A 54,261-nucleotide genomic window follows, 5' to 3' on the forward strand; every position below is an offset into this window, starting at 1 on the left:
GCTGCGTGAATTCGTGACGCTGACGCACAGCCGGCGCAGCGATCACTGGGTGCTGCTCGGCATGTTCGGCATCATCATTCCCTACCAGTACTGGCTGGTGTGGACCGCCTGGTACGGGCTGTTCACCATTTTCATCCCGGTCTACTGCTTCCTGTTGATGCCGGCGATCACGGCGCTCAACGGCGACACCGAGCGCTTCCTCGAGCGCGTGTCGGCGCAGCAGTGGGCCGTCATGATCTCGGTCTACTGCGTCAGCCATGTGCCGGCGCTGCTGACCCTCAACGTGCCCGGTTTCGAAGGACGCAATCTCCTGCTCATCGCCTTCCTGATCATCACCGTGCAAGGCAGCGACGTGCTGCAATACATTTTCGGCAAGCTGTTCGGGAGGCATCTGCTGTCGCCCTCCGTCTCGCCGTCCAAGACCTGGGAAGGGCTGGTCGGTGGGCTGGTGGCGTCGAGCCTGCTCGGCGCGCTGTTGTCGTTCCTGACGCCGTTCTCGCCCCTGGCGGCGGCCGGCGTCGCCTTCATCGCCTGCCTGATGGGATTTCTCGGCGGGCTGGTCGCGTCGGCCATCAAGCGCGACCAGGGCGTCAAGGACTGGGGCCACCTCATCGAAGGCCATGGCGGCATGATGGACCGCGCCGACAGCCTGGTCTTCGCCGCTCCGGTGTTCTTCCACATCGTCCGCTATTTCTGGACGGTGTGAGAATCTGCACTTAGACGCCTTTTGCCTCTACAGATTTGGCTGGCGACATCACTCAAAGCCCTGCTAAGCCTCATGCACTAGAGATTGCCGGAGTTTGCTTGGCGGGTGGGAGTGATGACCTACAAGGCGCTCCAGATATGGTTTTACGCGGCGCTCTCGTTGGCGCTGTTGGGGAATCCCGCGTGGCCAGCTGAAAAAGAAGGCATTCGCAAGCAAGCAGCCAAAGACGCAGCTCTTAGCTATCTACGACCGCTGCCGCGCGATGGGAAAATCTACGTTTGGCCAACATGGCGTCGGCCATACGAAGTTGTAGCGGCTCATTTGAATGTAAGCAGTTCGATCGAGCGATATAAAGTCCTCAGGGGCGATCTAAATGGTCTTTTCCCGACATTCGGGGCAGCCCAAATTTCCATAATCGCTGCCGACGGAGCAAACTGGCAAAACGATGTAACGTCGGCCTTAGCCAGTTCCGCCCTGCTGCCATTCTACAAGGACTTCGTTGCAACAGCGAAGGTTGGCGAAGACGGATGTACCGCATACAAATTTCTTAGCAGAAAAACATGGGCTGCCGTAGGAATCATCCTCATAGACGAGGCCATCTTCCGCGAAAAAGCAGAGGCAAAGCTTGATGATTGCCTCCACACCGCGCTTGATTATTTGCAGGGCTTTCCGACGCGGGATAGGTACTTCGATTACCTGACACTTCCTGATGCGACGATTCGGGGCTTGGTAATTGAAGCGATCTACAAATGTGCTGCCCAAGAAGACGGAACTCCGGCGCCGGAAGAACGAACCAAGGATGGTTTGACACCGCTTCCTTCGCTAGATTGCATCATGGCCAAAGTGGCTGAATGAAGTCAGCACAATTTTCTGCTGCGCTGCAGCTTGTCGAGACGACAGCTGTTACCGATTTCGCGAAAACGGTAACAACGCCACGAACAGAACGGTGAACGCACACCCGCGGCGAAACGATATCAGTCGCGGATCGCGCGTCCCGCCTGCTGCAGCAACTCGAAAGCGGCGAAACGTTTGTCGTGCCAGGGCATGAGATCACCGCCGGCCGGGCGATAGATCTCGCCGATGCGCGACATGCCGGTCATCGCCGCGATCACATCTGGATAGGTCCCGGCAGCCACCGCAGCCAGTATAGCCGAGCCGAGCAGCACCGGTTCGGGCGAAGTCGAGCCGGCGACGGTCAGGCCCGTCGTGTCGGCCAGCAGCTGACGCACCAGGTCGCTCTGCGCCGCGCCGCCGCTGACGACCATGGTGTCGATGGGAATGCCCTTGTTGGCCATCGCCGTCAGAATCTGGCGCACGCCATAGCCGATGCCCAGCAGGCCGGCGACATAGAGCGCGACGAGGCTGTCGAGTGACGTGTCCATGCCGAGCCCGGCCATAAGCGCCTTGGCCTCGGGGTCGGCGAAGGGCGAGCGGTTGCCGAGGAATTCCGGCACGACATGCAGCCCTTCGGCGAGGTGCGCGACTGCGGACAGGTCGGTCGACTGCGTTGCCGCCTGCCGGCCAAGCCAAGCGGTCAGGCCGAGACCTTCCGCCTTGGCTTTTGCGGATGCTTCAGCCGAGGCGGGGTGGAAGGCGATGAGATGATCGATCGCCGCGCCCGCCGCCGATTGGCCGCCTTCGTTGAGCCACAGGCCCGGCACCATCGAGGAGAAATACGGACCCCAGACGCCCGGCACGAAAGCCGGTTCGCTGGTGCTGGCCATGGTGCAGGCCGACGTGCCGAAGACATAGGCCATACGCGATTGCAGCGTGCCGACGGAGCCCTGCCCGCCAACCGTGCCGACGCCGCCGGCATGGGCATCGATGAGACCAGCAGCGACCGGCGTACCCGGCAGCAGGCCGAGATCGGCCGCGGCGGCTTCGGTCAGGCCCTGCGCCAGCGCGGTGCCGCCTTCGACCACTTCAGTGCCGATGCGGGCAAAGGCTTCGTCAGCGAGCACGCCGAGGCCAATGGCGCGGAAATAGGCTTCATCCCAGCGCCTCTCATGGCCGAGATAGGTCCATTTGCAGGTGAGCGTGCAGATCGAGCGCGCCAGGCTGCCGGTCGAGCGCCATGTCAGATAGTCGGTGAGGTCGAAGAAGTGCTCGGCCGCATCGAAGGTGGCGGGCAGATTCTCCCGCAGCCACAGCAGCTTCGGCGTTTCCATCTCCGGCGAGATCGTGCCGCCGACATAGTCGAGCACCGCATATCTGCCGGCATTGATGCGCTGCGCCTGGTCAAGGGCGCGGTGATCCATCCAGACGATGATGTTGCGCTGGCTGTCGCCCGAGCCGCCGACCGGCAACGGCGCGCCGCCCTTGCCGACCACGACCAGCGAACAGGTGGCGTCGAAGCCGATGCCGGCAATGTCGCGCCCGGCAAGCCCCGACTTCGTTACCGCCTCGCGCACGCTGGCGCACACTGCGCGCCAGATATCCTCGCTCGACTGCTCGGCGATTTCGCCAGGTTCGATGAACAAAGCGATGTCGCGCTTCGCCGAGGCGAGCATGGCGCCGGCGCTGTCGAACACCCCTGCCCTGGCGCTGCCGGTGCCGACGTCGATGCCGAGGAAGTGGGACATGGGGAACCTCGAGGAGTTAGGCAGTAGGGCAGTAGGGCAGTAGGGCAGTAGGGCAGTAGGGCAGTAGGGAGAGTGTCAGTCGTGAGCAGTCAGCCGCAAGGGCAAAGCGCCCTCACCTACTGCCATACTGCCCTACTGCCTTACTCCCCTCACAAATCATTGCTCTGCGGCAGGATCACTAGATCGCGGATCGTGACGTTGCGCGGACGCGTCAGCATGAACAGCACGGCTTCGGCGACCTCGACCGGCTGGATCAGGCCGCCCTTGGCCAATTCATCGTCGAGCTTGTCCTTCGGCCAATCGCTGATCAGCGCCGTCACCACTGGTCCCGGCTGTACCGCGCCGACGCGCAGGCCGTGCGGGGCGACCTGCCTTCGCACCGTGTGGACGAAGGCCTGTACGGCGTGTTTGGAGGCGGTGTAGATCGGCTCCCAGACCACCGGCACCAGCCCGGCGATCGAGGAGGTGACGATGATGTCGCCGCTCTTGCGCTCGACCATGTGCGGCAGCACGGCGTGGACGGAACGGAACACGGCATTGATGTTGAGGTTCAGCACGCGGTCCCACACATCCGGGTCGCCGTCGACCACCGGGCCGCCGACATAGGCGCCGGCATTGGCGTGGAAGATGTCGAGCTGGCCGGCCTTGTCGAGAATCTCAGGCATCATGGTGGCGACGCTGGCCGGCTTCATCAGATCGATCACCAGCGGGATGGCATTGGGACCGAGTTCGGCGCACGCGCTCCTCAGCGCATCTTCGGCGCGGTCGACGAGCACGACGCGGACGCCGGCGGCAATCAGCGCCCGGGCGCATTCCAGCCCGATGCCTGACGCAGCGCCGGTGATCGCCGCGACTTTTCCACTCAAATCCTGAGCCATTTTATCCTCGAGTTACGATTGCGTTCAGGCGCGGCCGTGGGAAACCCGCGAGCGGCGTGCCAGGGAGTCGACGATGACCGCTATCGCCAGAACGGCGCCGGTGATCATGTAGCGAAGCGACGACGACAGATCGAGCAAGGTCAGCCCGCTGGCGATCGACTGGATGACGATGATGCCGAGCAGCGCGGAGTAGGCGCTGCCGCGGCCGCCGAACAGGCTGGTGCCGCCGATGACCGCCGCCGCAATGGCATTGAGATTGACGTCGCCGGTGCCGGCCTGCTGGCTGGCAGAGGCAAGGCGTGCCGCCGACAGCACGCCGCCAAGGGCGGCGAACATCGAACACATGACGAAGGCGCTGAGATAGATCGAGCGCACCTTGATGCCGGCGCGGCGCGCCGCTTCGCGGTTGCCGCCGACGGCGGTCATCGAACGGCCCCATTGGGTGCGGGTCAGCGCATAGTTCATCGCCACCACCAGGCCGACGAACAGGCCGAACATCCACGGTATGCCGCGCGCCTGGTTGAGATAGCCGACGATCAGCTCGAGCAGGATGGTCAAGGCGGCGACGCGCACGATGAGACCGCCGACCGACGGCGCCGACAGGTTCACGGCGCGGCGGCGGCTGACGGTGCGAAGGCCGGTGATCAGCATGACGATGCCCGGCACCGCCGCCAGCGCATAGGAGAGCCAGTCCGGCATGACCAGCAGCTGGCCGAAATTCACCAGGTTCGAACCATAGGGCAGATTGATCGAACCGGTCGATCCCAGAATGTAGAGCTGCAAGCCGAGCACGGCGAGCAGGCCGGCCAGCGTCGAGACGAAGCTCGGCATGCCGAGCCGGTTGAACAGCAAGGCATAGAGCGCGCCGACGAAGCCGCCGACAGCGAGTGCCGCGACAATCGCGAGCGCTGCCGGCCAGCCCTGGTTGACCCACAGTGTGCCGACCATGGCCGAAGCAAAGCCGCTGATCGAGCCAACCGACAGGTCGATCTCGCCGACCATCAGCACGCAGACGATGCCGAGCGCGATGACGCCGACAGTCGAGCAGTCGAACAGCAGATTGACCAGGTTGCTCGACGAGACGAACACCGGATTGAGGGCAGTGAACACGCTCCAGATGATGACCAGGCCGACGATGACCGGCAGCGAGCCAAGGTCGCCGGAGCGGACGCGGTCGAAGAAGGCGCTGATCGCGCCACCGACGCCTGCCTGGTGCTTGACGCGGACGTCGCTACGGTCGAGCGCCGTCGACGAGGAGGTGTCCTGCTTGGGCTCTGCGCTCATGGCCGCTGCTCCTGTGATTGCGCCTGTGCTGCCTTGCGCCGTTCGGCGCGGCGCGACACCGCATTGTTGGCGGCGCCGGTGATGGCGCTGACCAGTTCCTGGTTGGAGGCGTCGGGTTCGAAGACGCCGTTGTTGCGGCCGAGCCTGAGCACGACGATGCGGTCGGCGACGGCGCGGACGTCTTCCATATTGTGGCTGATCATCAACACGCCGAGGCCGCGTTCGCGCACCCGGTCGATCAGGTTCAGCACTTCCGCCGTCTGGGCGACGCCAAGAGCGGCGGTCGGCTCGTCGAGCAAAATGACCTTGGGGTCGAGCAGCAGCGAGCGGGCGATCGCCACGGTCTGGCGCTGGCCGCCGGACAGCGAAGCGACCGCTTCGCGCACACTTGGAATGCGCGCCGACAATTCGTTGAGCAGCGTCCAGGCGCGGATTTCCATCGCCACCTCGTCCAGCCGCAGCGGGTTGAGCTCCTTGCCGAGAAAGATGTTGGCGACGACGTCGAGGTTTTCGCACAGCGCGAGGTCCTGGAAGACGGTGGCGATGCCGAGCGTCAGTGCGGCACTCGGGTCGGGCATGGTCACTTGCTTGCCGCGGAAATTGATGGTGCCCGACGTCGGCTGGTGGACGCCGGCCAGGATCTTGACCAGCGTCGACTTGCCGGCGCCATTGTCGCCGACCAGCGCCACCACCTCGCCGGCATGGACGTCGAGGTCGATATCGGTGAGTGCCGAAACGGCGCCGAAATTCTTGGAAATGCCGCGCAGGCTGAGCACCAGCTCGCCTGCCGAAACCGGTCCGTCGGAGATGTCAGACATTGTGGCAAACCTTTCCGGATGACCGGTCAAGAGTGACTGGGACTTCCGGCCGCCGCACAGGCGGCCGGAAGCCAGGATCAGGATTCTACGTCTTCCTTTTATGCATGTCGTTATCCCAAAACCGCTGGGCACTTTTGGGCGACATGCATTGTCAGTTGGTGATGCCGAGCTTCTTGCAGCCTTCGGCGTAACGGTCGACGCAGAGCTCTTCGGCGGTGTTGATCTTCTTGTCGATGATCTCGGCCCTGAGGTTTTCCTGCGTCACCACCGCCGGCGTGAACAGCTGCGAAGGGGTGTCGTAGAGGGTCATTTCAGCCTTCGGCGTCTCGCCCGACAGAAGCTGGACGGCGACGTTGGCGGCAGCGGCGGCGACGATCTCGCTCGGCTTGGAGATGGTGTTGTACTGATCGCCGGCGATGATCAGCTGCAGCGCGGCGATGGTCGCGTCATTGCCGGTGACCGGCGGCACCGGATCGACGCCGGCCGCCTTGAAGGCGGCGATGGCGCCACCGCCGGTGCCGTCATTGGCGGCGACGACGCCGACGATCTGGGTGGAGAAGCGGGTGATCTGGCCGCTTGCCCATTGCTGCGCCTTGGGCGGCGCCCATTCCGGCGTGTCGTATTCGGCAAGGATCTTGTAGCCGCTGTTGTCGAGGCTGGAATGAATGCCCTTCTTGATCAGCCCGGCGGCCGCGTCGGTCGGCGAGCCGTTGATCTGTAAGAGGCCGCCGCTGGCCGGATCGACCTTCAGCGCCTTGAGATGTTCGACGAGCGAGTCGGCGATGGCCTTGCCGATGCCTTCATTGTTGAACGAGACATAGAAGTCGGCCGGTGCTGTCGGGATCGGGCGGTCATAGGCAATGACCTTGACGCCCTGGCTCTGCGCCAGCTTGACCAGCGAGGCGGCGGCGGTCGAGTCGACCGGGTCGAGCACGATCGCCTTGGCGCCCTGCGAGATCACCGAATTGAACTGCTGCTGCTGACGCGAGGCGTCGGCATCGGCGTTCTGGTAGATCACCTTGCAGCCGGGGCAGAGCTTTTTCATCTCGGCGGCAAAGCCGGGATAGTCGTGCTGCTCGTAGCGGGTCGAGGCCTGGTCGGGCATCAGGAAGGCGACCGTGGCGTCGGTGACCGGGGCGGCGAAGGCGGCGGTGCCGCTGAGGAGTGAAAGCGTGAGCGCAAAGGCTCCCGTCGAAGCAATTCTGGTCATTCTGATATCTCCGTTTCAATTGTTTCACGAAGCCCTGGACACCACATGGCGCGCCGGGCCTTGACTGCAAGTCGAACTGTTGCAAGGAATGACGACGCACTTGATCTGTGCTGCGCATCCTCTTGATATCGCTGGATTTCAGGACAAGCGATCTCCAGCACGGGGCGCCTCCAACGCACGCCCCGCGTCCTTTCTTCCCAAAATGTCTAAAGCTCCTCCCGGTCCTCCCTGTTAGGCGGCAATCTCCGCGCTGATGTTTTCCGCCAGCAAGGCCCTGAAGCGCGAAGGCGACATGCCTTTCTGTGTCAGGAACTGGCGGTTGAAATTCGAAATGTTGTTGTAGCCGGCGGCGTAGCAGATCTCGGTGATCGGCATATCGGCCTCGCTCATCAGCAGCTGACAGGCGAGATTGATGCGCAGCCGGTTGACGTACTGCACCAGCGCCATTCCGGTGTGACGGCGGAAGCTGCGCGAAAACGCGCTCGGACTGCGCCCGGCAATCGCCGCCAAATCGCTCTCGCTGAACGGCTCGGTCAAATTGGCGTTGATATAGGCAAGCGCCTTGTTGACGCCGGCCGACATGAAGCCGGAGGGATCGGGCAGATAGTTGGCGCTGGTCAGCGTCCGCACATCGGCGGCGCGGCTCAGGATATCGATTGTTTCCATGAACAGCGCGATGCGACGAACACCTTGCGCTTCGACCAGTTCGGCCAGCACAGGTGCGGCGAGCTTCGCGGTGGCAGCGGAAAACAGCGCGCCGCGGCGGCTGAGTTCGAGAATGTTTTCGCAACCGGCAAGTTCGGGGAGCGCGGTGGTGGCGTCGGCGATGAACTCTTGCGAGAATTGCACGACGCGGCCGCGCAGCGGCACGCTGGTACCGGCCGGCACGTCGCTGACCCAATTGTGCGGCAGGTTCGGGCCGGTGAGCACGAGATTGCCGGGCTCGAACTCGCCGATGAAATCACCGACGAAATAATGGCCGGTGGTGGCGACGACATGGTGGATTTCATATTCGGGATGGAAGTGCCAGCGCACGGTGTGGAAGGGATAGCCGTGGGCCCAGGCCTTGAACGACTCTCCGCGTCTGATCTGGACGACTTCCAAGTCCGGATTCATGTCAGTTCCTCCCGGCGCCGGTCCGGTCATGCGACCAGTTGCAGTGCCCTCTCCCGCAGGCCGCGTTTGCCGCTCTCTGCAGTGATCAAAGCTTAGGCGGCAATCCTTGCCGCCGCCACCACGGTGTGTCCACCTCACTGATACTTTTTTGACATTTTTGCGGTCGAGGCGACGCGTTTGCGAGTATGCAGGAGACTTCAGGCGCCCCAGACGACCGCCTGTTCATGGCGCTTTATGAGGTGTTTCAAATTGTCGAAGCTCCGGCGGATGTGCTTGGCGAAGGCATCGACGGCAGGGGCGCGCGGCGTGTCGGCGCGCCTGAGCAGGCCGAGCGCGCGCTCAGGATGCGGGATGGCCACGGGAAGTGCGGTGATCGACTTGTCCTTGCGAAAGGCGAAGACCACGCTGTGCGGCAGCACGGTCAGCGCATCGGTTTCCTTCATGTAGTTGATGGCGCTGGTCAGTGATCCGCCGGAATAGCGGATCTTGATTTCGGTGGCGCCGAGCGACAGGAGCAGGCTGCGCAGATCCTCCAGCAGCGGGCTGCCGGGCGGCGGCGCGATCCAGGGATAGTCGAGCAGGTCGCCGGCTTTCAGTTTGCGCCGCAGCAACAGCGGATGCGTGGCGCGGCAAGCGACGACGTTGCGCCCGGGCAGGATCTCGCTGAACTCCATGCCCGACCCCTCCTCCAGAATGTCGATTGGGCAGACGGCAAGGTCGATGCGGTCGGCATTGATGGCGGCGCGCAGGTCCGAGAGATAGCCATAGCTCTGGTCGACGCGGACATCCGGATAGGCGTTCTGGAAATCGGCGATCATGCCGGAGATCAGCGCATCCATGAAGAACGGCGTGCCGCCGACCCGCACCACGCCCGAACGCCCCTGGCTGAAATTGGCGGCGATGTCGGAGGCCTTGCGCGAAGCCGTCAGCATCACCTGGCCATGATCGGCGAGCGCGCGGCCGAGCGGCGTCGGCTGCAAGGGCCGGCGCCCTTTCAGGAACAGCGGCTCGCCCAGCCGCTTTTCCAGCATCGAAAGCGTGCGCGAGACGGCCGGCTGCGACAGGCCGATAAGGGCAGCGCCTTCGGTGACGCCGCCCGCCTGCACCACGGCGGCCAGCTGGATCAAATGCCTTTCATCGAGCTTCATAACGATATGGTATATTAAACGGGGAAGAAATCATCATCTTTGTCTTTGGCCTGCGTTAATGTCCTCCCTGAGATGAAACCGGGGAGGAACATGTCCGGCATTCCGTCGTTCAGCGAGGCCAATTCGGCCGAGATGGTTGCCCAGCGCCTGCTCAAGGCGAAGGCCGGGCCGTTGTCGCGTTTCCTCGCCACCGTTGTCGACCATCTCCATCAGATCGTCCGGGAAACCCGCCCGACCGCGGCCGACTGGCGCCAGGCCATCGCCTTCCTCACCGAGATCGGCCATGCCAGCGACGACAAGCGGCAGGAATGGGTGTTGTTGTCGGACCTGCTCGGCGTCACCGCGCTGGTCGAGGAGATCAACTCGCGGCGGCCGAACGGCGCGACGCCCAACACAGGGCGTGGTCCGTTCTATCGCGCCGATGCGCCAAGGCTGGCGCTCGGCGCCGACATTTCGCTCGACGGCGTCGGCAAACCACTGATCGTGACGGGACGAGTGACTGATCTCGACGGGCTGCCGATCGCCAGCGCGACGGTGGAGACCTGGCAGGCTAACGCGCAAGGCTTTTACGAGAACCAGCAGCCTGACCTACAGCCGGAATTCAATCTCCGCGGAGTCTTCGCCACCGACAAGGATGGCCGTTTCCACTACCGCACCGTGAAGCCCGCGGGCTACGGCGTGCCGGACGACGGACCTGTCGGACAGATGCTCAGACAGCTGAACTATCCGCTCAGCCGCCCGGCGCATATCCACTTCCTCATCCGCGCCGATGGCTTCGAGACATTGACCACGCAAGTGTTCGAGAGCGGCGATCCGCATCTCAGCGAAGACGCATTGTTTGGCGTCAAGCCGGAGTTGGTCGGCGACTTCAAGCAGGCCGCGGGCAAGCGCGGAGACTGGTCGCTCGATTTCAACTTCGTTCTGGCGATGGCGCGCAAGGGGAGCCGGGCGGCATGACACGTTCCTTCACCTATTCCGGCAGCCCGGCGCATATCGTCTTCGGCAATGGCGCATCGGCCGAAGTCGGCACCTGGATCGAAAAGCTCGGTTGCAGCAGAGCGCTGGTGCTGTCGACACCGCACCAGGCGGCCGACGGCGAGGCGCTTGCCAAGTCGCTTGGCGTATTGGCGGTCGGCACCTTCTCGGGCGCAGCCATGCACACGCCGGTCGATGTGACCGAAGCGGCGATGGCCAAGGCTCGGGCAGTCAAGGCGGATTGTGTCGTCGCGCTCGGCGGCGGCTCCACCACCGGCCTTGGCAAGGCGATCGCGTATCGCACCGACCTGCCGCAGATCGTCACCCCGACCACCTATGCCGGCTCGGAAGTGACGCCGATCCTCGGCCAGACCGAACATGGCGAAAAGACCACGGTGCGCGATGCGAAAATCCTGCCGGAAGTGGTGATCTACGATCCGGAACTGACCGTCGGCCTGCCGGTGGCGATGAGTGTCACCTCCGGCCTCAATGCCATGGCGCATGCGGCGGAAGCGCTCTACGCGCAGGACCGCAATCCGATTTCAACCTTGATGGCGACCGAAGGGTTGCGCGCGCTGAAGGCTGCACTGCCAGTGCTGATCAAGGAGCCGAAAAATCTCGATGCACGCGGCGACGCACTCTACGGCGCCTGGCTGTGCGGCACGGTGCTCGGCACCGTCGGCATGGCGCTGCACCACAAGATCTGCCACACGCTGGGCGGCTCCTTCGACATGCCGCATGCCGAGACGCATGCGGTGATGCTGCCGCACACGATCGGCTTCAACGCCGTCGCCGTCCCCGAGCTGCTCAAGCCGGTCGCCGACATTTTTGGCGGCAGCGCCGGCGGCGGTCTGCATGATTTCGCGACGTCTGTCGGCGCGCCGCTGACGCTCAGAGAGCTCGGCCTCAAGCAGGCAGATCTCGACCGCGCCGCCGAGATCGCGACCAAGAATCCATACTGGAATCCGCGGCCTTTCGACCGCGCCGCAATCCGCGCCCTGTTGCAGGACGCGTGGGAGGGAAGACGTCCGCAGAACTGACGCCAACAAGGGAGGAACAACAATGATTACCAGACGCGAATTCATCCGCAACACCGCCGCCACCGGATTGCTGGCCGGCGGCTTTCCCATGCCGGCGATCGCCCAGAACGCGCCGATCAAGCTCGGTTATGTCAGCCCGCAATCCGGCCCACTGGCTGCCTTTGCCGAGGCCGACAAGTTCATCATCGACGGCTTTCTCGCCGCCACCAAGGCGGCCGGCCTCAACTATGAGGTCGTCGTCAAGGACAGCCAGTCCAATCCCAACCGCGCGGCCGAAGTCGCCAAGGAATTGATCGTCAACGACAAGGTCAATCTGATGCTTGTCGCGTCGACACCGGAGACCACCAACCCGGTCGCCACCACTTGCGAGGCCGAAGAAGTACCGTGCCTGTCGACCGTGGCGCCGTGGCAGCCCTGGTTCATCGGCCAGCAAGGCAATCCCGGCGACCCCGCTTCGTGGAAGCCGTTCAATTACGCCTACCATTTCTTCTGGGGGCTGGAAGACGTCATTGCCGTCTTCACCAACATGTGGGCGCAGGTCGAGACCAACAAAAAGGTCGGCGGCCTGTTCCCCAATGACGGCGACGGCAATGCCTGGGGCGACGGCACGGTCGGCTTCCCGCCGGTGCTGGCCAAGGGCGGCTACGGGCTGACAGACACCGGCCGCTACCAGAACCTGACCGATGATTTCTCAGCGCAGATCAACGCCTTCAAGGGCGCCTCCTGCGAAATCATCACCGGCGTGATGATCCCGCCCGATTTCACCACCTTCTGGAACCAGGCCAAGCAGCAGGGTTTCACGCCAAAGGTGGCATCGATCGGCAAGGCGATCCTGTTCCCGCAATCGGTCGAGGCGCTTGGCAAGTCCGGCCACAATCTGTCGTCGGAAGTCTGGTGGACGCCCAACCATCCGTTCAAATCGTCGCTGACCGGTGAAAGCTCGGCGCAGGTCGCCGAGGGCTTCACCAAGGCCACCGGCCGCCAGTGGACGCAGCCGATCGGCTTTGTCCATGCGCTGTTCGAAATCGCGGTCGATGTGATGAAGCGCGCCGGCGCGCCCGATGACGGCGACAAGGTGGCGGCGGCGATCGCCTCGACCAAGCTCGACACGCTGGTCGGGCCGATCGCCTGGGACGGCGCCAATCTGCCGCCCTTCGCCGCCAAGAACATCGCCAAGACGCCGCTGGTCGGCGGCCAGTGGCGGCTGAAGGATGGTGGCGGCTACGACCTCGTCATCACCGATAACAAGACCGCGCCGAATATCCCGACCGGCGGCAAGATGGAAGTTATCGGATGAGCGCCGCCGCAGACACAGCGTCCTTCTCCCCGTTCACGGGGAGAAGATGCCGGCAGGCAGATGAGGGGCGGAGCCAGCTTCTCAGAACGCCGCGCTGCCCCTCATCCGGCCCTTCGGGCCACCTTCTCCCCGTGAACGGGGAGAAGGAACTGTGGGCTTTCTAGCCGTGGCCATTCTCGCGCTCGCCAATGTCTCGAAACGCTTCGGCGCCCTCACGGTCGCCGACGCGGTTTCGTTCGAGCTCGGCGAGGGCGAGGCGCTTGGCATTATCGGCCCGAACGGCGCCGGCAAGTCGACGCTGTTCAACCTGATCACCGGCAACATTTCGGCCGATGCCGGCAGCATCACTTTCGATGGCCGCGACGTGACAAGACTGCCGCCGATGCAGCGCTGCTTTGCCGGCGTCGGCCGCTCCTTCCAGATCCCACAGCCCTTCGAGAAGCTGACGGTGTTCGAAAACCTGCTGGTCGCAGGCGCCTTTGGCGCGCGCAAGACCGAAGCCGAGGTCAGCGAGCGCTGCGCCGAGATTCTGATCGAGACCGGGCTCATCGACCGTGCCAACCATCCGGCCGGCGGTTTGAGCCTTTTGCAGCGCAAGCGGCTGGAACTTGCCCGCGCCCTGGCGACCGAACCCAGACTGCTGCTGCTGGACGAGATCGCCGGCGGCCTGACCGAGGGCGAATGCGGCATGCTGGTCGATACCATCAGGGGCATCCACAGAGGCGGCATGTCGATCATCTGGATCGAGCATGTGCTGCATGCGTTGAACTCGGTGGTCGAGCGGTTGCTGGTTTTGAATTTCGGCAAGGTTATCGGCATGGGCGCGCCGGATACCGTCATGGCGTCGCGCGAGGTCCGCGAAATCTATCTCGGGATCGAAGTCTGATGCCGCTGCTCGAAACCAAAAACCTCATTGCGCGCTATGGCGATTTCCAGGCGCTGTTCGGCGTCGACATCGCGCTCGACCAGGGTGAGACCATCGCCATCATCGGCGCCAACGGCGCCGGGAAAACGACACTGATGCGTTCGATCTCGGGCATATTGGCGAACCTGCCGGACGCCGTGCTATTCGACGGCGAGAAGATCGGCGCTCTGCCCGCGCCCGACATCGTCGCGCGCGGCATCGCCATGGTGCCCGAGGGGCGAAAGCTGTTTCCGTCGCTCAGCGTCGAGGAGAACCTGCTCATCGGCCTCTATGGACGCGCGGTCGAGGGACACTGGAACCTCGACACGGTCTACGAGCTGTTCCCGATCCTCAGGGAGCGGCGTACCAATCCGGGCACGGCGCTGTCCGGCGGCCAGCAGCAGATGGTGGCGATCGGGCGGGCGCTGATGTCGAATCCGCGTGTGCTTCTGTGCGACGAGATCAGCCTTGGCCTGGCGCCGGTGGTGATCCGGGATATCTACGCCGCCTTTCCCAGTATCCGCGAAGCCGGCGCTTCGATTGTCGTGGTCGAGCAGGACATCGGCCAGGCACTGAAAGTCGCCGACCGCGTCTACTGCATGATGGAAGGGCGGATCACGCTGTCTGGGGTGCCGGCTGGGTTGACGCGCGAAGATATTCACGCCGCGTATTTCGGGCATTGAGGGCGGTGATGGATAGATCGTTCAAACCGAGCCCAGCCACCCCCCTCTGGCCTGCCGGCCATCTCCCCCGCAAGGGGGGAGATCGGACTTCACTGCGGCCTTCGCAAATCACCAACGTCGCAGGAAAAGCGCTGTCGAAGGAACTGCCAATCTCCCCCCTTGAGGGGGAGATGTCCGGCAGGACAGAGGGGGGTGGGCGGGAACTCGGCTTTGCCAATCAGCGATCGGGTCAAACCCCATGACCAGCGCGCTCGACACCATCATCCAGGGAATCCTGCTCGGCGGTCTCTACGCCTTGTTCGCAGCCGGCTTGAGTCTCGTGTTCGGCATCATGCGGCTGGTCAATCTGGCGCATGGCGACCTCATCGTGCTCGCTGCCTTCCTGATCCTGGTGCTGGTCTCGGCCCTCGGCCTCAACCCCTTCGTCGCCGCGCTGGTGGCGATGCCGCTGATGTTCGCCTTCGGCTGGGCACTGCAGTTCTTCCTGCTCAACCGCACGCTTGGTACAGACATCCTGCCACCACTGCTGGTCACCTTCGGGCTGTCTATCGTTATCCAGAACGGCCTGCTCGAAGGGTTTAGCGCCGACAGCCGGCGCATCTCCATTGGCGGGCTGGAGTCGGCATCCGTTGCGCTCGGCCCGATCAATGTCGGCGTCATGCCGCTGCTGACGCTGGCGTCGGCCATCGCGGTGATTGTCGGCCTCAACCAACTCTTCTACCGGACGTCGCTCGGCCGCGCCTTCCGCGCCACCTCCGACGACCCGGTCACCGCAGGGCTGATGGGCATCCAACCGAAGCGGATCTTTGCCACCGCCACCGGCATCGCCATGGTGGTGGTGACGATCGCCGCACTGTATCTCGGCACGCGCGCCAATTTCGATCCGACCATCGGCCCGGCGCGGCTGATCTACGCCTTCGAGGCGGTGATCATCGGCGGCCTCGGCTCGCTGTGGGGCACGCTCGCCGGCGGCATCGTCATCGGCATCGCGCAAACCTTCGGCGCGGCGATCAATCCGGAATGGCAGATCCTGGCCGGGCACCTGGCTTTCCTGCTGGTGCTGCTGGTCAGGCCGCGCGGGCTGTTTCCGCGCGCGGTGGATTGAGCGCCATGACCGACGTCACACTCACACCCTGGAAAGTCGAGACACGGACGAAGGCATCGGCGACATTCGCCATCGTCGCCGCGCTCGTCATCGTTGTCGCCTTCGCAGCGTCGCTGTTCGCCTCGCGCAGCGTGCTGCAGGACCTGTTCTTCATCCTGACCATGCTGGTGCTGGCACAGAACTGGAACCTGCTCGCCGGCTATGCTGGACTGGTGTCTGTGGGACAGCAAGCCTTTGTCGGCTTCGGCGCCTACGCCATGTTTGCGCTTGTCATTCTCGCCGGGCTCGACCCGCTGATCGCCATCCTGCTTGCCGGCGTCGCCAGCGCGCTGCTCGCCATCCCCACTGCCTTCTTCCTGTTTCGCCTGCAAGGCGCCTATTTCGCCATCGGCAGCTGGGTCATCGCCGAAGTGGTACGACTGGCGCTGGCACAATGGAAGATGCTGGGCGGCGGCACCGGCACCTCGCTACCACGCGAGGCGACCCGCGACATGCCGGCGCTTAAGTTCGTCGGCGAGCTGTTCGGCGTCAAATCCTCCGGCGCGGGCGACATCCTCACCTACTGGCTGGCGCTGCTGCTTGCCATCGCCACGATCGGCCTCGTCTACCGCCTGCTGCGCTCCAAGCAAGGGCTGGGGCTCGCCGCCGTGCGCGACAACCAGGAAGCCGCACGCTCGGTCGGCGTCGATGCGCGCCGCATGAAGACGTTGGTCTATCTCGCCGCCGCCTTCGGCACCGGGCTCGCCGGCGCGCTGATCTATGTGCAGAAGGCGCGCATCTCGCCCGACGCCGCCTTCTCCGTCGTCGACTGGACGGCTTACGTCATCTTCATCGTCGTCATCGGCGGCATCGGCACCATCGAAGGGCCGATCGTCGGCGTCATCGTCTTCTACATCCTGCAAAACCTGCTCGCCGATTACGGCTCCTGGTATCTCTTGATCCTCGGGCTGATCGGCATCGTCATCATGCTGTTTGCGCCGCGCGGCCTGTGGGGCCTGTTCGCCGAGCGCACCGGCATCCAGCTTTTTCCGGTTCGCCGCCGATTGACCGGCGGACCGCAACCATTAGCCAAAAAGGGAGGGCCGCATGGCTGACATCACTACCGACGTGCTGACCATCGGAACCGGGCCTGCGGGCTCGGCGACCGCGGCGCTGCTTTCGACCTATGGCGTCGAGAACATGGTCATCAACCGTTATCGTTGGCTGGCGGCGACGCCGCGCGCCCACATCACCAACCAGCGCACCATGGAAGTGCTGCGCGACCTCGGCAAGGACGTCGAGGGCGAGGCCTATATGCACGCCACCGAGCAGGATCTGATGGGCGAGAACGTGTTCTGCACCTCGCTTGCCGGCGAGGAGATCGGCCGCATGCGCAGCTGGGGCAAGCATCCGCTGTCGCGCGCCGAACATCTGCTGTCCTCGCCCGCCCATATGAACGATCTGCCGCAGACTTTCATGGAGCCGCTGCTGTTCAAGACGGCATGCTCGCGCGGCACGCAGGCGCGCATGTCGATGGAGTATCTCTCGCATGTGCAGGACGAGGACGGCGTCACCACCACCTGCCGCGACCGGCTGACCGGCAAGGACGTCACCATCCGCTCAAAGTATCTGGTCGGCGCCGATGGCGGCAATTCGCTGGTCGCCGAACATGCCGGCCTGCCCTTCGAGGGTAAGATGGGCGTCGGCGGCTCGATGAACATTCTGTTCAAGGCGGATCTCTCGAAATACGTCGCCCACCGCCCCTCGGTGCTCTACTGGGTGGTGCAGCCGGGCGCCGATGTCGGCGGCATCGGCATGGGCCTGGTGCGGATGATCCGGCCGTGGAACGAGTGGCTGATCGTCTGGGGCTATGACATCAACCAGCCGGCGCCGAAGGTCGACGACGCCTTCGCCAAAAAGGTGGCGCGCGACCTCGTCGGCGATCCCGATCTGGAGATCGAGATCCAGTCGGTGTCGACCTGGACGGTCAACAACATGTACGCCACGCAGACCTCGAAGGGCCGCGTGTTCTGCATGGGCGATGCCATCCATCGCCATCCGCCATCGAATGGTCTCGGCTCCAACACCTCGATCCAGGATGGTTTCAATCTCGCCTGGAAGCTTGCCCATGTCATCAAGGGCAAGGCCGGCCCAAAGCTGCTCGACAGCTATTCGCAAGAACGCGCGCCGGTCGCCAGGCAGATCGTCACCCGCGCCAACAAGTCGATCGAGGAATTCGGGCCGATCTTCAAGGCGCTCGGCCTGCTCGATTCCATCGACCCTGTGAAGATGCAGTCGAACATGGATGCGCGCTGCGACAACACGCCGGCAGCCGAAGCGCAACGGGCAAAAATCCGCGAGACCATCGCTGCCAAGGTTTATGAATTCGACGCCCATGGCGTCGAGATGAACCAGCGCTATATCTCGAACGCCATCGTCACCGACGGCCAGAAGGAACCGGCCTTCGAGAAGGACGCCGAACTGCACCATCAGCCGACGTCATGGCCGGGCGCGCGGGTGCCGCATGTCTGGGTCCATTCGGATCGGGGCGACAAGGCTTCCACGCTCGACCTGACCGGCCACGGCCGGTTCACCGTGCTGACCGGCATTGGCGGCCAGGGTTGGCTCGACGCTGCCAAGGCGGTGGGCAAGGAGCTTGGCATCGACATTACCGGGCACCTGATCGGCCCGCGCCAGCCCTGGCAAGATTTTTCCGGCGACTGGGCGCGCGCCCGCGAAATCCGCGACAGCGGCGTGCTTTTGGTGCGGCCGGACCAGCATGTCGGCTGGCGCAAGGACGCGATCAGCGGCGACCCAACGGCCGATCTGCGCAAAGCCCTGACATCAATTCTGGACAGGTGAGAGATATGGAAGCGCACGAAAAAGGCTTCTTCACCGAGGCAAATTCAGTCGAGGTCGTCACCGGCCGCAACAAGAACGCCAAGGACGCGCGGCTGAAAACGGTGATGGAGGTCATCACGCGCAAACTGCATGAGGCGGTCAAGGAGATCGAGCCGACGCAGGACGAATGGTTCGAGGCCATCATGTTCCTGACCAAAACCGGCCAGCTCTCCACCGAATGGCGGCAGGAGTTTATTCTCCTGTCGGATGTGCTCGGCGTCTCGATGCTGGTCGACGCCATCAACAACCGCAAGCCGTCAGGTGCATCGGAGTCGACGGTGCTCGGTCCCTTCCACATCGCCGATGCGCCGGAACTGCCGATGGGCGCCAATATCTGCCTCGACCAGAAGGGCGAGGACATGTTCATCCATGGCCGCATCCTCGACACCGAGGGCAAGCCGATCACCGACGCCGTGCTCGACGTCTGGCAGGCCAATGACGAAGGTTTTTATGACGTGCAGCAAAAGGGCATCCAGCCCGACTTCAATCTGCGCGGCGTCTTCCGCACCGGCGCCGACGGCCGCTACTGGTTCCGCGCGGTGAAGCCGAAATTTTATCCGATCCCGGCTGACGGCACGGTCGGCAAATTGCTCGATGCGCTCGGACGCCATCCCTTCCGTCCCGCGCATCTGCACTACATCCTCAAGGCCGACGGGTTCGAGACGCTGACCACCCATATCTTCGACCCCGACGATCCCTACATCAATTCGGATGCGGTGTTCGGCGTGAAGGAAAGCCTGCTCGCCAAATTCAAGCGCGTCGACGATCCCGCGCGCGCCAAGGACCTGGAATTCGCCGGCCCCTTCTGGGAGGTCGAGCACGATTTCGTACTGGCGAGAGGTTAGTCGCTCCGTCAGCCCTGCCCTTTCGGACATCATTTGAAGGCGTGAGCGGCCCTCGCCCGATCGGCGCGGGCCGCTCACGCTTTTGTGCGCGCGAAAAACTTCGCCGCTCAAAAAGCCCATTGACATCGGCCGTATTTCTGACGCAAACGTTATATTGTTACTGTAATACAGTTACACGACCCCGCCTCTCCGGCGACATGCCTTCCCGACTGCAAGGAGACCACGGATGCGTCCCATTCACTTTCTCGCCGCGCTGCTGGTTGCGGTGCCGCTTTTGACCGGCACGGCTGCCCGCGCCGAAGACAAGCTGACCATCGTGGCGGCCGAGAATTTCTATGGCGACCTCGCCCGCCAGATCGGCGGCAGCAACGTCACCGTCACCAGCATCCTGTCCAATCCCGACGACGATCCGCATCTGTTCGAGACCAGCCCGTCGACGGCGCGCACCATCGCCGACGCCAAGATCATCATCTACAACGGCGCCGACTACGATCCGTGGATGGACAAGCTGCTGTCGGCCTCGACCAGCAAGGACCGCACCACCATCATCGCCGCCGACCTGATCGGCAAGAAGTCGGGCGACAATCCGCATCTGTGGTACAACCCGGCGACCCTGCCGGCCATCGCCAAGACGCTGACCGCCGATCTTGCAAAGCGCGATCCCGCCAATGCCGTGCACTACGAGGCGAACCTGAAGGCCTTCCAGACCTCGCTCGAGGCCATTGACAAGGAAATCGCCGACGTCAAGAAGACCTATGCCGGCACCGAGGTGACCGCTACCGAGCCGGTGTTCGGCTACATGGCGGAAGCGCTCGGCCTCAAAATGCTGAACTATGATTTCCAGGTGGCCCTGATGAACGATGCGGAGCCGAGCGCCACCCAGGTGGCGGCGTTCGAGAACAGCCTGAAGGACGGCTCGGCCAAGATCCTGTTCTACAATTCGCAGGTGACCGACGAGGCAACGACAAGGTTGCTCGACATCGCAAAACAGAACAAGGTCACCGTCATCGGCGTCACCGAGACCGAACCGGCGGGACAGACGATCCAGACCTGGTTCGGCGGCCAGATCGACGCCGTCCAGAAGGCGCTCGCAGCCCGCACGCAATGACTGTGACTGCCAATGAACGTGACTGCCATTAAACGTGACTGAATGAACGCAATTGAATTCGACAAGGTCACCCTGACCTATGGGGGACGCCGGGTTTTGTCCGACGTCTCCTTTTCGATTCCGCAAGGCGCGTTTGTCGGCCTGCTCGGCGCCAATGGCGCCGGCAAGACGACGATGCTGCGCGCTATCCTCGGCCTGATCAAGCCGGCCGGCGGCGCCATCTCGGTGCTGGGCAAACCACCGACGCGCGGCAATGCCGACATCGGCTACATGCCGCAGGCGCGCCGCGCTCTCAACGATGTTGGCATTAGCGGCCTCGACTTCGTGCTCAGTGCCGCCGGCGGGCATCGCTGGGGCTGGCCGGTCCCGTCCAGCGCCGAGAAGGAAGCCGCGTGGAAGGCGCTGGAAGCAATCGGCGCCTCCGATCTCGCGCGGCGGCCGCTGGGCGAGCTTTCCGGCGGCGAACGCCAGCGCATCCTGATTGCGCAATCGCTGATCGGCAATCCGCAGCTGCTGCTGCTCGACGAGCCGCTGATCAGCCTCGATGCAGGCCACCAGCGCGCGATCATCGACCTGGTGCACGAGATCGGCGAGCGGCTCGGCATTGCGGTGCTGTTCTGCTCGCACGAGATCAATCCGCTGCTGCGGGCCGTCGACCGCGTGCTCTATCTCGGCAACGGCAAGGCCGCCATCGGCTCCGTCGACGAGGTCATCAGCGGCCCGGTGCTGTCGAAACTCTATGGCACGCACATCAATGTGGTGCGGGTTGCCGGCCGCATCTTCGTCATGGCCGACGATGTCGAACTGGAAAGCGGGGCGCATGTCCACGATCTTTGACTATGAGTTCATGCGCAACGCCTTCTATGCCTGCACCATTGTGGGCATCGTGTCCGGCGCGGTCGGCTATTTCCTCGTCCTCAGGGGCCAGACCTTTGCCGGCCATGCGCTGTCCCATGTCGGCTTTCCCGGCGCCACCGGCGCCGGCCTCATCGGCCTGTCGCCGTTTTTCGGCCTCACCGTGTTCACCATCGCCGCCGGCATTGGCATCGGCCTGCTCGGCGAGCGCGCGCATCGCGACGTCGCCATCGGCATCGTTTTGACGCTGTCGCTCGGCCTTGGCCTCTTGTTCCTGCATTTCTACACCGCCTTCGCCTCGCAGGCGACCAATGTGCTCTTCGGCAATGTGCTGGGCATCAGCCTGCGCACCGTCATCGTGCTGGCGGTGCTGGCGGTGGCGATCCTCATCGCTTTGGTGCTGATCGCCCGGCCGCTGCTGTTCGCCAGCCTGCAGCCGGAGCTTGCCGAAGCGCGCGGCGTGCCGATCACCCTGGTCTCGACCCTGTTCATGGTGCTGGTCGCCGTCGCCACCTCCGAGGCGGTGCAGATCGTCGGCGTGCTGCTGGTCTTCGCGCTGATGGTGGCGCCCGCCGCCACCGCGCTCAGGCTGACCAGCGGCGTCGCCGCCGGGGTGCTGGCGTCGATCACGCTTGCCGTTGTCATCGCCTGGATCAGCCTGTCGCTCGCCTTCCTGACCGACTGGCCGACGAGCTTCTGGATCACGGCGCTGGGCGCTGCTGCATACGTCATCAGCGGCATGGCGCGGCGCTCCGCAACGGCGCCAAAGGCCCGATTGGCCGATGGCAATCCCTGATTGCAATGCCGGTTGGCTGATCGGCCAGGGCGGCTAGCAAAGCCCAAAACGGACGTTGGGGAATTACACCCAAAAAAAGTCAGGTTGAAAACCAGCCTCCTGAAACGTTTCAGCCGGGAAAGGCAAATCGATTCAAGCGCCTAGATCGCGACCGGTGTGATGCCGGTGGTGCCGTTCCGGAGCCACAAGAAAGCCCGGAAAACCGCCACTTACAACGATTTTTGCCATCACGGATGGCCTCCGTGCAGTTGGCCGGAAAGCCAGCCGGATGCACAAAATCGACCTCCCGGCGCCCCTCTGGGTGGGCGTTGACAGACCGCGGGAGTGCGTGCGTATACAAGCCATGGGTCACGCCATGGCCGTGGCGGTTGAGACGGGGCTGGGGGGTTTCGTTACAACAGCAATGACGGCCCGGCGCCGGACGGGCGGCATGCACTCAGCAGAGTGCGCCGCTCGCTCTTGGCTAACGCGCCGGCGACCCGACAGCAGTCCTGGCCTGCGTTCTCTCGACCCAGGGCACCGCAGAACGCCATCGTCTCAGCTTTCGATCCGCATCGGTTCGAAGCGAACGAGGTGACGCCCCCTTAACCGATATTCGCTTCGCTACGTCCCTCTCTTCCCGACGGGATGAGAGGGACGCTGGCGACGGCGCAAGGCGGTGGGAGATCGACCACCTCGATTCAATTCGCGACTCCAACCCGGCAATGGTGTAATGAAAGCCTCAAGCGGAGGCGTTGCGCCTCCAGATCGGCTTTGCGCCTTGTTCCACCCTATCGCGAATATCGAGGATGCGCAGACGCTGGCGCAGGCGATCGTCAATACGATTGTCGAGCCCTTCCTCGTGCTGGACGAAAAGTTTCATGTGCTGGCGGCCAGCCGCTCCTTCTATCAGACCTTCAAGGTCGACCCCGAACAGACACATGGCGCCCTGCTTTATGCACTCGGCGACGGCCAATGGGATATTCCCGCCCTGCGCGTGTTGCTGGAGACGATCATCCCCGAAAAGACCGCCATGGACGGCTTCGAGGTCGATTATGATTTCCCCAATATCGGCCGGCGCACGATGCTGCTCAACGCGCGCAAAGTCCTCTACGACCAAAGTTCGGCCATCACCATCCTGCTTGCCTTCAACGACATAACGGCGCGCCGCGTCATCGAGAAGGAGAAAGCAGAGCTTCTCGGCCGTACCGAAGACCTGCTGCGACAGAAGGACGTGCTGCTGCGCGAGATGGAGCACCGGGTTGCCAACAGCCTGCAGATCATCGCCAGCATCCTGCTCCTGAAGGCGCGCTCGGTCACCTCCGAGGAAACCCGCCAGCACCTGAAGGATGCCCATCAGCGCGTGCTGTCGGTGGCCGAAGTGCAGCGTCATCTCCACACCTCGGCCGGCATCGACGAGATCGATGTTGACTCCTATCTGCCGAAACTGTGCAGCAGCCTAGCCTCGTCGATGGTCGGCGACGCCCAGCCGATCGCCGTCAAGGTCACCGCTCAAGGCGGCAGGATGGACTCGCAAAAGGCAGTCAGCCTCGGGCTGATCGTCACCGAACTGGTGCTCAACGCGATCAAATACGCCTTCCCCCGGGAGAAGGCTGCAGCGCTGATCCACGTCTCTTACGAGACCAATGGCAGCGATTGGAAGCTGACGGTCTCGGACAATGGCATCGGCAAACTCGCCAACGACGTGCCGAGTGCTGGCCTGGGAACAGCCATCGTCGAAGCGCTGGTCAAGCAGTTGGAAGCCCGCGTGGATGTCATCAGCGACGCCAACGGCACCAGCGTGTCGGTGACCAGGGCGACGTTCACCTCGCGCGTGCCGCGCGCGGCGTAGCGGCTCGGAAACCTTCGAACATCAAAGTAGCTAAACCTTGGCTGCGGCCGGAGGTTCTGCCCTTTGGAACAAGAACGCTGCGCGGCCGTTGGTATTGAGCGGCAATTGTTTTGCCGCAGCTCAAGAAAAAGGCGGGCCGTTATGAACAGCATTATTTGGTTGGTCGGAGCCGTCGTTATTGTGCTGGCGATAATGAGCTTTTTTGGTTTGCGTTAGGCCACCCGGTTTACGGCAGACACAAATCACTGGTCAGGCAAAAGCGGCATACGCCGAACGTTGGCGCCGCGCATAGGAGACGAAATATGGATATCACCACAATTCTCGTCATCGTTCTTATTGTTCTATTACTCGGCGGCGGTGGCTTTTACGGCCGCGGACGCTGGTACTGACAACAAAGATCATCGCCCAGTCCGGAGCCTTTGGTTCCCGCACGCCTCCGATCGGCCCGCGTCCTCCGCCGGAGGCGTGGGCTTTTTTGTGTCCTTCTGGTCTCGCGAAATTGCCGATCGGTAGGTGACGTGGAATGATGGCGTTGGCCAGAGTTAGCACCAAGGGCGCCAGTTCCGCGACGCATTCCAAGGCGAAGCCCACCAAGGAGTTTGTGCCAGGCTGTCGACTAACTGTCTTCCAAGGGAACAAACGCCTTGCTGGTGCGTTGATAGGTACATCGAGTGTCCCAAAGCGCTTGGTCGTTAAAGAACCCGCCTCCCGACCCCCTCCGGACGCGGGTTTTTTTGCGCCTTCCATCGGCGCCTGGTGTGTCAGGTCCGTCCGGCTATCCTCGACGACGCGACGACACACACCCAAGGCGTCATAGCCTCGGGTGGGATAGGGACGAGATTTGGCGCAAATCTAGGCGGCGCCGCCGCCAGCTAACCGCGCGATCTGGGTTTGGGCTTGTCCGATGTATCCGACGGATTTGCTGACAGTCTGGCGGAACGCTGATCGTTGAGCTGATCCTTAAGCTGATCCTTAAGTCGCGCCGCCTTCTTTTTCGCCTCAGCCGCAACAGCAGTGCCAGTCAGCTTCGGCTTTGCTGCAATCGCATAGTCGGCTCTATTCGTTCGGTAATCCGTGTGAATGGCCATTGTTTTTGATACTCCCTGATGGACATAAACGCGCTCGAGCGCCAAGACGTTCCAATCCTGCGATGGCTCGCCGGCGGCTGGTGCCCCATCGTCCTCTCCGGCAGAGGCCTAGAGCAATTCCAGGAAAAGTGTGATCGGTTTTCCCGGGAAAAGCGCGTAGCGCTTTCCCTTGGGAATCGCGTAAAAACAAAGAGATAGAGCGGTTCGCCGTTTCCGTGAAACGGTGAAACGTTCTAGCGAGACGCCTGCCGCCCCGACATCGCCTCGATCCTGATCTGGTAGAACAGATGGCTGCCCGAACCGGCCTGCTCGCCGGGTTTCAATGCTCCCGGCTCCCACCAATTGGCGTGCTTCTGCAGCAGCGACCAGGCAAATTCCCGGTCATGTTTGGACGCAGGAATCTGTTGGTCCCTGGCGGGAATCGTGGCGTCGAGTGAAGGCGACTTGGGCAGGTCCTCGAACAGGCCGTCGACAACGACGCTCTTCCAGCCATGGACGCTGCCGACATCGTCGACCTGCAGGCAGACCTGCGGGTTCTCACGCATCCATTCGACCTTCTTGCCCGGCAGCGAGAAACTGAAGATGAAATTGTCGCCAAAGGCAAAATGGATCGGCACCACGTAGGGCCTGTTGTCCCGGACGCAGGCCAGGCGGCCGAGCCTGGCCGACTTCAGCATGGCGGTGCACTCCTGCTGCGTCATCTCCCTGATGTCCATCGTTCTTCCCCGTCGATAATCGTGTGCGTTGAAATGTGTGCGTTAAAAATCAGGCCGCGAGATCGATGCGCCGGATGGCGCGTATCGCCTCCCCTTCGGCGACGCCGATCAGCGCATCGATGGCCTGGATGGTTTCAATCTGGCCGCGCGCAGCCACCGTCCTGCGCAAGGCATGGAGGTCGTCGCGGATTTCGCAGAGTGTGGTTCGAACCGTGAGGGGCATGGGGGCCGCCTTCCTGCGACACAACAGTCGAGGACGGTGATCGGTTCCACCGCAAGCGGAATGACGCGTTAATGTTCCGCAAGAAGCGTTTGTGCATCGTACTCCCGCCCTGCCGGAGCGATACGATGCAAGACGCGCACAACGTCCAGCCGTCGCCAGCCGTCGGATCAGGCGACCTTGACGACGAAATGCTTGGTCACCGGTTCGAGGATCTTCCACGTGCCCTTGAAATCGGCTTCGACGACGAATGCATCGCCGGGGCCAACCTCGACTGGCGTGCCGCCATCCGGCGTGATGATGATGCGTCCTGCGATCATGTGCACGAACTCATAGTCGGTGTAGGTGGCATGGTAGGTGCCGGGCGAGGCCCGCCAGGTGCCCGACATCACCTTGCCGTCGGCGGTGGTGTGCTGCACGGCGGTCTGCATGGTCGGCCTGCCCTCGACCACGACCCAGCCCGGCAGATCGCCGCCCTCGGCATGCTCGACGGCGCCGAATTTGAGGATGGTGGTGTTGGTCATGGGAGGCTCCGTTTTGAACTGCATTGGCTGCCGGTTGGATAGCCGATGCGCATGACAGGAGCAACGCAACGGCCGACCCGTGATGTCGGAGATTGGCGAAGGTAGCGATGAGAGCATCCTTCTCCCCGTTCACGGGGAGAAGATGACGGCAGCCAGATGAGGGGCGGCGCGAACGCTCGTCATCCTGCCAATTCCGCAAGGGATAAATAGGGCGCAGGCCATAGTGGAACAGCGTCGGCGCTGCCCCTCATCCGCCTGCCGGCACCTTCTCCCCGTGAACGGGGAGAAGGTGAATCTCGACTTATGTTGCACTGCGTTAGATTTGTTGCATTGCGATATCGGCGCATGGGGCCGACCCTTTGCCAGGGTGGGTTTTAAACGAACTACACGAGGTTTCGATCGTGTCAGCATCGTTCCGGCCTGATATCGAAGGGTTGCGTGCCCTGGCGGTGGCAGGCGTGGTCACCTTCCATTTCGGCCTCCGCGGATTGCCCGGCGGCTTCGTAGGCGTCGACATCTTCTTCGTCATCTCGGGCTATCTGATCACCCGCCATCTGCTCGCCGAAATCGCCGAGACCGGGCGACTGAACCTGTGGCGCTTCTATGCCAGGCGCGCCCGGCGGCTGCTGCCGGCGTCGCTGTTCGTCATCCTCGCCACACTGGTGGCCGGCGCCTTCATCCTGTCGCCGGAGGAACAGTCGCTCTATTCCAGGGGCGCCATGTTCGCCTCGGCCTACATGATCAATCTGTGGCTGATCCGCTGGTCGTTCGATTATTTCGCGGCCGATGCGGCCAGCAACCCTTTTGTCCATTTCTGGTCGCTGTCGGTGGAGGAACAGTTTTATCTCGCCTGGCCGGCGCTGCTTGTGCTGGCGGCATGGCTGCGCCCGGGCAGGCGCGGCGCGATCCTGGTGGTCGGGCTGGCCGGGCTGGTGTCGTTCGCTGCCTGCGCGTGGCTCACCACGGTCTCGCAGCCCTGGGCCTTCTATTTCTCGCCGCTGCGCGCCTGGGAATTCGCCGCCGGCGGGTTGGCGACCATGGTGCCGCAAAAAGTCTGGCAGGACCGCCCGCGGCTCACTGCGCCGATGGCATGGCTCGGCCTGGCGCTGATTGCCGGCGCCTATCTCAGCTTTAGCGAGGAAGCCCCCTTCCCCGGCTTCATGGCGTTGATGCCGGTGACTGGCACCGTGCTGTTGCTGCTGGCGGGAGCGGCCGGCGTCAGGAATGGCCCCAGTGCCGTCCTGGCGCTGCCGCCCCTGCAGTGGGTCGGCAAGCTCTCCTACTCGCTCTATCTCTGGCACTGGCCGGTGATCGTCTACGCCGCGATGCTGGTGCCCGAGCTTTCGCCGCTGCAGCGGCTCGGCTGCATGGTGCTGACGCTGGCCCTGTCGCTGTTCACCTACCACTTCATCGAAAACCCGATCCGTCGCAACGGCTGGCTGATGGCCAATGCGGCGCGGGCGCTGGTGCCGGCCATCCTCCTAACCGGCACCGGCGTCGCAGCCGCCTATGCCAATGCCAGGCTGGCCATCCACGATCTCGATCCGCAGCAGCGCAGCATTGCCATCAGCGCCGCGCAGCCTTCCACCGCACGTGCGGCCGGCTGTATTCTTTCCTATGAGACAGTGACGCCGAAGGCCTGCGTGTTCGGCAACAAGGACGCCGGGCGCTCGATTGCGCTGTTCGGTGATTCGCATGCCGACCACTGGTCGACGCCGCTGATCGAGGCGGCCGAGAAGAACGACACCAAGGTCGTCACCTGGCTCAAATCCGGCTGCCGCGCCTCGCGGCTGACGGTCTGGGCGACAAAGCTGAAGCGGAACTACACCGAATGCGATCAATGGCGCGCGCAATCGGTCCGGCAGATCATCGCCGCGCGGCCGAACCTGGTGGTGATCTCGGAGATCGCGCTGGCCAGCCTGGACAAGATGTCAGCCGGCATGCAGGCGCCCAAAAGCCGGGACGCCGACGGGCGCGCCGGCCTGCACGCGACGCTCACCGCGTTCAGCCGGGCCGGGCTGAAAGTTGCCGTCATCCGCGACGTGCCGTTCAACGACGATCATGTCGACACCTGCGTGGCGCGTGCGCTGTGGCGTGGGCAGACATCTTCGTTGTGCGACCAGAAGCGCACCGACGCCGCCAACGACGCCAGCGCGGCGGTGGAGCGCGACATCGTGCGTTCCATTCCCGGCGCCAGCTACATCGACATGACCAGCCAGTTCTGCAACGCCAGCACCTGCCACGTCGTCATCAACGGCAAGATCGCCTACCGCGACCAGCACCATCTGGCGACACCGTTCGCGGAGACGCTGGAGCCGGCGGTGGAGAAGGCGCTGTTTTAGGGGGTGAGATGAGAACAGCGGGGGCGCTGGCAGCCTGACCCTTCTCCTCGAGAGAGAGGTCACATTGCTCCGATCCGTCCCCTCCCGGATCGAGCAATGCGGGTGGGAGGTGCTCTCCAGGCTGGAACACCTCTCACCCGGCTCCAGCGTTGTCGGCGGCCGAACGCCAGGCCGGCCACGCCGAGGGAGCCTATGCGCCGGTTTCCTTCGTCACCTTCACCTCAACGGTCATCCCCAGGAAACTCGAGGCGCTGCCGGAGTAGCTTCCAGAAAGCGGTATGGCTTGTTGAGGATGCCTGGCCACGGCCACCCTGATCAAATCCCGGTTGCCGACAATGCCATTGGTGGGATCGAACTCGACCCAGCCGGCGCCAGGCAGGTAGACTTGGCACCAGGCATGCGTCGACCCTCCGCCGCGGATTTCGGTACTGTCGCGGCTCGGCACATAGACGTAGCCGGTCACGAAGCGGGCAGCAAAGCCGAGCGAGCGAACCGCCTCCATCATGAAAAGCGCAAAGTCCCGGCATGTGCCTTTGCGCAGATGCAAGGTCATCAGCGGCGGCTGCGTCCCGGTTTCGACCCGCCGGGAATAGACGAAGCTCTCGTGGATGGCGTAGCAGAGCGTCATCAGCAATTTGCCGGTCTCGGTGTGTCCCGTGCCACTGACGAACTGTCGCGCCCATTTGCCGACCTCGTCGCCGTCGTCGAGATGATGGCGCTCCATGGTCTGAGCGAGGTCGGCCGCCTCGTCGGGATCGTAGGAGAATGGATAAATCAGCGCGGTCTCATCGATGCGGAAATCGGGCGCATGCTGCGGCGTGTGATCGAGCCGGATGTCTGTGGCGAAACGGAGTTCCTTGGCCGAACCCTCGAAATCGATCACGGCAACGCAATTGCCAAAAACGTCATGGATCCAGCCAACCGCCTTCGGTTCGGGGTCCACGGACAAAGCATGGTCCAGCAGCCGCTGATCGAAACTGTCGCGCGGCCGACACATCACCCGATGCTCGCCAAAGCTCACGGGCTGGCGATAGCGATAGACGGTCGTGTGCTTGACTGAAAAAATCGGCATCGGAGCTCGTCGGCAAATTCACCTGCAGCGCGATCATATAGTGTTTTCGACGTGCGTCCGATGGGCGTGTTTGAGGCGTTCGCGTGGGGTGTTTTGCGATGCGGCGGAGCTTTGCGCAGCGAAGATGGTGGCGCGCAGAGGCGGAGGCACCTAATCAAGGTCGGACTGTCAGTGTATCGCGCCCGCGAATGCCTCTCTGTGATGAGCCAAGAATGCCGGATGTGGCCGCAACCTTGGATCTGATGGCAAGTGCAAACCTTGACGTTCCGGGCGGAAGAGATTCCTTAATTCACCGGGTACCCGGTTATGGGCCACCAGAAGCCGATGGTTCTCGTCTATCGAGATGAGATGTCGGTCGAAGAGCCAGTGCACTGTCGCGGACAGCGCAATGCCGTTTTGGACAACGTCCGGCCCGCCAGCCGCAACCGGTTTAATATGGGCCGCCTGAACTTCAGCTCTGCCGCCGCCATTGATGATCCGCAGGCCAGTGACGGCGCATGTATCCTCGTAGGCTCGACAGACCTCCAGCCGAAAAGCCGCGTCGCGGACTTTGCGGTTCAACAATATCTGTTCGACGCGCCGATCGACTGCCTCGGCCATTCCCACATGCGCTGGAAACGAAATGTCTACTGGCAGCATGTCGAGGTCTAGTTTCCTGGCGTTGGCCGGATCAAGGGTCTCGCTGAGGCCGGCCAGCACGATATCGTCAAAATCCTCGATCAGAATCGGACGCATAGACTTGCCCTGCACCGCTTGGCCAATGCGGCTGGGGTCCGTGATCGCGCGCAGCAGTGTCTCCGCATAGCGGCCATCCTTGATAAAAGGCACCGGCGTCGGAAATTCGAGGTAGTCCGCCACATTGGCATAGTAGTGATCGGCCCGAGCTGGGTCCGGCTCGACACCGGTCACTCTGGCGGTCGCGATATAGGCGCGGCGACCACCATTGCGTTGCGGTTCGCGAAACAGCACCCAATCACCAACTGCGTTTCGAGCGGCATCCAGATAGTTGCTGCGAGCGGGGAAATGATAGCGGCGGGTAATGTCATCGTCATAGCCGGACCCCGGCTTCACGTCGAAAATAGCTTTCATGATTATCCCAGACCCCGCACCATACGACGAGCTTATCTACATGGCAGCAGCGACACCACCGTCGAACCGGTCGCTGGATACTATCCTCGCCCACCCCTCCCCATCATCCCCTCGAATCCATCGGCCAGATTCGCCGCCGCCTCCACCAGCATCGAGCGCACGCTTTTCGGGCGGCCGGGTGTCGGGTTGGCGTCGAGCAGCACTGGCTGGCCCTGGTGGATGACGAAGTCGAACTTGCCGTAGTCGAAGCCGAGTTTTTGGCGCAGAAGGCGCATCTCGTCGGGCACCGGCACCGGCTCGCGCCTTATCGTCTCGGAGGCTTTCACCACCGCGTTGGGCGAGACATAGCGCGCACAGCGTTCGCGCGTCCCGCAGAACACCCAGATGCGGGTGCCGAAACCATCGGCGACGATTTCCGGCATGAATTTATCCACCACCAGATCGGGCCTGTCGAGAAGCTCTGAAGGCACGTCGCCGCGTGCGGCGAAAACCGCGTAGCGGGGCATTTCACGCGCGCCTGGAAAAGGCATCGGGCGACCGTGGCGCGCGGCGCGCAGATTGAAGCGCGCTTCGGGCAGGCCGTGGTGGTTGAGGTCGCTCTTGACGATCACCGGCCCGCTCCAGCCATCACTGTTGCGCAGCAGCGCCTGGCTGATGCGTCGCTTGGAAATATCGGTCACCGCAAGATTCAGGCAGAACGGAAAGCGGGCGGCATAGTCGACATAGGCTTGCGGCACGATGGTGGCGTCGACATGCAGGATGGCGAGATCGGTATCGGGCGGTTGCGACAGGCCGCAAAGCCGCCTCACCCGGTGGCCGCGCCGCTCGAGCTCGGCCAGGATGTCGAACAGCATGTACGGGCTGTCGCGCCGGCGCAGCAGGCGCCATGGCGTCTGGAACCGGTCATATTCATGCGTGACCACAGCGATGTGCGCCACGTGTGCTCCCCTAGGCGGCGACACACATATTCAAATGGTTTTGGTGGGATCGCAAGGATGGGTGCCAGCCGGGACAGCCGAGCGAAAGGCGCTGCACCCACCACGCTTGCAAATCTCCACCCAAATGCCATCTAGATCTCAGGCGCGCAGCCGGTGCGCACCTGGCCACGGAGAACAAGACTTTGACGCAGCGAAGCGGCAGTGCGGACCTGCCGCTGCACGGCGGGCGGGTTCCGAAATGGCTGGGCGAGCGCATGACGCGGCTGGGCGCGGTTTTGTGCGAGGCGATCATCCATCACTATGGCCGCGACGAGCTATTGCGGCGGCTGGCGCATCCTTTCTGGTTCCAGTCCTTCGGCGCCGTCATGGGCATGGACTGGCACTCCTCAGGCATAACCACCTCGGTGGTCGGCGCGCTGAAGCGCGGGCTGAACCCGATGTCGCGCGAGCTCGGCATCCATGTCTGCGGCGGGCGCGGCGCGCATTCGCGCAAGACGCCGCAGGAGCTGACCGCGATCGGTGAGCGCGTCGGCATCGATGGGGCGGCGCTCGCCACCGCCAGCCGCCTGGTCGCCAAGGTGGACAGCGCGGCCGTGCAGGACGGCTTCGACCTCTATCTGCACGGCTTCATCGTTACCGACGACAGCCGCTGGGTGGTGGTGCAGCAAGGCATGAACGGCGACAGCCGCCAGGCGCGACGCTACCACTGGCTGTCGGAAGGGCTGACCAGTTTCGTCGACCAGCCGCATGCGGCGATCGAGGGCGAGGCCCAGGGCGAGATCGTCAACCTGACCGACCATCGCGCCGAGCCGTCGCGAACCGGGCAGCTCGATTTGCTGAAGACCATGAGCCCGGAGCGGATTCTCAACGAACTTGCCGTGCTGGAGCCACCGCCGAACGTACAAGCTGCGAAACCCGCGGCGCAGCCGATGCTGCCCAATCTGGTGATGCCGGCGCATCATGACGTGCGCGAAAGCGACATCGTCATGCACCGGCTGCACGGCAACATTTCCGCCGCCATCGAAAGCGGGCCGGCCGATTTTCCCGAACTGCTGCTGGTGCCCGGCGTCGGCGCCCGCACCGTGCGGGCGCTGGCCATGGTGGCGGAAGTGGTGCACGGCGCGCCTTGCCGCTTCTCCGATCCGGCGCGCTTCTCGCTCGCCCATGGCGGCAAGGACCGGCACCCCTTCCCGGTGCCGCTGAAGGTCTATGACGAGACGATCGCGGTGCTGAAATCGGCGGTCGGCAAGGCAAAGCTCGGCCGCGACGAAGAACTCGGTGCGCTGCAGCGACTGGATGGCGAAGCGCGGCGGCTGGAGCGCTACGTCACCGGCCCGAGCCTGAAGGAAATCGTCGCCGGCGAGCTCGACCAGTCGCATCTGCTGGGAGGGCGCAGTGTGTTCGGGTGGGAGAAGGCGCCGGATGCTGGCGAGGCGGCGAAGTTAGAGGAAAAAGGCGGCCAAGAGCGTTTCAGGAATTGATTCACCGAACCGCCCCAAGCGCCTGTTTTTATACGCTCCCTGCTGGTTTACATGCCGGGTTGGTGGCTGCGGTGGGGAAGGGCTGAAAGATCGAAGGGATGATGCTGACAGGTGGCGACGGTGGCTACCACTATCCCGTATGCACCGCCAGCAGCGGTTGTCACATCTCGCAAAAACTATGGAACGAGGTCGCGCCCCGGGGGTTGTATTAGATCAACCTTGAATAGGAGGCAGCCATGAGAAAGCTCCTGCTTGCTTCGATTATCGCCATCTCCGCCGCGGCGGCGATGATTGCCCCGGCGAATGCCGGCGGGCGCGTCGTGATCGGCATCGGTAACGGCTACTATGACGATTACTACAATGACGGATATCGCGATTACTACGGCGACCGCTACGCTCCTCGCCCCTACTATCAGTACGATGCCTACGATAATGGCTTCAGGTACCACAGGTACCACAGGCATCATCGCCGCTGCCACCTAGAGTTGGTCAAGCATTGGCGCCATCATCACAGGATCGTTGAGGAAATCCGCGTTTGCGAACGGTGATCCTGATCGCGTGAACCGGTCCGGCCGGCATCTGCCGGCCGGTCGCTTTGCCCTTCGCGGACTGCCGCCTTACCCCGCCTTCCGCCCCATCATCCCATAATGCACCGCCAGCAGATCGAGCCCGACCTTCAGCAGCTTCACCACCACATCGCGGCCCTCGCCGGTGCGCTCGGCGAGCGACTTCACCGACTGGCCTTCCAGGCAGATGTTGCGCACCGCGTCGGCCACTTCCCAATGCGCCAATGCGGCACGAGCGCCGGCATGGGCGCGGCCGGCGTTGAGCACGCGGTCGGGGATGCCGCCATTGATGCGGCCACCGTCGACACGCTCTTCCCACGGCATCGGCCGCAGCCCTTCGCGCGAAGCACGCTCGAAATCATCGCGAAAGCGCTGGCCGGCCTCGCGCTGCTGACGTGTCAGCGAGGTGATGCCGACCAGCGGATCGACATTACGCACCCGCACAATGCCGCCGGTCGTGGTGTAGCCGTCATTGGAGACCTCGTAGACGCGCCGCGCCTCCTGCGTGCCGACGCTCAGCCGCTTGCGGCCGAAGCGGTCGTCCTTCAGCGCGAAATCATGGCCGATCTCGCGACGAATGCGCACCTGCTCCGCCTCGTCTCTGGGGAGCTTTGGCGGCTTGGCTTTCTGCGCGGTTTTTTTGCTCATGGGATGGTCCTTGTGGGGGTTGTTGCCTTCGCAAGACTTGGGTTCCTCGCCCCACGGAGTGGGGAGAGGTGGCGCGGCGAAGCCGAGACGGAGAGGGGCAGCGCGGCGGATGTGAACTCTTCAATGAACTTGGAGTGAAGGCCCTCGTCGGTCACCGGTTCTGGCTTCGCGAATGGCGTCCCCCTCTCCGTCTCGGCTTCGCCGAGCCACCTCTCCCCCGCGTTGCGGGGGCGAGGAACCGAAGTTCTGCGAGGTCGTCTCAGAACCGCAGTTCACCGGCGCTTGCGCGTTGGAGCGCCGCCGCTTACACCACCTCAGCCACCGGCCGGTGGAAGCGCGCCTGGTGGTAGGCGCAGTAGCTCTTCAGCGCCCTTGTGCGCAGACCGCAGCACAGCATCTCCGGCCCCGGTCGGCTGCCGGGCGCGTCTTTCTCCGGGTCTTCCTCCAATGTCAGGTCGAGCGGCGCGCGGCAGCGGTTGAACAGGCAGTCGATGAAACGCATGGCGGCGACATGCGGCTGGCGCCCGATGGCGGCGGGGCGCTGTGCCGGCAGCTTGAAGCGGTAGATCTCGCCGTCCACCACCAGCCGCCCCTCGCCGGGGATCGAGCGCGGCGGCCCAGCCAGTGACAGTGACTTGGCCGGTGCCTGCGTTGCCGGCTTGGTGGCTGGTCTGACCGATTCCGCCGGCTTCGAAACTCCGGCCGGCCTTGCGAGCTTTCCCGGCTGATTCTTCGCGGCCGTGTCGTGGGCTACATTTTCATTGGCTGCGAGCGGTCTTGCTGCGCTCTTCCCCGCATTCTTCCTGGGCCTTCCGCCGGATCGGCCGCCCTTGGGATTGGCGAAGCCGATGGTCTTCAGGCCGGCGTTGCGGTGGACGATGCCGATGATGGCGTTGCGCGAGACCGGGCTGCCACGCAACGCCGTAACGCGGACAGCGATACGGGTGGCCGACAGACCATCCCTGAGCCAGACGGCAATCTCCTGCAATTCGGTCTCGGTATAGGCAGTCATGTCGGGATCCATTGATTTGCGCGCAAAGGCAGGCGCTCAGCCTGAGGGCCAAGGCAAAGGTTCAGAGCGTCGGGTTCGGTCTTGTCAGGCGGTGCTGGCCGCCGGCAGGGAGCCGGCGAGATGCCGCAATGCGGCTTCCGCTGCCGCCTTGGTGAGGGCGGAAACCGCCCTGCCCGTCAGCCGGTCGAACAGGATGACGGTGCCGTCTTCCGTGCGGATGCAGGAGAGGCCCTGCCCGCTGGTTGCCGCCGCTGGCGAGCCGGCGGCATGAGGCGAAGAGGTGGCCGGAGCCGGGAGAGGAACGGCTCCGGCCGTTCCGGTCGACAGGGGGAGTTCGACCGGAGCCGGGGCAAAAGCCCCGGTTTGCGTCCGGACCGGGGAGGAGGACAGCCCGGACGATTGGAGAAAGCTGACGATGCCTGCGGAAACGCTTGCGGTTTGTTTGATCATGCGCTAAGCGTACGATATGTACGAAACGTACGCAAGCGAAATCGTACGTATTGGACGATAAATTTCAGGCAATTTGTACGATGCAGGAACCAAGGCACAGATTGCAGCAGGCACGGGCGGAGGCGGGCTATGCCTCGCCGAGCGACGCCGCGCGGGCATTGCGCGACATCAACAAGAACACGCTCATCAGCCACGAGAACGGCAACCGGCCGCTGTCGCGCAAGGCGGCCGAGAAATATGGCCGCCTGTTCGGTGTCGATCCCGGCTGGCTCTTGTTCAATGGCGAGGGCGGCAGCCTTTCAGGCGGCCATTTCGGCTTTGACGAGGCGGGCCGGCAGATCCCGATGCCGTCGCTGGCCACCGTCGACGTGCCCATCGTCTCGTGGATCAGCGCCGGCGAACTCGGCAGCCAGGACATGGTGGTCAATCTCAGCGACTATCCGACCATCCCCACCACCGATCTCGAGCAGGGCCAGTGGATCGCGCTGCGCGTCGACGGCCCGTCGATGAACAAGATTTCGCCGCCGGATTCGATCATCTTCGTCAACCTTCGCGACAAGCGCCTGGTGACCAATGGCTGCTACGTCATTTCCGACGAAAGCGGCCAGGCCACCTACAAGCGCTATCGCCCCAACGAGAACCCGCCCTTCCAGCCGGCCTCGTACATGGACATCCCGCCGCCGGCGCTCGAAGGCGCCATCACCATCATCGGCCGGGTGAAGCGCTCAATGATCGATATGTGAGGGCGTGTAGTCTGGGGCGATTGCGCGCCGAGAACTGTACTCCTGCATCGCTCGGGCGTGCCTGTGCTGGTCCCCTCACCACAGCGACACGCTATCCACAAGCTGATCGTCGCCTCGCGCCGCAATTCCGCAAATCCATCAGCGTCGTCATCGTTCAAATTGTACGCAATGCACTTGACTGCATTTCGTACATAAAGTACGATTATCTTTTTCACCGAGGGGACTTCCTTGAGTACAGCGAGCCATTCCGCTTTCGCCGATCTCTCCCGCCCGCTGCCGTCACCTCCCCTGCTGTCGCCCCCGTTGCTGTCGCTCGACCAGCGCGAACGCGTTGCCGGAGCCTGGCGCATGGCCAGCCAGGACATCGCCGACGACATCCGTTTCATCCGCCAGTATCTGAAGGTGATTGCCGAGAAGGACGAGAGGTTGTCGACCGGCACGCTCGTTCACAGCCGCGCCTATGTCGAGGCCTGCGCCGACTGGTTGCCGCAGACGGTGGCGCGCTATCTGCGGCACCTGCGCCAGATCACCGAATGCGAACTGGTCATGACAGAAGCCGGTATCCGCTTTGCGCTGTCAAGTTATGCCTGGGAGGCGTGAAAGGCGGTTCGCCCTGTCGTCGACACAACGAATTGCGCTGCCTGTTGCCGGCGCAATTCGTCAGGTTGAGAGGCTTGGGCGCGCCTGAACGGCGGGTGCCAGGGACGGCTCCGCCGCGCGAGTTCAGCCTTGCCCTATTTCGACTTGGCCTTGCCGGACTTTGCGGCCGCCGGCTTTGCTGCCTTTGGCTTGGCGGCAGCTTTGGCGGGCTTGGCGTCGGCCTTCTTGGCCGCCTTTTTCGGCTTGGCGGACGCGCCGTCGATTTCGGCCGTGGCCTGTTCCCAATGCTCCTGATGCGCGCCTTCCGGCCGGCCAGCCTGTTCCCAGATCTCGTGTGCCCGCTGGCGAATGCGGTCCTGTCTGTCGTCCGTCACTTAAGCCTCCGTGGTTGGGTCCGATCGGTTGGTCCAGATTCCACGAAAACCTTAGCCGAAATTTGAGCCGGCGTCTTGAGTGTGCTTTCAATGCGGATCGGAAACGACCGCGACGCCGAGCAGCGCCGCTTTCTTGGTGATCAGCGCGGCCAGGTCGGCATCCGAACGATCCGTGCCGGTGCGTTCCCGCAGCAGATCGATCGCTTCCTTCATCGACAACAGCGCGGTGCTGCGCTCAGCCAACAGCTTGTCGCAACACGCCGCCACATTGGTCTCAACATGCGGCAACATGGCAATGCTCCTTTCGTCATTCGGCCCTGCCGCCCTTGTTGAGAAGAACGACAGGGCCGTATCACCGATGAATGGTTAGGTCGGTTGTCGAGCGTTACTCGACCACCTCGACAATCCGGCGCGTGCTGGGATCGACCAACACCGTATGGTTGTCGACAACAGCGTATCTGTACTGAACGTCAGGAACCTCCTGAAGCTCGACAGTGTCGGGCAAGGCGGAGCCGACATTCAACTCGACGCCGAGGAGACTGACCGAGGCAAGCGGATGTTTCTTCACGTATTGGTGCACGACCGTGCGCTGTTCGGGGGTGATGATCACCTGCTGCTGCGCCGGCTGCGTGACGATGACTTCGTCGGCGGCGGCAACGCCTAGGCCAGCGATCATGGCGAGCCCGGCGACGGCGGGAATAAGGACGGTTTTCATCTTCGTCTCCTGTCGTTGTTGGCGAGCTCCGCCGTGTTCCCGCACGAGGCGAAAACAGCACAAATCGAGGTGGCGGGCTCCTGGAGGCAAACGCCTCCGGTACGGTGTTGTTCCGTAAGTGGAGACTAATTGATCGGCCCGGCCAGCCCTTGTTGCCGGAACCGCACCGGCATGATTCGCATTGAAGGACGATCCCTCAGGAGACCTTCAAAATGGACGATATGCGGCTGCAAAATCCGGTGGCAATTGCGGTCGGCGCCGGCTTCCGACGCGACATCACCACGCTGGCCGAGATGCAGAATTTTCTTCGGGAATGGCCGCTCGCCAGGCGGGGCAAGATTTACGAAACGGCGCTGAGGGCCTGCGAAATGGCCCGGGCCGGACAGTTGACCAAGGACCAGGCGCGGCGGGCTTTCGCAGCCTTTACCGAGGCGGCCGGCATTGCCTGGACCGGCATTGATCCGGTGACGGCGCTACGGCTGGCCAAGGCAGGAACTGGCCGGCCCCGGCCCACACTTTAGGGACCTCAAACGAAATCATTGCTTCGGTGGCTGCACAGGCACCTCGCCGGGCTTGATCACCGGCGTCTTGCCCTGATCCGGCGGCGGTTGCGTCATGCCCTGGTCACCGCTGGGCGGCGGCTGCAGGACGCCGTCGCAGGAACCGAGCTTGTCGGCCGAATTACCATTGCCGTCATCGGTGGGAGGCTGCTGCTGGCCGCCATCCTGGGGCTGCGCCTGGCAAGGCGCGGGAGGGGAACCCTCGCCGCTGTCTTGCGCGGCGGCAGGGCCGGCAAGTGCCAGCAGCGCGCACGGCAAGAAAACAAAGATCTTCATGGTCCGGTCTCCGGTCTGGAATCGTCTTCTTTTGGCAAATGCAGCCCAGCGGCAATTGGTTCCCCAAGTGGTTCTCCAGGTCGTTCCCAACAACGTGGACAGGTTTCGGGAACCTGCTTGCCGGCGGCGAGTTCCACCTTCTCGATGCAAGGCACCAACCCAGGGAGAAAGTTATGGACCCGTGTAGAAAACCAAGCGACGAAGTGGAAGCCCCGACGCCGCACCAGCAGGACTGGGATGCGTTGCGTGGCGCAAGGATCCTTCCCGACGGGGCAGATGAAGAAAGCCTGCCGGACACCACCGGTGTCGAGAAGGAAGGCGACCTGCCCGAGGAAGATGACGACAACCCCTATCAGGACAGCGACGAAGCCTTGCCCGACGATGCCGAGGAAGCCGCCATTGGTCGCGACCCCGCGAGGCGCGGTGGCCCTTTCGACGAGGTGTAGGCTCGAAGCAGTCTACGCGGACTTTGGTGGTGTTTACCGGAACTCTTCGTCTGTTCGCTGGTTAGGAAATGATCCAACCCCGAAGGAGACCAGACATGGATCACACCAATCACGCACGACTTGCGAGCACGGAATTGACGCCTGAGATACTCGACGGCGCGACCATCTATGGCCCCGACGATGAGAAGATCGGTTCGGTCGATCATCTGCATGGCAGCGAGGTTGTCATCGACGTCGGCGGCTTCCTTGGCATCGGCGCCAAGCCGGTTGCGGTCGCCACCAGCCAGCTGGATTTCATGCGCGACGAGGACGGCGACGTCCACGCCGTCACCAGCTGGACCAAGGACCAGCTCAAGGCGATGCCGGAGCATCGCGACTGATATTTCGAAGGGTCCGGCTGCGGCCGGGCCTTTCGCTCGTCACGCCAGTGCGCCCTGGCGGCTTGGCTTCAGCGGCGCTCTGGTGATCACGGAGAGACCGATGATCAGAAAACTCAAATCAGGGAAATATCGCCTCTATTCGCGCAAGGTCGATGAAAAGACCGGACGGCGACGCAATCTCGGTACTTTCGACAGCCGGGAGGCGGCCGAGAAACACGAACGCGAAGTCCAGTATTTCAAGCGCCATTGAGATCGCTCATCCGGCCTCTTCAAGCGCGCACAAGCAATCGCCCGACGCTGAGCGCGCGTGCACGCTCCGACGGCGGCCGGCGAGCCGGCGCCCGGCAACCGCCGGCGCTTGAGTGCCGACGGGCGCGCGACCGGACCTTCAGTTCGAAGCGGGATCGCCCAGCGCCTCGGTGACGAAGGACGCCGCGATCAGGTCGTCGGCATCGATGCGTAGGGACCCTTCGCTACCCCCCATAATGGCCGCGACCTTTTGGAAGGTCTGCATCTCGTATTCGGTAATCCTGGCGTTTCGCATCCTGGCTTTCAGATCGGCGATGCGTCTGCCCAGTGAGGCGGACGTTCCGATTTCTCTTTTCGACATTGTGTAGTGCTCCTCCCCCAACCCATGCCTGGTTTTGCCCTCTGCCCGCTTGGCTGTACCCATGACTGCCTATTTATAAGGCAGCACGAATACAGTCGCGGCAACGCGCAGTATTGGGGAAGGTTCCAGCGTAAAATGGTCACGAAATAATACGGGAGGGCCGGCGGCCCGAGGCGGCGACACGCGCCCGCAACCACCGGCTGCGGCCAACGGGCCGACCTACCCCCGTCGCTATTGGCGACGAGGGCCGGACTGCGATCGCCTATGCGAACAAGTCAGCGAGTGGCCGACGGTACGGCTGCGGCAGAACGCGCCGTTTCGGGCGAGAAGACCACGAAAGCAAAGACCAGAACGGCAGCGGCGACGATGAGCGAGCCGCCGGCAACCACAGGTTCGAGCGCCGGGTTTCCCTGCAACATCACGTAGAGGGCCGGCAGCATGATCACCAAGCCAATCGTGTAGAGCCAGTAATGGATCATGGCGATGCGGCGCGCCGCCTTTTGTGGATTGAGCGCGTAGTAGCCGCCGAAGATGGCGCTCGTCACCCAGCCCAGCAGGTTGATATGCGCATGCGCCGGGAAAGCGCTGTGCTCGCCGGAGATGGCCATCTGCAAGCCGGCCGCAATCCCCAATATGAGGAACACGATGGCGGTTTTGAAAAAAAGTTCTGAAACCCTGGGCATGTCGTTTCTCCCCCGATGCCGTTTACCCGGCACTGCGAAGGCTACACTTGGGAGTGAAGATTTTCCATGCCGTACTTGGGTTAGTAACGCTTTTCCCTCAGGGCCGGCAATGCCGTCGTGCCGTCAAAAAAGCCGCCGGGGCGAACCCCGGCGGCTTGGACGTTCGATTGGGCCGTTTCAGCCGCGATCAGCTTTACGGCGTTTCCGCAGGTGCCATCTTGGCGGCTGCCTGGTCGATCTTTTCGGCAAGCACGCCGTTGGCCCAGTCGGTGACCTCGGCGTCGACCGGCTTGTTGGCCATATCGGCGAGTGCGTCATCGAGCGATGGGATGTTGCCGGTAGCGGTCTCAGCAGCCGTCTGCGCCGCGGCAGCCGCTGTTTGAGCATCCGTGACCGCGGCCTCCAGATCCGCCATCGTTGCGTCCTGGGCCGCCTGCTCCTCGGGCGTTGGAGGCGTAACCACATGCGCCGCGTCGAACAGCGCCTGCTGGGCCGTCACCGCGTCCTGGGCCGCCGTCACCGCCGCATTGGCCTCGTCAACCGCGGCTTGGGCGTTCTTGGCAACTGCCGACGCCGTCACATAAGCTTGAACGCCGGCGAACTTCTTGCTCTTGGAGTTCACATAGGCGTTGATGTTGCGTTGCAGCGAGTTCAGCCGGCCAAGCTTGGCGTGGATGTTCTTTTCCTTGGGCGTCGCGGCGACTTCGACGTCATCGACAGCCTGGTCGTCGGTCGAGGCTTTCTTGCCGGCATGAGCCGATGCCGACTTGCCATGCGAAGCGCTGTTGCCGGATTTGCCGGATTTGCCGCTGTTGCCGGATTGGCCGCCATTGCCGTTGCCGCCGCCATTGCCACCACCATGGCCGTGGCCACCACCGTTGCCGTTACCACCCGCACCGGCCAAGGCCGGAGAGGCCAGGAGTGCAAACGCGGCAACCGCCGCCAAAAGAGTTTTTCGGGATGTCATGATACCTCCTCGAGGGGATAGCCACCTCCGCCGACTCGGCTATAGCAGCGTCATATGAGAATTTGCTAATTCGACTGGGTAAACTTTAGACAAATGTGGTTGCGATACGCGATAGTCGGCCTGCAAAAGGCCGGAGACGATTTTTGTAAACCATTGAAATATAAGACAAATATGAAAATCACGGAGCGGATCGGCCCTTTGCGCGACTGACGCCCTATACTGATCAGACCTTAGGCCTAATTGGCCGTGACACTTAGGTCGCAGCCAACGGAACCATGACCGTCGTCGCGTAACTTATCGAGCAGGCGTCGAATGCTGGATACGGCCGATTGGTCGCCTCGCAGGCACGACCTTTTCAAGCGCTTGCGGCATTGCGCCTATGGCATCCGCAGGATATCGGCGCCGGCCTGTTCATCGAACAGCACGGCGCAGCCGCGCCTCAGCGCCACCGCAGACAGGGCATTGGCCACCGCCTCGTCCGGCGACACGAAATCGCCGGTCAGCACCCGCAACTCTTCCACCGCCTTGGCCATCGACACGCAGTGCCCGGCAACGCGATCGCTCGTGCAGGCGTCAACGACGCTGACGAGGTCGATCATCTCGAACTGGCCCATACCGGCCTCCACGAAACAGCGTCCCTTCGCGACAATGAACGCTGTGGCGAGCGACAATGTTCCGCCGGCCCCGGACAAGGCAGATCAATCGACGGCCTGGGTCTCCGGCGAATTCACTAGACGTAAGCGCCGCGCTTGACAGCGGACCCTGTTTGTTCTCTATTTGTTCGTAAAAACTACCCTAGCAACAGACGCGGCTAATGCTGCAACGCCCAAAGGAACGGCCGGGATGGAACCCACCATCCTGCATGCGGATCTCGATGCCTTCTATGCCTCGGTCGAGCAGCTGCTCGACCCGTCGCTCAGGGGCAAGCCAATTGCCGTCGGTGGCGGCGTCGTGCTGGCCGCTTCCTACGAGGCCAGGGTTTTTGGCGTGCGCGGCGGGATGCCGGGACGACGCGCGCGGGAGCTTTGCCCGCAGTTGATCTTTGTCGGCGGAAATTTCGGCGAGTACCAGAGGCTGGGCGACGCCGCGATAAAAGTGCTCGACGATTTCACGCCGCTGGTCGAGCGCATTTCCATCGACGAGGCCTTTGCCGATGTCGCCGGCTGCACGCATCTGTTCGGGTCGCCGGCCGAGATCGCCGCCACGGTGCGGCGGCGTGTGCGGGCCGAGCTCGGCCTGCCGATCTCGATCGGCGTGGCGCGCACCAAGCACCTGGCCAAGATCGCCTCGCAAGTGGCGAAACCCGACGGGCTGGTGGTGGTCGATCCGGCAACGGAGCTCGCCTTCCTGCACGATTTGCCGGTCGGACTGATGTGGGGCGTCGGCCCGGCGACCAAGGCGCGGCTGGCCGAGATCGGTGTCGAGACCATCGGCCAGTTGGCCAAGACCCACAGCGGCGCGCTGCGCCGGCTGCTCGGCCCCGCCGCCGGCGAGAAGCTGGCATCGCTGGCGTGGAACCGCGACCCGCGAAAACTCGAGACGCATCGGCGGGCGCATTCGGCCGGCGCGCAGTCGGCGCTCGGCAAGCGGCCGGCCGAGGCGCATGTCTTCGCACCTGTTCTTCTGCATCTGGCAGATCGGGTCGCCAGCCGCCTCAGGGCGAAATCGCGGCCCGGCCGCACGGTGACCGTGCGGGTGCGTTTTGCCGATCTGCGAGCGGTCACGCGCTCGCTGACGCTCGAGCAGCCGATTTCAGCAACCGTGATGCTGGCCGAAATCGCCGAGGAACTGGTGCGCGGCGTGCTTGCCGCCAACGCTGGCGAGAAGTCCATCTCGCTGCTGGCGATCTCGGTGTCGCAACTCGAGGAAAGTGCCGAACTGCAGCTGGACCTGCCGCTCGGGCTTGCTGACGAGAAACAGCGGCCCGGCAGCAAAAAAGGCCTGGCGCGCTTTGGCGCCGACTGCGCCATCGACAAGATCCGCCAGCGGTTTGGCAAAGAGGCCGTCGGCTATGGCGCGGTGGCGCTGGAAGCCCGGCGCTCGGTTCCCGACGCCTTCCGCGAACTGGCGGAAAAGGAGCTGTGAGAGCTTTGTTTTTTCGCAATTCCGGACGGAAAACCGCTCACACTTTTCCTGGAATTGCTCTAGCGGCCGGTGCGCCAATAGCGATGCACCTTGACGCCGCTTGCGCTTGCCCCATCCCAAGGCTCGCAAGCGATGCCGTCATGGTCGGCATCGTGCGTCGTCCAGTAGCCCGGCTCTCCCCTATGCGCAGGCGCCAGGCCGACGGCACGGGCAGCGCTACAGTTCGGAAATGCCGCAAGGTGCCTGAGCACGGCCCAGGGCGAGTCAAACCGGACGCCCAGAAAGCCGTAGACGATGTAGCCGGACAACAGGATGAACGGTGCCAGCATGGCCAGCCACCTCAACCTGCCCACCTGATGGCGTGGAATGGATCGGTGGGAGCGGCTCAGCATCGTTCCTCCCTTCGGACGCCTGCCGCCACCGCGCCGGGCGTCGGTTCTTCGGTGGCGAGTCTGAGACGCGGCATGGCGACCACCGCCGGCTGCGGCCGCGGGAACAGCTTGGCCAAAATCTCATGTTTGGGGCCGAAAGCCTGGACGCGGCCCTGGTTCATGGCGAGGATGAAATCGACCGTGGCGAGCGCGCTCGGCTGGTGCGCCACCAGCACGACGATGCCGCCGCGTTGCCGCACGCCCATGATCGCCTGCAGCAGCGCCTGCTCGCCTTCGGCATCGAGGTTTGAATTCGGCTCGTCGAGCACCACGAGGAATGGATCGCGATAGAGCGCGCGGGCCAGCGCGATGCGCTGGCGCTGGCCGGCCGAGACCGCCTCGCCGAGTTCGCCGATCTGGGTTTCGTACCCGCCGCGGAAACCGACGATGAGATCATGCGCGCCGGCTGCATTGGCCGCGGCAATGATCACCGCGGGATCGGCATCGGGCTCGAAACGCGCGATGTTCTCGGCGACCGTGCCGGCAAACAGCTGCACATCCTGCGGCAGATAGCCGATGAAGCGGCCACGATCCTCCGCCGACCACTGGTGGAGGTCGGCGCCGTCGAGGCGAATCTTGCCGGCGGCGGGCTGCCAGGCCCCGACGAGCGCCCTGACCAGCGTCGACTTGCCCGAACCGCTCTGGCCGATGATGCCGACGGCATGTCCCGCCTCAAGGGCAAGACTGGCGTCGTGCACCAGGAGCCGCTGCGTGCCGGGGGCGGCGACGCTGACGCCCTGCATGAACACGTGGCGGCTTGGGGCCGGCATCACCATCGGATCGGCGTCGGCCGGCACTGCAGCGAGAATCCTGGTCAGTCGCTGCCAGCCCTGCCGCGCCGTCAGGAAGCCTTTCCAGTTGGCGATGACGAGGTCGACAGGGGCCAGTGCGCGGCCGCTCAGGATCGAGGCGGTGATGATGATGCCCGCGGTCGCCTGCTGCTCGATCACCAGCCAGGCACCGACGCCGAGCATGGCCGACTGCAGCAGCATGCGCAGCCCCTTGGACACGGCGCCGAAGCCGCCGGCGATATGGCTGATACGGCGCTGCTCGGCGAGATAGATGCGGTTGGCGTCCGCCCATCGCCTGACCATCCTGCCGCTCATGCCAAGAGCCGCAATCACTTCCGCGTTGCGGTCATCGGTGGACGTCAGGCCGTCGCGGATGATGCCGATCTGGGTGCCGGAGGTGACCGGCTTGCGCGTCAGCCTCTCGGCAAGGACGGTCAAAACGACGAGCACGATCGCGCCGACCAGGGCAGTCAGGCCGAGCAGCACATGGAAGATGAAGATGACTGCCAGATAGAGCGGCAGCCACGGCAGATCGGACAGGGCGGTCGGGCCGTTGCCCGACAGGAAGGCGCGCACGCTGTCGAGGTCTCGCACCGCCTGCATGCTGTCGCCGTTCCGCCCGACCTTGAGCGGTAGCTTGAGGACGCTGGAATAGACGCGGGCGCCGAGCGCCTCGTCAAGGGCGCCGCCGATGCGCACCAGAATGCGGCCGCGCACGAGATCGACCCCGCCCTGCCCTGCGTAAAGGATGACGACGAGCACACTGAGGCCAATCAGCGTCGGTATGCTGCGGCTCGGCAGGACGCGGTCGTAGACTTCGAGCATGTAGAGCGAGCCGGCGAGCATCAGCACGTTGAGCACGCCGCTCAACAGCGCGACCGCGGCGAAGGCCGAGCGGCAGCCTGCAAGTGCGGCCGCGAGCTCGGACGTCGCGGATCCTGCCGCCGGCCGCTTTGCCCTCCCCGGCGGCTTGCCGTCGGCCAGCCGAACCGGCGCTGGAGTCATGGCAGGCTCACGGCGAGAAGACCTCCAGATGGAGAGCAAAAGCAGCGCGCCGAGCGTTCCCCCAAGAACCGCCCAGCGCGTGCCGAGTTCTGACACCGCCAACTGCACTTCGCCCTCGCGCTTGCAAGCGCGCTCTCTTGTTGGCCGCACAAGGCGGCTGACTACCCCAGACCTGTTGTAGCACCGGGCGTGCCCGCGGAACGCGGCATCGCCGGCAATGAGCTGTTCGTGACACAAGCGGCTTTGAACAGGGAGGGCCGGGCCGGGCGACTGCGCCCATTCGCCCGACACAGCTTCCCCGGATGACGGAATTGATCCGCCGTCGGACTGACTGCCATGCTCACGCCATACCCCAAACGCGCGCGGTCTACGTCGACCGCCTGAGCCATAATATTCCCGAACCATATTACGCAGGTTGAAATTGGCACGTCCATATAACCGTGGTTATAGACGCGAATACAAACTGAACGCCGGCAAGCCTCCTCTATATTAAGTGAAATACCTTGGCGCCGGTCTAAATGTTTTTAAATTCTTGTTGGAACAATCCCGTGGTCTCATCGAGCGACAGGTCGGCGGCATCGCGTCTGCTTCAGTCCGCTGCCAGCCAACGTGCTGCCGGCAGGACGTCGAGATTGATTACGCTTTTGCCAATTCTTAGCGGAGCACGATGTTGCCGGGATGGCTTTGATATACGGAGATGCGAGCCGCGTTGCGGGGACCGTCTGCGGCCAAGAGGCGTGCAGGCACAGGCACCGCAGCGCCAGGTCTGCCCTTGGGGCGCAGGGCCGTAATGCTTTGACTTGAGCGGGAAATACTGTTCATGATTGAGTATGGGCGATTGTCGTCTCAGTTCGACGAGAACAATTGCGCCGCTCCGGCATGGCGCTTTTGTTGGCCGGCGGGCGCTGCCGCTCACGCCATCCCCGGCGATCGGGCATAAGGGGAACTGAATATGGTCACCACGGTGTTCATCGCCGATGACCATCCACTGCTGCTGCACGGGCTGGCAGACTTGATTGCCCACGATCCCGGCTTCCTGGTTGTCGGATCTGCGCTCGACGGCAAGAGCGCGCTGGCGATGATCCGGCAAGAGGTGCCGGATGTCGCGGTGCTGGACCTGCGCATGCCGGGGCTGAGCGGGCCCGAAATCGCCGCGGAACTCGGCAGGCTGGGGCTCGCCACGCGCTGCGTGCTTTTGACAGCAACCGCTTCCAACGCCGAGCTTTATGATGCCGTGATGGCGGGGGTCGCCGGCATCGTGTTCAAGGAAGCCACGGTCGAGACGCTGGCCAAATGCATCCATCAGGTGGCCGCGGGCGGACGCTGGTTGCCCGCCGAGATCGTCGGTGAAGCTGTCGAAAGCGAGGCTTCCCGGCGGTTCAGATGGCAGAAGCTGTCGTCGCTGCTGACCATCCGCGAGATGGAGATCGCCCGACTCGCCGCCGAAAACAGACCGAACGGGCAGATCGCGCTCGATCTCGGCATTTCGAAAGGTACGCTGAAAATCCACATGAACAATATCTACCGCAAATTGCAGGTCTCCTCGCGAGGCGAGCTTTTTCAGCTGGTGGCCGGTCAGATCCCGCACGACGCCCGGACGGGACGGCCATGAAAACCGTGCAGATGTCTGCGACAGCCCGGCTGTCCGACTTTACCGGCCCTGTAAGATCCCCGGCGCTGCTGTGCAGCCTAGGCCGCACCGCGGCGGCCAGAATCTCGCATCGGCCAAAATCTTGCACAGGCCCAAAATCTTTCACAGGCCCAAAATCTTTCACAGGCAATGTCGCAAATGCTGTGGCGTCTCTATAACAGGCACGGGTCGGAAGGGTGGATCGTGCGATTGCTTGGGGTTTTCCTGGGAGAGTTCCCGCAGCGCTGGGGCAGGCTGTCGCTGGCGCTGCAGTTCCTCATTGCCGGCGGTATCGGGCTGCTGGTGGTGATGCTGGTGGTTGGCCTGTGGGTGACCTCGCAGATCCGGCAAGGTGTCATGCGCAACTCGGCCGCGACCACGGCGCTCTATGTCGACAGCGTGATCGCGCCGCTGTTGCCCGACATGCGCAAAAGCCGCGAGCTCGACGATACCGTCAAACGGGCGCTCGACGAGACGCTCGACCAGGGTGCACTGGGCAAGCGGCTGGCGTCGTTCAAGCTGTGGCGGCGCGACGGCACGATCCTCTACGCCAAGGATACGACGCTGATCGGCAAGGTGTTCGAGCCGAACGCCAACCTGGTCGCCGCCTTCAGCGGCAATGTCGTGGCCGAGTACAACGACCTCGACGACGACGCCGAGAGCCACTACGAGAAAAAGACGGTGGCTGGACCGCTGCTGGAAATCTACAATCCTGTGCGCGAACCCTGGTCGGGCGAAGTCGTTGCCGTTTCAGAGTTCTACGAGGTTGCCGACGACTTCGAATCAACGCTGAACGCCGCCCTTTGGCAAAGCTGGCTGGTGGTGGCCGGCGCCACAGCGGCGGCATTGACGCTCTTGTCGGGCATCGTCTTTCGCGGCAGCCGCACCATCCAAAGCCAGCGGGCGGCGCTCGAGGCCAAGATCGCCGAATTACGCGCGCTGCTGTCGCAGAATTCGTCACTGCGCCAGCGCGTGCAGCACGCCTCGCGCCGCGCCACCGCGCTCAACGAACGCTATCTCAGGCGCATCGGCGCCGACCTTCATGACGGGCCCGCCCAACTCGTGGCGCTGGCGGCTCTCAGGATGGACAGCCCGATCCTGCTCGATCCCGGCGCCTCCACCGCGCTGCGCGAAGCCGAGATCGCCGACATCCACAAAACGCTTGACGAAGCGATCCGCGAGATACGTGGCATCTGCAACGGTCTCGTCCTGCCGCAGATCGAGACAGCGGCGGTGCTCGACATATTGCGGCTGGCGGTCGCCGAACACGAACGGCGGACCGGAACCTCGGTTTCGCTGACGCTGCCGAAACGCTTGCGCGAACCCGGCCCTTCCGAGAAGATCAGCATCTATCGTTTTGTCCAGGAAGGCTTGAACAACGCCTATCGCCACGGAAAAGGCAGGGATCAGGCGGTGAAAGCGACAACGAAAGGCGGCAAGCTGGTCGTCGAGGTGCTCGACGGCGGTCCCGGATTCGATCCGGCAAGAAGCGAGGGCCTGGGGCTTGCCGGCCTCAGGGAACGTATCGAGAGCATCGGCGGCCGGTTCGAAACCGTATCCGGCCCACAAGGCACACGACTGGTGATAACATTGTCCATTGAGGAGCAATCGTGACCCACGCCATCCGCATTGCCATTGTTGACGACCATCCGTTGTTTCGCGAGGGCGTAGCGCGCAGCCTCGGCGAGATCGGCGGTTTCGAAGTGGTCGGCGAAGGCGCCAGCGCCGAGGATGCTGAAAGGCTGGTCGCGGCCATGCGGCCCGACATCGTGCTGCTCGACATCAGCATGCCGGGCGGCGGGCTCACCGCCGCGGCAAACATCATGGCCGGGCACCCCGGCCAGAAGGTCGTCATGCTGACCGTGTCGGAAGCCAACGCCGACGTTGCCCAGGCGCTCAATGCCGGCGCGCGCGGCTATGTGCTGAAAGGCGTCGGTTCGAAGGCGCTGGCTGAAATCCTCAGCAATGTCGCGGCTGGCGAAAGCTATGTCTCGCCGACGCTGTCGGCCCGAATGCTGTCGGACCTGTTGCAGCCGACCACCCGCAAGGCCGATCCCATCCAGCAGCTTACCGGTCGTGAGACAGACATTCTGCGCCTGGTGGCGGAAGGCTTGAGCAACAAGGAAGTCGCCGCGCGGCTTTCGCTGCAGGAGAAGACGGTCAAGCATCACATGACGCGGGTTCTGGCCAAGCTCAATGTCCGCAACCGCACCGAGGCGGCTCTGGTGATGCGCGAGGCGCGAGGCGCGGGTTGACGCGGACCATCCGCACCAGGCACTGAGGCAAAGAACCGCCCGAAAGCGGCTGGCCCTCACAGACTTTTCAAACGTGCCACATCGGCGGGGTTCGCCGGCCGCTCGACAATGGTGCGGTCGAGCGCATCCTTCATCGTGAACCGGCCATTGTGGACGTCTTCCTTCATACCGTTGGGATGGGTGACCGTGATGCCGCTGGCGTCGACCTCAACCTCGTCGCCGGTTGCGGCATTCACATGGCTGGCATTGCCGGTGCCGGTGTTGCCCTTGCCGGCATTGCCCTTGCCCTTGCCGTTACCACCGCTGTTGCCGTTACCGTTTCCACCGCTGTTGCCGTTGCCACCGGCATTGCCACCGCCATTGCCGTTGCCACCGCCATTGCCGCCTCCGCCCCCATTGCCGCCCCCGCCCCCATTGCCACCGCCGCCGCCATCCTTGGCGAAGGCGCTGCCGGCGGCAATCTTGGCGGCGCCGTCAAAACTGAGGTGGTAGGGCACAAGGATCAGGGCGAGCGTTGTCGACGCCCGCAAGGCAAGCCAGCAGAGTTGGCGCAAGCGCGTAATCTGTTCGTCTCCCGATGGTCAGCGAAAACCGATCCGATCTGTCCAAGACCGGAATGGCGCCGTTACCGGAACAGCATCCACAAATCGACGTCCTTGCGAAAGCGGCTTACGACCCTTGTCTTGGCTAATACAGACCTTTTTATTATAAATTGTCAGACTTAAGTCCTATGTTCTGCAACCGCTAGCTGCGTCCGGTCTGCTTGAGCAGGCCGACCAGCCATGCCAAGCCCGCATCCATCAGCGCCACCTTCGGAACGATGCTGTTGATGTTGAAGTGGCCGAACCGGATGGGCGCATCGATGCCGACAACGCCGAAACGACCGCCATATACGGCGAGGAACCGGCGCGGATAGGCCGAGATCAGGTCGGTTTGCGCAAGCACCGCCAATCCGAACATGAAGTTGGGAACCGTCAGCGCAACGCGACGCGACAGGCCGCGTTCAGCCAACACCCTGTCGACAAACCCGTTCGGATCGCCATTGTTGGAGACAACCATGTGCTGCATGGCGCAATAGGCTTCAAGGCTTGGGTCGCCGGCGAAGCGGTGGCCGGCGCGCATGGCGACGACGAAATCCTCCTCATAAAGCGTGTCGACGGTGAAGCGCAGCGGCAGGCCGTCAAACGGAATCACGGCGACATCCATGACGCGCGCTTCGAGCTCGGCAATGCAATCGCTCCAGGCCGTGTTGGGCGACGGTTCGCCTTGGCGCGGCAACAGCTGCCGGATGGAGATGTCGATGGACGGGGCCGTTCGGCGCACTTTTTCGAGCAGCGGCGGCAGGAGCACGGACGACACGGCATCCGGCGCACCGATGGTAAAACGGCGCGTCGAGCGGGCAGGATCGAAGGGCTCGGCGCTTGATATCACCCGGCGCACCCGCGCCAGAATCTCGGCCACCGGCTCGGCAAGCTCTGTTGCCCGATCGGTGGGCACGACGCCGCGCGGCGTCTTCAAGAACAGTGGATCGCCAAGCAGCTTGCGCAACCGGCCGAGGCCATGGCTAACCGCCGAAGCGGACAGGTTGAGCCGCTCCGCCGAGCGGCCGACATGCCGCTCTTCCATGATGGCCTGGAACAGGACCAGCAAATTGAGGTCGGCGCGCGCCAGATCGATCTTGTTCAGCATATTCCTGAAACCATATCACTGAATTCAGGACATTGCAGTTGTGTACGACGCTGTCAGCCGCGGGCGATAGCAGCCGCCTGTTCCAGGCTGATGCCCTTGCCGAGAGGATCGGCATGGCGATGGGCGAGTCGCCATTCGGATCCGTCACGGCGATAGACCTGGGTGACGCGCAGCGGCCACTCTTGCGCCGGCAGACCGCCGGCTTCGACGCGGCATCGTTCCAGGGTCGCAAGAACCACGATGTCGGCCGAGCCATATGCCTGGACCACCTCCTGCTCGAACGTGCCATTTCGAAAGAAGCGACCAACTGCACTCCAGCTCTCTTCCGTCATATCCGAGCCGCGCGTGGGCGTTCCGCCGAATGGAGCCATCAGCGTGTAGTCTTGGGCGTGGGGTACCAAAGCGCGATAGAAGTCGATGTCACCGCGCATAAGCGCCGCGTTTGCGTCCCTGGATCGTTGGACGAGCTCTGCGATCGTCCGGTCGATGGCCGGGTCCTCTTGCGCCGAGGCTGAAGCACTGATTGCAAGCGAGGCGAGGCTGGCGCTGCCCGCCGCGGCGAGAAGCGAACGTCGTGAGGTGGGCATTAGATCCTCTCCTGTCGTGGTCTCTGGTGGCCGCCGCAAGTCGGTCTGGGCGTGCCCCGCGAGATCGCATTTCGAATTTGACGAATCCAGCGACATGATTTCAGCAATATACTGAATGAAACCGACCAGCTGTGAGCTGAGCGCAGGATCGGACGCTTTCTGCACCGCAACCCGATCCATAGCCGCGCCGTGCGCCCAAGAACAATGCCTTTCAGACGAAGGTGGATTTGCGAGTTAGCGCATGGGCGACAAGAAAAACCGGGACGGGATGACGGTACCGCAAAGGTTGACAGTGTCGATCTGTCAGGCATTATCGCGTGATCCTGGAGGATGCACTATGAAGAAAACCTATTTGAAGCCGGTGCTGATCAAAAAAGGCAGGCTCTCGCAGGTTACGGCGGTCACCAACGGTGCCGGTTCCGGGCCCACCACATAAGGGTCGGATCGTCCTCGGGGGCGAGGCGCAGGTTTCAGTATAAACAATTGGAGATGGAAAATATGAAGAAGACCTATTCAAAGCCGGTGTTGCTCAAGAAGGGCAAGCTCTCGCAGGTCACCGCGAACGGTGCTTCCAACCCTATCCCGGGCTAAACCTTTTCCCCGATTGACCGAGGCCATCCTGACAGAGTTGGGCGGCTTGGTCGTTTCCAAAGCATGATCTTTTCCCGAACCGCAGGTCTCGGGCCAACTCAGCGTGCAACCACCATATCTTCAAGCACGAGCTGCCAGTAGTGGCGTGTGGAAAAACGCACGCGTGTCACCGCTGCCAGCATCGGCGCGTAATGCACGGGTGCCAGCGCCGACAGGATGATCGAGTCGCTGGCGATCAACCGGTCGCCGAGCCAGCTCTCCACCAATGCGGTTTCGCCTTCGGACTTCAACCACGCCGCAGCCAGCATCACCGAGTGGAAGCCGAACGGTTTTTCGCTGGAGAATTCGGCAGGGTGCCCGCTGCTCGTGTAGCAGACATGGTCTCCCGAGATGTTGCCGTTGACATAGCCTTCGCTGCCGTCGGCGTAATCGCGCGCCATGGCGTTCAAGTTGAACCAGGTGAACCCGGCATAGCCGGACGGCACTTTGCGCAAGCCGCGCCCGGTGACATCGTCGAAACCTATGGTCTGCAAGGACGCGGCGCCGTCGATGGCGGCATTTTCGGGCGATAGCAGGCCGAGCTCTACCGGATAGGCCGACAAGGCCAGCCTGCGTGCCACACCATTGCCGGCGATG

The 54,261-nt window shown here is 63.4% G+C and carries 62 protein-coding genes and 1 pseudogene (2 of these 63 only partly in view); 32 read left to right on the top strand and 31 right to left on the bottom strand.

Translation table 11 applies throughout. The annotated features are described in order from the left end of the window. Together AC1DZ8_RS24950 and AC1DZ8_RS24955 are read left to right on the top strand one after the other, a co-directional pair. A protein-coding gene (locus AC1DZ8_RS24950) for a phosphatidate cytidylyltransferase (protein WP_477310216.1) crosses the window boundary here: on the top strand, positions 1–706 show its 3' portion. 242 nt of this gene lie to the left of the window's left edge; the window shows 706 of its 948 coding nt (coding positions 243–948); its start codon lies off the left edge, out of view; its stop codon occupies positions 704–706. Positions 707–820: 114 nt separating this feature from the next. Further along, complete coding sequence (locus tag AC1DZ8_RS24955; protein WP_477310218.1) at positions 821–1,561, top strand: hypothetical protein; 741 nt, start codon at positions 821–823, stop codon at positions 1,559–1,561. 119 nt (positions 1,562–1,680) lie between these two features. On the opposite strand, the gene AC1DZ8_RS24960 is transcribed toward AC1DZ8_RS24955, so the two are convergent. The 7 genes from AC1DZ8_RS24960 to AC1DZ8_RS24990 form a co-directional block, all read right to left on the bottom strand. Next, the gene (locus AC1DZ8_RS24960) at positions 1,681–3,288 is read right to left on the bottom strand and encodes an FGGY-family carbohydrate kinase (protein ID WP_477310220.1); all 1,608 of its coding nucleotides are present in this window, start codon (positions 3,286–3,288) and stop codon (positions 1,681–1,683) included. A gap of 149 nt (positions 3,289–3,437) precedes the next feature. Continuing rightward, positions 3,438–4,166 (bottom strand): SDR family oxidoreductase, encoded by a 729-nt coding sequence (locus AC1DZ8_RS24965; protein ID WP_477310222.1) that lies wholly within the window; start codon positions 4,164–4,166, stop codon positions 3,438–3,440. Between the two features lie 24 nt (positions 4,167–4,190). Further along, the gene (locus AC1DZ8_RS24970) at positions 4,191–5,450 is read right to left on the bottom strand and encodes a sugar ABC transporter permease (RefSeq protein WP_477310224.1); all 1,260 of its coding nucleotides are present in this window, start codon (positions 5,448–5,450) and stop codon (positions 4,191–4,193) included. Continuing rightward, positions 5,447–6,268: an ATP-binding cassette domain-containing protein gene (locus AC1DZ8_RS24975; protein WP_477310226.1), complete on the bottom strand. Its 822-nt coding sequence runs from the start codon at positions 6,266–6,268 to the stop codon at positions 5,447–5,449. The genes AC1DZ8_RS24970 and AC1DZ8_RS24975 overlap by 4 nt, the downstream gene beginning before the upstream one ends. Positions 6,269–6,419: 151 nt before the next feature. Then, positions 6,420–7,478, bottom strand: coding sequence for an ABC transporter substrate-binding protein (locus AC1DZ8_RS24980; RefSeq protein WP_477310228.1), 1,059 nt, complete (start codon positions 7,476–7,478; stop codon positions 6,420–6,422). 231 nt (positions 7,479–7,709) lie between these two features. Continuing rightward, complete coding sequence (locus AC1DZ8_RS24985) at positions 7,710–8,594, bottom strand: AraC family transcriptional regulator (RefSeq protein ID WP_477310230.1); 885 nt, start codon at positions 8,592–8,594, stop codon at positions 7,710–7,712. A gap of 197 nt (positions 8,595–8,791) precedes the next feature. Continuing rightward, the gene (locus AC1DZ8_RS24990) at positions 8,792–9,742 is read right to left on the bottom strand and encodes a LysR family transcriptional regulator (RefSeq protein ID WP_477310232.1); all 951 of its coding nucleotides are present in this window, start codon (positions 9,740–9,742) and stop codon (positions 8,792–8,794) included. A 90-nt stretch (positions 9,743–9,832) separates the two neighbouring features. Between AC1DZ8_RS24990 and AC1DZ8_RS24995 the strand changes: the two genes are divergently transcribed. The 14 genes from AC1DZ8_RS24995 to AC1DZ8_RS25060 all read left to right on the top strand — a co-directional run bounded on the left by AC1DZ8_RS24995 (position 9,833) and on the right by AC1DZ8_RS25060 (position 24,450). After that, a complete protein-coding gene (locus AC1DZ8_RS24995; protein WP_477310234.1) occupies positions 9,833–10,699 on the top strand; it encodes a dioxygenase family protein in 867 nt (288 codons plus the stop codon). Then, positions 10,696–11,757 carry a maleylacetate reductase gene (locus AC1DZ8_RS25000; RefSeq protein WP_477310236.1) on the top strand — a complete coding sequence of 354 codons (1,062 nt, stop codon included), beginning with the start codon at positions 10,696–10,698 and terminating at the stop codon, positions 11,755–11,757. The genes AC1DZ8_RS24995 and AC1DZ8_RS25000 overlap by 4 nt, the downstream gene beginning before the upstream one ends. Before the next feature lie 22 nt (positions 11,758–11,779). Next, positions 11,780–13,054, top strand: coding sequence for an ABC transporter substrate-binding protein (locus tag AC1DZ8_RS25005; protein ID WP_477310238.1), 1,275 nt, complete (start codon positions 11,780–11,782; stop codon positions 13,052–13,054). A 166-nt stretch (positions 13,055–13,220) separates the two neighbouring features. Beyond that, entirely contained in the window at positions 13,221–13,940 is a 720-nt protein-coding gene (locus tag AC1DZ8_RS25010; RefSeq protein WP_477310264.1) for an ABC transporter ATP-binding protein, read from the top strand. Further along, positions 13,940–14,641, top strand: coding sequence for an ABC transporter ATP-binding protein (locus tag AC1DZ8_RS25015; RefSeq protein WP_477310240.1), 702 nt, complete (start codon positions 13,940–13,942; stop codon positions 14,639–14,641). The genes AC1DZ8_RS25010 and AC1DZ8_RS25015 overlap by 1 nt, the downstream gene beginning before the upstream one ends. A 238-nt stretch (positions 14,642–14,879) precedes the next feature. Continuing rightward, on the top strand, positions 14,880–15,746 hold the full coding sequence (locus AC1DZ8_RS25020) for a branched-chain amino acid ABC transporter permease (protein ID WP_477401787.1): 867 nt from the start codon (positions 14,880–14,882) through the stop codon (positions 15,744–15,746). Between the two features lie 5 nt (positions 15,747–15,751). Further along, complete coding sequence (locus AC1DZ8_RS25025; protein WP_477310244.1) at positions 15,752–16,840, top strand: branched-chain amino acid ABC transporter permease; 1,089 nt, start codon at positions 15,752–15,754, stop codon at positions 16,838–16,840. Then, a complete protein-coding gene (locus AC1DZ8_RS25030; RefSeq protein WP_477401789.1) occupies positions 16,833–18,587 on the top strand; it encodes an FAD-dependent oxidoreductase in 1,755 nt (584 codons plus the stop codon). The genes AC1DZ8_RS25025 and AC1DZ8_RS25030 overlap by 8 nt, the downstream gene beginning before the upstream one ends. A gap of 5 nt (positions 18,588–18,592) precedes the next feature. Beyond that, positions 18,593–19,471: an intradiol ring-cleavage dioxygenase gene (locus AC1DZ8_RS25035; protein WP_477310248.1), complete on the top strand. Its 879-nt coding sequence runs from the start codon at positions 18,593–18,595 to the stop codon at positions 19,469–19,471. Between the two features lie 226 nt (positions 19,472–19,697). Further along, on the top strand, positions 19,698–20,579 hold the full coding sequence (locus AC1DZ8_RS25040) for a metal ABC transporter solute-binding protein, Zn/Mn family (RefSeq protein WP_477310250.1): 882 nt from the start codon (positions 19,698–19,700) through the stop codon (positions 20,577–20,579). Positions 20,580–20,621: 42 nt separating this feature from the next. Continuing rightward, entirely contained in the window at positions 20,622–21,416 is a 795-nt protein-coding gene (locus AC1DZ8_RS25045; protein WP_477310252.1) for a metal ABC transporter ATP-binding protein, read from the top strand. Continuing rightward, entirely contained in the window at positions 21,400–22,230 is an 831-nt protein-coding gene (locus AC1DZ8_RS25050; RefSeq protein WP_477401793.1) for a metal ABC transporter permease, read from the top strand. Before AC1DZ8_RS25045 ends, AC1DZ8_RS25050 begins: the two co-directional genes overlap by 17 nt. 760 nt (positions 22,231–22,990) lie before the next feature. Further along, positions 22,991–24,061, top strand: a complete 1,071-nt coding sequence (locus AC1DZ8_RS25055) for a sensor histidine kinase (RefSeq protein ID WP_477401795.1) — start codon at positions 22,991–22,993, stop codon at positions 24,059–24,061. Positions 24,062–24,171: 110 nt separating this feature from the next. After that, positions 24,172–24,450 carry a hypothetical protein gene (locus AC1DZ8_RS25060; protein WP_477310258.1) on the top strand — a complete coding sequence of 93 codons (279 nt, stop codon included), beginning with the start codon at positions 24,172–24,174 and terminating at the stop codon, positions 24,448–24,450. A gap of 483 nt (positions 24,451–24,933) precedes the next feature. Here the strand turns inward: AC1DZ8_RS25060 and AC1DZ8_RS25065 are convergent, their stop codons facing one another. The 4 genes from AC1DZ8_RS25065 to AC1DZ8_RS25080 all read right to left on the bottom strand — a co-directional run bounded on the left by AC1DZ8_RS25065 (position 24,934) and on the right by AC1DZ8_RS25080 (position 26,609). Continuing rightward, on the bottom strand, positions 24,934–25,194 hold the full coding sequence (locus AC1DZ8_RS25065; protein ID WP_477310260.1) for a hypothetical protein: 261 nt from the start codon (positions 25,192–25,194) through the stop codon (positions 24,934–24,936). A gap of 188 nt (positions 25,195–25,382) precedes the next feature. Further along, on the bottom strand, positions 25,383–25,865 hold the full coding sequence (locus AC1DZ8_RS25070; RefSeq protein WP_477401797.1) for a pyridoxamine 5'-phosphate oxidase family protein: 483 nt from the start codon (positions 25,863–25,865) through the stop codon (positions 25,383–25,385). A gap of 49 nt (positions 25,866–25,914) precedes the next feature. Continuing rightward, the gene (locus AC1DZ8_RS25075; RefSeq protein WP_477311040.1) at positions 25,915–26,088 is read right to left on the bottom strand and encodes a hypothetical protein; all 174 of its coding nucleotides are present in this window, start codon (positions 26,086–26,088) and stop codon (positions 25,915–25,917) included. Positions 26,089–26,255: 167 nt separating this feature from the next. Continuing rightward, positions 26,256–26,609, bottom strand: a complete 354-nt coding sequence (locus AC1DZ8_RS25080; RefSeq protein ID WP_477311042.1) for a cupin domain-containing protein — start codon at positions 26,607–26,609, stop codon at positions 26,256–26,258. A 401-nt stretch (positions 26,610–27,010) separates the two neighbouring features. Between AC1DZ8_RS25080 and AC1DZ8_RS25085 the strand changes: the two genes are divergently transcribed. Continuing rightward, positions 27,011–28,951: an acyltransferase family protein gene (locus tag AC1DZ8_RS25085; protein ID WP_477401799.1), complete on the top strand. Its 1,941-nt coding sequence runs from the start codon at positions 27,011–27,013 to the stop codon at positions 28,949–28,951. Between the two features lie 190 nt (positions 28,952–29,141). Here AC1DZ8_RS25085 and AC1DZ8_RS25090 read toward each other — a convergent pair whose 3' ends face one another. The 3 genes from AC1DZ8_RS25090 to AC1DZ8_RS25100 form a co-directional block, all read right to left on the bottom strand. After that, complete coding sequence (locus AC1DZ8_RS25090) at positions 29,142–30,023, bottom strand: transglutaminase family protein (protein WP_477311046.1); 882 nt, start codon at positions 30,021–30,023, stop codon at positions 29,142–29,144. Positions 30,024–30,191: 168 nt separating this feature from the next. Then, complete coding sequence (locus AC1DZ8_RS25095) at positions 30,192–31,112, bottom strand: HNH endonuclease (RefSeq protein WP_477311048.1); 921 nt, start codon at positions 31,110–31,112, stop codon at positions 30,192–30,194. Between the two features lie 80 nt (positions 31,113–31,192). Beyond that, positions 31,193–32,050 (bottom strand): ATP-grasp domain-containing protein, encoded by an 858-nt coding sequence (locus tag AC1DZ8_RS25100; RefSeq protein WP_477311050.1) that lies wholly within the window; start codon positions 32,048–32,050, stop codon positions 31,193–31,195. A 182-nt stretch (positions 32,051–32,232) separates the two neighbouring features. On the opposite strand from AC1DZ8_RS25100, the gene AC1DZ8_RS25105 reads away from it, so the two are divergent. Together AC1DZ8_RS25105 and AC1DZ8_RS25110 are read left to right on the top strand one after the other, a co-directional pair. Beyond that, complete coding sequence (locus tag AC1DZ8_RS25105) at positions 32,233–33,531, top strand: DUF763 domain-containing protein (RefSeq protein ID WP_477401801.1); 1,299 nt, start codon at positions 32,233–32,235, stop codon at positions 33,529–33,531. Positions 33,532–33,767: 236 nt separating this feature from the next. Then, a complete protein-coding gene (locus AC1DZ8_RS25110) occupies positions 33,768–34,079 on the top strand; it encodes a hypothetical protein (protein WP_477310303.1) in 312 nt (103 codons plus the stop codon). 69 nt (positions 34,080–34,148) lie between these two features. Here the strand turns inward: AC1DZ8_RS25110 and AC1DZ8_RS25115 are convergent, their stop codons facing one another. From AC1DZ8_RS25115 to AC1DZ8_RS25125, 3 genes are all read right to left on the bottom strand, one after another. Next, entirely contained in the window at positions 34,149–34,745 is a 597-nt protein-coding gene (locus AC1DZ8_RS25115; protein WP_477310305.1) for a DUF6456 domain-containing protein, read from the bottom strand. A gap of 304 nt (positions 34,746–35,049) precedes the next feature. Then, positions 35,050–35,757, bottom strand: coding sequence for a GcrA cell cycle regulator (locus AC1DZ8_RS25120; protein WP_477310307.1), 708 nt, complete (start codon positions 35,755–35,757; stop codon positions 35,050–35,052). A gap of 84 nt (positions 35,758–35,841) precedes the next feature. Next, a complete protein-coding gene (locus AC1DZ8_RS25125; RefSeq protein WP_477310309.1) occupies positions 35,842–36,207 on the bottom strand; it encodes a hypothetical protein in 366 nt (121 codons plus the stop codon). Positions 36,208–36,287: 80 nt separating this feature from the next. On the opposite strand from AC1DZ8_RS25125, the gene AC1DZ8_RS25130 reads away from it, so the two are divergent. From AC1DZ8_RS25130 to AC1DZ8_RS25140, 3 genes and pseudogenes are all read left to right on the top strand, one after another. Further along, positions 36,288–36,950 carry a LexA family transcriptional regulator gene (locus AC1DZ8_RS25130; RefSeq protein WP_455859542.1) on the top strand — a complete coding sequence of 221 codons (663 nt, stop codon included), beginning with the start codon at positions 36,288–36,290 and terminating at the stop codon, positions 36,948–36,950. A 30-nt stretch (positions 36,951–36,980) separates the two neighbouring features. Further along, positions 36,981–37,079, top strand: a pseudogene (locus tag AC1DZ8_RS25135) (GSU2403 family nucleotidyltransferase fold protein); the annotation flags it as partial. A gap of 99 nt (positions 37,080–37,178) precedes the next feature. Continuing rightward, complete coding sequence (locus AC1DZ8_RS25140; RefSeq protein WP_477310311.1) at positions 37,179–37,550, top strand: hypothetical protein; 372 nt, start codon at positions 37,179–37,181, stop codon at positions 37,548–37,550. 134 nt (positions 37,551–37,684) lie between these two features. On the opposite strand, the gene AC1DZ8_RS25145 is transcribed toward AC1DZ8_RS25140, so the two are convergent. The 3 genes from AC1DZ8_RS25145 to AC1DZ8_RS25155 form a co-directional block, all read right to left on the bottom strand. Beyond that, a complete protein-coding gene (locus tag AC1DZ8_RS25145; protein ID WP_477310313.1) occupies positions 37,685–37,924 on the bottom strand; it encodes a DUF2934 domain-containing protein in 240 nt (79 codons plus the stop codon). An 87-nt stretch (positions 37,925–38,011) separates the two neighbouring features. Beyond that, entirely contained in the window at positions 38,012–38,215 is a 204-nt protein-coding gene (locus AC1DZ8_RS25150; protein ID WP_477310315.1) for a hypothetical protein, read from the bottom strand. A gap of 94 nt (positions 38,216–38,309) precedes the next feature. Then, complete coding sequence (locus AC1DZ8_RS25155; protein WP_352560772.1) at positions 38,310–38,639, bottom strand: DUF1236 domain-containing protein; 330 nt, start codon at positions 38,637–38,639, stop codon at positions 38,310–38,312. A 212-nt stretch (positions 38,640–38,851) separates the two neighbouring features. On the opposite strand from AC1DZ8_RS25155, the gene AC1DZ8_RS25160 reads away from it, so the two are divergent. Then, on the top strand, positions 38,852–39,160 hold the full coding sequence (locus AC1DZ8_RS25160; protein ID WP_477310317.1) for a DUF982 domain-containing protein: 309 nt from the start codon (positions 38,852–38,854) through the stop codon (positions 39,158–39,160). A 15-nt stretch (positions 39,161–39,175) separates the two neighbouring features. On the opposite strand, the gene AC1DZ8_RS25165 is transcribed toward AC1DZ8_RS25160, so the two are convergent. Then, positions 39,176–39,475 carry a hypothetical protein gene (locus tag AC1DZ8_RS25165; RefSeq protein ID WP_477310319.1) on the bottom strand — a complete coding sequence of 100 codons (300 nt, stop codon included), beginning with the start codon at positions 39,473–39,475 and terminating at the stop codon, positions 39,176–39,178. Positions 39,476–39,648: 173 nt separating this feature from the next. Here AC1DZ8_RS25165 and AC1DZ8_RS25170 point away from each other — a divergent pair, with 173 nt between their 5' ends. The 3 genes from AC1DZ8_RS25170 (at position 39,649) to AC1DZ8_RS25180 (ending at position 40,551) form a co-directional block, all read left to right on the top strand. Next, complete coding sequence (locus AC1DZ8_RS25170) at positions 39,649–39,921, top strand: hypothetical protein (protein WP_477310321.1); 273 nt, start codon at positions 39,649–39,651, stop codon at positions 39,919–39,921. 95 nt (positions 39,922–40,016) lie between these two features. After that, the gene (locus AC1DZ8_RS25175; protein WP_477310323.1) at positions 40,017–40,301 is read left to right on the top strand and encodes a PRC-barrel domain containing protein; all 285 of its coding nucleotides are present in this window, start codon (positions 40,017–40,019) and stop codon (positions 40,299–40,301) included. A gap of 100 nt (positions 40,302–40,401) precedes the next feature. Continuing rightward, positions 40,402–40,551, top strand: a complete 150-nt coding sequence (locus tag AC1DZ8_RS25180; protein WP_142870100.1) for a hypothetical protein — start codon at positions 40,402–40,404, stop codon at positions 40,549–40,551. 138 nt (positions 40,552–40,689) lie between these two features. Here AC1DZ8_RS25180 and AC1DZ8_RS25185 read toward each other — a convergent pair whose 3' ends face one another. From AC1DZ8_RS25185 to AC1DZ8_RS25200, 4 genes are all read right to left on the bottom strand, one after another. Then, positions 40,690–40,911 (bottom strand): hypothetical protein, encoded by a 222-nt coding sequence (locus AC1DZ8_RS25185; protein ID WP_477310325.1) that lies wholly within the window; start codon positions 40,909–40,911, stop codon positions 40,690–40,692. Positions 40,912–41,186: 275 nt separating this feature from the next. Further along, positions 41,187–41,594: a hypothetical protein gene (locus AC1DZ8_RS25190; RefSeq protein ID WP_477310327.1), complete on the bottom strand. Its 408-nt coding sequence runs from the start codon at positions 41,592–41,594 to the stop codon at positions 41,187–41,189. 193 nt (positions 41,595–41,787) lie between these two features. After that, entirely contained in the window at positions 41,788–42,561 is a 774-nt protein-coding gene (locus AC1DZ8_RS25195) for a hypothetical protein (protein ID WP_477310329.1), read from the bottom strand. 377 nt (positions 42,562–42,938) lie between these two features. Next, positions 42,939–43,175, bottom strand: coding sequence for a hypothetical protein (locus tag AC1DZ8_RS25200; protein ID WP_477310331.1), 237 nt, complete (start codon positions 43,173–43,175; stop codon positions 42,939–42,941). A gap of 229 nt (positions 43,176–43,404) precedes the next feature. Between AC1DZ8_RS25200 and dinB the strand changes: the two genes are divergently transcribed. Beyond that, a complete protein-coding gene (gene dinB / locus AC1DZ8_RS25205; RefSeq protein ID WP_477310333.1) occupies positions 43,405–44,646 on the top strand; it encodes a DNA polymerase IV in 1,242 nt (413 codons plus the stop codon). A 59-nt stretch (positions 44,647–44,705) separates the two neighbouring features. Here the strand turns inward: dinB and AC1DZ8_RS25210 are convergent, their stop codons facing one another. Continuing rightward, the gene (locus AC1DZ8_RS25210) at positions 44,706–44,975 is read right to left on the bottom strand and encodes an excalibur calcium-binding domain-containing protein (protein WP_477310335.1); all 270 of its coding nucleotides are present in this window, start codon (positions 44,973–44,975) and stop codon (positions 44,706–44,708) included. Positions 44,976–45,031: 56 nt separating this feature from the next. Next, positions 45,032–46,873 (bottom strand): type I secretion system permease/ATPase, encoded by a 1,842-nt coding sequence (locus AC1DZ8_RS25215; RefSeq protein ID WP_477310337.1) that lies wholly within the window; start codon positions 46,871–46,873, stop codon positions 45,032–45,034. A gap of 952 nt (positions 46,874–47,825) precedes the next feature. Here AC1DZ8_RS25215 and AC1DZ8_RS25220 point away from each other — a divergent pair. The 3 genes from AC1DZ8_RS25220 to AC1DZ8_RS25230 all read left to right on the top strand — a co-directional run bounded on the left by AC1DZ8_RS25220 (position 47,826) and on the right by AC1DZ8_RS25230 (position 50,758). Continuing rightward, positions 47,826–48,485 (top strand): response regulator, encoded by a 660-nt coding sequence (locus tag AC1DZ8_RS25220; RefSeq protein ID WP_477310339.1) that lies wholly within the window; start codon positions 47,826–47,828, stop codon positions 48,483–48,485. A gap of 273 nt (positions 48,486–48,758) precedes the next feature. Further along, on the top strand, positions 48,759–50,117 hold the full coding sequence (locus AC1DZ8_RS25225) for a sensor histidine kinase (protein ID WP_477310343.1): 1,359 nt from the start codon (positions 48,759–48,761) through the stop codon (positions 50,115–50,117). Beyond that, complete coding sequence (locus AC1DZ8_RS25230) at positions 50,114–50,758, top strand: response regulator (RefSeq protein WP_477401805.1); 645 nt, start codon at positions 50,114–50,116, stop codon at positions 50,756–50,758. Before AC1DZ8_RS25225 ends, AC1DZ8_RS25230 begins: the two co-directional genes overlap by 4 nt. 56 nt (positions 50,759–50,814) lie before the next feature. On the opposite strand, the gene AC1DZ8_RS25235 is transcribed toward AC1DZ8_RS25230, so the two are convergent. From AC1DZ8_RS25235 to AC1DZ8_RS25245, 3 genes are all read right to left on the bottom strand, one after another. Beyond that, a complete protein-coding gene (locus AC1DZ8_RS25235) occupies positions 50,815–51,312 on the bottom strand; it encodes a hypothetical protein (RefSeq protein ID WP_477310736.1) in 498 nt (165 codons plus the stop codon). A gap of 190 nt (positions 51,313–51,502) precedes the next feature. Beyond that, the gene (locus tag AC1DZ8_RS25240) at positions 51,503–52,447 is read right to left on the bottom strand and encodes a LysR family transcriptional regulator (RefSeq protein ID WP_477310734.1); all 945 of its coding nucleotides are present in this window, start codon (positions 52,445–52,447) and stop codon (positions 51,503–51,505) included. 53 nt (positions 52,448–52,500) lie between these two features. Continuing rightward, positions 52,501–53,214, bottom strand: coding sequence for a YybH family protein (locus AC1DZ8_RS25245; RefSeq protein ID WP_477310732.1), 714 nt, complete (start codon positions 53,212–53,214; stop codon positions 52,501–52,503). 61 nt (positions 53,215–53,275) lie between these two features. Here AC1DZ8_RS25245 and AC1DZ8_RS25250 point away from each other — a divergent pair, with 61 nt between their 5' ends. Next, complete coding sequence (locus tag AC1DZ8_RS25250; RefSeq protein WP_477310730.1) at positions 53,276–53,470, top strand: hypothetical protein; 195 nt, start codon at positions 53,276–53,278, stop codon at positions 53,468–53,470. A gap of 62 nt (positions 53,471–53,532) precedes the next feature. Next, the gene (locus AC1DZ8_RS25255; protein ID WP_477310728.1) at positions 53,533–53,625 is read left to right on the top strand and encodes a putative RiPP precursor; all 93 of its coding nucleotides are present in this window, start codon (positions 53,533–53,535) and stop codon (positions 53,623–53,625) included. A 98-nt stretch (positions 53,626–53,723) separates the two neighbouring features. On the opposite strand, the gene AC1DZ8_RS25260 is transcribed toward AC1DZ8_RS25255, so the two are convergent. Beyond that, positions 53,724–54,261 carry the 3' end of a hypothetical protein gene (locus AC1DZ8_RS25260; RefSeq protein ID WP_477310726.1) on the bottom strand. It continues 653 nt past the right edge of the window, so the window shows 538 of its 1,191 coding nt (coding positions 654–1,191); its start codon lies off the right edge, out of view — the gene reads right to left on this strand; its stop codon occupies positions 53,724–53,726.

It is taken from the genome of Mesorhizobium sp. P2_F7, assembly GCF_056403695.1.

Bases quoted from the DNA above. Each gene is read 5' to 3' on its own strand.
- AC1DZ8_RS24955 (WP_477310218.1), top strand. From the start codon at position 821: ATGACCTACAAGGCGCTCCAGATATGGTTTTACGCGGCGCTCTCGTTG.
- AC1DZ8_RS24960 (WP_477310220.1), bottom strand. From the start codon at position 3,288: ATGTCCCACTTCCTCGGCATCGACGTCGGCACCGGCAGCGCCAGGGCA.
- AC1DZ8_RS24965 (WP_477310222.1), bottom strand. From the start codon at position 4,166: ATGGCTCAGGATTTGAGTGGAAAAGTCGCGGCGATCACCGGCGCTGCG.
- AC1DZ8_RS24970 (WP_477310224.1), bottom strand. From the start codon at position 5,450: ATGAGCGCAGAGCCCAAGCAGGACACCTCCTCGTCGACGGCGCTCGAC.
- AC1DZ8_RS24975 (WP_477310226.1), bottom strand. From the start codon at position 6,268: ATGTCTGACATCTCCGACGGACCGGTTTCGGCAGGCGAGCTGGTGCTC.
- AC1DZ8_RS24980 (WP_477310228.1), bottom strand. From the start codon at position 7,478: ATGACCAGAATTGCTTCGACGGGAGCCTTTGCGCTCACGCTTTCACTC.
- AC1DZ8_RS24985 (WP_477310230.1), bottom strand. From the start codon at position 8,594: ATGAATCCGGACTTGGAAGTCGTCCAGATCAGACGCGGAGAGTCGTTC.
- AC1DZ8_RS24990 (WP_477310232.1), bottom strand. From the start codon at position 9,742: ATGAAGCTCGATGAAAGGCATTTGATCCAGCTGGCCGCCGTGGTGCAG.
- AC1DZ8_RS24995 (WP_477310234.1), top strand. From the start codon at position 9,833: ATGTCCGGCATTCCGTCGTTCAGCGAGGCCAATTCGGCCGAGATGGTT.
- AC1DZ8_RS25000 (WP_477310236.1), top strand. From the start codon at position 10,696: ATGACACGTTCCTTCACCTATTCCGGCAGCCCGGCGCATATCGTCTTC.
- AC1DZ8_RS25005 (WP_477310238.1), top strand. From the start codon at position 11,780: ATGATTACCAGACGCGAATTCATCCGCAACACCGCCGCCACCGGATTG.
- AC1DZ8_RS25015 (WP_477310240.1), top strand. From the start codon at position 13,940: ATGCCGCTGCTCGAAACCAAAAACCTCATTGCGCGCTATGGCGATTTC.
- AC1DZ8_RS25020 (WP_477401787.1), top strand. From the start codon at position 14,880: ATGACCAGCGCGCTCGACACCATCATCCAGGGAATCCTGCTCGGCGGT.
- AC1DZ8_RS25025 (WP_477310244.1), top strand. From the start codon at position 15,752: ATGACCGACGTCACACTCACACCCTGGAAAGTCGAGACACGGACGAAG.
- AC1DZ8_RS25030 (WP_477401789.1), top strand. From the start codon at position 16,833: ATGGCTGACATCACTACCGACGTGCTGACCATCGGAACCGGGCCTGCG.
- AC1DZ8_RS25035 (WP_477310248.1), top strand. From the start codon at position 18,593: ATGGAAGCGCACGAAAAAGGCTTCTTCACCGAGGCAAATTCAGTCGAG.
- AC1DZ8_RS25040 (WP_477310250.1), top strand. From the start codon at position 19,698: ATGCGTCCCATTCACTTTCTCGCCGCGCTGCTGGTTGCGGTGCCGCTT.
- AC1DZ8_RS25045 (WP_477310252.1), top strand. From the start codon at position 20,622: ATGAACGCAATTGAATTCGACAAGGTCACCCTGACCTATGGGGGACGC.
- AC1DZ8_RS25050 (WP_477401793.1), top strand. From the start codon at position 21,400: ATGTCCACGATCTTTGACTATGAGTTCATGCGCAACGCCTTCTATGCC.
- AC1DZ8_RS25070 (WP_477401797.1), bottom strand. From the start codon at position 25,865: ATGGACATCAGGGAGATGACGCAGCAGGAGTGCACCGCCATGCTGAAG.
- AC1DZ8_RS25075 (WP_477311040.1), bottom strand. From the start codon at position 26,088: ATGCCCCTCACGGTTCGAACCACACTCTGCGAAATCCGCGACGACCTC.
- AC1DZ8_RS25080 (WP_477311042.1), bottom strand. From the start codon at position 26,609: ATGACCAACACCACCATCCTCAAATTCGGCGCCGTCGAGCATGCCGAG.
- AC1DZ8_RS25090 (WP_477311046.1), bottom strand. From the start codon at position 30,023: ATGCCGATTTTTTCAGTCAAGCACACGACCGTCTATCGCTATCGCCAG.
- AC1DZ8_RS25095 (WP_477311048.1), bottom strand. From the start codon at position 31,112: ATGAAAGCTATTTTCGACGTGAAGCCGGGGTCCGGCTATGACGATGAC.
- AC1DZ8_RS25110 (WP_477310303.1), top strand. From the start codon at position 33,768: ATGAGAAAGCTCCTGCTTGCTTCGATTATCGCCATCTCCGCCGCGGCG.
- AC1DZ8_RS25115 (WP_477310305.1), bottom strand. From the start codon at position 34,745: ATGAGCAAAAAAACCGCGCAGAAAGCCAAGCCGCCAAAGCTCCCCAGA.
- AC1DZ8_RS25120 (WP_477310307.1), bottom strand. From the start codon at position 35,757: ATGACTGCCTATACCGAGACCGAATTGCAGGAGATTGCCGTCTGGCTC.
- AC1DZ8_RS25125 (WP_477310309.1), bottom strand. From the start codon at position 36,207: ATGATCAAACAAACCGCAAGCGTTTCCGCAGGCATCGTCAGCTTTCTC.
- AC1DZ8_RS25130 (WP_455859542.1), top strand. From the start codon at position 36,288: ATGCAGGAACCAAGGCACAGATTGCAGCAGGCACGGGCGGAGGCGGGC.
- AC1DZ8_RS25150 (WP_477310315.1), bottom strand. From the start codon at position 38,215: ATGTTGCCGCATGTTGAGACCAATGTGGCGGCGTGTTGCGACAAGCTG.
- AC1DZ8_RS25155 (WP_352560772.1), bottom strand. From the start codon at position 38,639: ATGAAAACCGTCCTTATTCCCGCCGTCGCCGGGCTCGCCATGATCGCT.
- AC1DZ8_RS25160 (WP_477310317.1), top strand. From the start codon at position 38,852: ATGGACGATATGCGGCTGCAAAATCCGGTGGCAATTGCGGTCGGCGCC.
- AC1DZ8_RS25165 (WP_477310319.1), bottom strand. From the start codon at position 39,475: ATGAAGATCTTTGTTTTCTTGCCGTGCGCGCTGCTGGCACTTGCCGGC.
- AC1DZ8_RS25170 (WP_477310321.1), top strand. From the start codon at position 39,649: ATGGACCCGTGTAGAAAACCAAGCGACGAAGTGGAAGCCCCGACGCCG.
- AC1DZ8_RS25175 (WP_477310323.1), top strand. From the start codon at position 40,017: ATGGATCACACCAATCACGCACGACTTGCGAGCACGGAATTGACGCCT.
- AC1DZ8_RS25180 (WP_142870100.1), top strand. From the start codon at position 40,402: ATGATCAGAAAACTCAAATCAGGGAAATATCGCCTCTATTCGCGCAAG.
- AC1DZ8_RS25185 (WP_477310325.1), bottom strand. From the start codon at position 40,911: ATGTCGAAAAGAGAAATCGGAACGTCCGCCTCACTGGGCAGACGCATC.
- AC1DZ8_RS25190 (WP_477310327.1), bottom strand. From the start codon at position 41,594: ATGCCCAGGGTTTCAGAACTTTTTTTCAAAACCGCCATCGTGTTCCTC.
- AC1DZ8_RS25195 (WP_477310329.1), bottom strand. From the start codon at position 42,561: ATGACATCCCGAAAAACTCTTTTGGCGGCGGTTGCCGCGTTTGCACTC.
- AC1DZ8_RS25200 (WP_477310331.1), bottom strand. From the start codon at position 43,175: ATGGGCCAGTTCGAGATGATCGACCTCGTCAGCGTCGTTGACGCCTGC.
- dinB (WP_477310333.1), top strand. From the start codon at position 43,405: ATGGAACCCACCATCCTGCATGCGGATCTCGATGCCTTCTATGCCTCG.
- AC1DZ8_RS25210 (WP_477310335.1), bottom strand. From the start codon at position 44,975: ATGCTGGCACCGTTCATCCTGTTGTCCGGCTACATCGTCTACGGCTTT.
- AC1DZ8_RS25215 (WP_477310337.1), bottom strand. From the start codon at position 46,873: ATGACTCCAGCGCCGGTTCGGCTGGCCGACGGCAAGCCGCCGGGGAGG.
- AC1DZ8_RS25220 (WP_477310339.1), top strand. From the start codon at position 47,826: ATGGTCACCACGGTGTTCATCGCCGATGACCATCCACTGCTGCTGCAC.
- AC1DZ8_RS25240 (WP_477310734.1), bottom strand. From the start codon at position 52,447: ATGCTGAACAAGATCGATCTGGCGCGCGCCGACCTCAATTTGCTGGTC.
- AC1DZ8_RS25245 (WP_477310732.1), bottom strand. From the start codon at position 53,214: ATGGATCGGGTTGCGGTGCAGAAAGCGTCCGATCCTGCGCTCAGCTCA.
- AC1DZ8_RS25250 (WP_477310730.1), top strand. From the start codon at position 53,276: ATGGGCGACAAGAAAAACCGGGACGGGATGACGGTACCGCAAAGGTTG.
- AC1DZ8_RS25255 (WP_477310728.1), top strand. From the start codon at position 53,533: ATGAAGAAGACCTATTCAAAGCCGGTGTTGCTCAAGAAGGGCAAGCTC.